This is a genomic window from Staphylococcus sp. Y174-1, from assembly GCF_049897865.1.
GTDB lineage: Bacteria > Bacillota > Bacilli > Staphylococcales > Staphylococcaceae > Staphylococcus > Staphylococcus saprophyticus.
In genome coordinates this window covers 774,466-832,136 of record NZ_JAFCXB010000001.1, presented here as the reverse complement: position 1 = coordinate 832,136, position 57,671 = coordinate 774,466, and the positions used below count along the sequence as shown (strand labels likewise).

Sequence of the window (57,671 nt, the reverse complement as noted above, 5' to 3'; positions counted from 1 at the left end):
ATTAGACACTTGGGCTAAAGCATACGGAGAAATTGCTAAAGTATTTATTGAAGTTGAAAAAGATATTTATAAAACAATGGCATGGGATGGTTTCCAAGCATTTGTAATTAAAAATATAGAAACTGTAGCTACAGACATCAAAGCATTTACAGTTAAATCTGATGAAATAGACATGAGTAAATTTAAACCAGGTCAATATGTCACGGTCGATGTGAAGAGTGCGTCACTACCATACCGTGCTAAACGCCATTATTCAATTGTAGAAGGTGATAGTGAAACACTGACTTTTGCAGTTAAACATGATGTAACAACAACACATGAAGGGGAAGTGTCTACGATACTTCATAGTGAATACAAAGAAGGCGATACGATTCAATTATCAGCACCAGTAGGTCCGTTTTCCGTGGTCAACAGTGAGTCACCACAGCTATTTATTGGATCCGGTATCGGGGTTACACCTTTAATTCCAATGTTTAATCAAGTGGCTAAGTCAGAAGCGCCAATTCAATTTATTCAAAATATTATTAATGATACAGATATACCATTCTCAAATAAACTAGAGGCAATAGCTGAAAGTAAAGAGAATAACGATTATATTATTTATGATAAGCATAAAATGGGTTATATGGATGCATCGTATTTGAATCAATTTATAACAAAAGATACTGAAATTTATGTTTGTGGTGGTGTTAATTTCCTTCAATCTATCATCACTACCTTAAAAGAAATGGAAGTTGATGAAACGAAAATTCATTTCGAATCGTTTATCCCTAAATTAAGTGTTGGTGTATAAAGTGTTATATGATTGAATGAAATAATATAAATTAACAAAAAACAAGACACGTTAAGTCGTATTGAACTTAACGTGTCTTGTTTTTTGTTAATGAAGCAGTAAAGCATTTTATTTATATAAATATCAAAAAAATTGATTCTTTATCTCGCGAGTTTATTCAATCCCTCTACGCATTTTTTCAGCTATAAGTGTGTTATTTAATACCATTGTAATTGTCATTGGGCCAACGCCACCAGGTACGGGTGTAATTGCACCTGCCACTTCTTTAACTTCATCGTATTCGATATCACCTTTTAATTTACCATTTTCATCAGGTGTATTCCCTACATCGATTACAACCGCGCCTTCTTTAACGTCTTCTTTTGTTACTAATCCAGGACGACCCACAGCACTAACAATGATGTCAGCATTTTTTAAATAACGCTTCATATCTTTAGTTCTTGAATGAAGAATCGTTACGGAAGCATTTTTTTGAAGTAATAATTTAGAAACTGGTTGACCTACAATGTGACTACGTCCGATAACAACAGCGTCTTTTCCTTCTAAATCAATATCGGCATGATTTAAAAGTTCCATGATGCCTAATGGTGTACAAGGTACAAATGTTTGTTGATCAATATAAAGCTTACCAATATTTTCAGGATGGAAGCCATCGACATCTTTTGCTGGGTTAATAGATTCTAATACTTTTTGTTCACTTACTTGATCAGGAAGTGGTACTTGGACTAATATACCGCTCACACTATCATCTTCATTTAAGCGTTTTAATTCGTTTAAAACGTCTGCTTCAGAAGTAGATTCGTCGAGATGAACAATTTCTGAAATCATTCCAATCTTTTCCGCAGCTTTCTTTTTAGAGTTGACATAACTTTGACTTGCACCATCATTACCGACTAGAATAACAGATAATTTTGGTGTATACCCCTCAGCTTGTAAAGCTTCAACTTGATCTTTAAGTCCTTGTCTGTAATCTTTAGCGATTTGTTTCCCGTCTAAAATTTTTGCGACCATGAAAAAATCCTCCTTGAATGTTTGAACTTTACTTAACATTAACACAAATGATGGGATAATTAACAACCAAAAGACGTAGATTAAACAAAAAAAAAGTATTAAAGTTCGATTTTTGATTGAAAAAGCATCATTTACTTGTTATGCTATATCTGTAATATACATCTAATAGTAGTATCATTTCAAATTTCTGAAAGGGTGTTCATTTTGAAAGTAGTAGTCATTATGGGAAGTTCTTCTGATTGGGAAACAATGAAAGAAAGTTGTTCGATGTTAGACCAATTTGAAATTCCGTATGATAAAAAAGTAGTTTCAGCACATCGTACGCCTGAATTAATGTTTGAATTTTCAAGAGAAGCGAGAGATGCAGGATATGATGTCATTATCGCTGGTGCAGGCGGTGCTGCGCATTTACCAGGTATGGTTGCGTCAATGACGACTTTACCAGTAATTGGCGTTCCTATTGAGTCTAAAAGTTTAAAAGGAATGGATTCGCTATTGTCAATCGTACAAATGCCAGGTGGTATTCCAGTAGCAACGACAGCAATAGGTAAAGCTGGCGCTAAAAATGCGGGTATCTTGGCTGCAAGAATACTTAGTATTGGTAATCAAACAGTGCAAAAGAATTTGGAAAATTATGAGAAATCTTTAGTTGAGAAAGTGAGTGATATGCAAGATGAACTTGAGTAAATTAAAATTCGGCTCAACCATAGGTATCATAGGAGGCGGTCAACTGGGCAAAATGATGGCGCAGTCTGCCCAACAAATGGGATACAAAGTGATTGTGTTAGATCCCGATTCATCATGTCCTTGCCAGTATGTTGCCAACGAGTTCATCAACGCTGCGTATGACGACCAAATAGCACTAGATCGACTTGGAGCATTATCAGATGTAATAACGTACGAATTTGAAAATATCTCGGCTAATCAATTACAAGCATTAGCTTCAAAATATAATATTCCTCAAGGCTATCAAGCGATTCAATTACTTCAAGATCGCCTGACGGAGAAACAAACTTTACAAGATTCTGGCAGTAATATAGCGCCGTTCTTCCAATTAACTGACTATGACGATCTAGTTAAAGCGGTTGATTCAATTGGATATCCTTTTATTGTTAAAACACGTTTCGGTGGATATGACGGTAAAGGTCAAGTGCTTGTTAAAGACGCCACTCATTTAGATGAAGCGCATCAACTGATTCAAGCACAAGAATGTGTAGCAGAACAGTACCTAAACTTAAGTAAAGAAGTTTCTTTGACAGTAACCATCGGTACAAACAATCAGATCACATATTTCCCTCTACAAGAAAATGAACATCAAAATCAAATACTATTTAAAACAATCGTGCCTGCGCGAGTACAAGATAATAAAGAGCAAGAAGCGCGTAATGAAGTAAATAAAATAATTAAAGCCATACATTTTATAGGCACATTTACAGTTGAATTTTTTATAGATCAACAGAATCAATTATATGTAAATGAAATTGCGCCTAGACCACATAATTCCGGACATTATTCAATTGAAGCTTGCGAATATTCTCAATTTGATACACATATTAAGGCGATAACAGGACAACAATTACCACAACAAGTAACACTATTGATACCGGCGATTATGATGAACTTATTAGGCAGAGATTTAGATTTATTAGAAGATCAATTCGCAGAACACCCTGAATGGCATGTCCATATCTATGGCAAAAACGAACGTAAATTTAATCGTAAGATGGGACATTTAACGGTGTTAACTAATGATATAAATGAAACTGAACAAAAGTTGCTTAAACAATTTGAAGGGAGATAAATATATGTCTTTGTTATATGAAGGAAAGGCTAAAAGAATTTTTTCAACAGGAACGTCTGATGTATTACGAGTTGAATATAAAGATGAAGTGACAGCTGGAAATGGTGCTAAAAAAGACTTCATTGAAGGGAAAGGGCGCTTAAATAACCAAATTACCTCTCGTATATTTAATTATTTGAAAGCTAAAGGCTTGAATAGTCATTTTATTGAGCAAATATCTGAAACGGAACAATTAGTTAATTCGGTTGAAATCATTCCTTTAGAAGTTGTAGTTAGAAATATTGCAGCAGGCTCAATTACAAAAAGACTAGGTTTTGAAAAAGGACATACATTTGAAACACCATTAGTTGAATTTTTCTACAAGAATGATGATTTGAACGACCCCCTTATCACTGAAGACCATATTAAACTACTTCAAATTGCTGATGATGGTGAAATTGAAAAATTAAAAGAAGCAGCAACAGAAATTAATGAAGTATTAGTGAACTTAATGGACAAAATGAATTTAAGATTAGTCGATTTTAAAATTGAATTCGGACGCACAAATGAAGGTGAAATTTTATTGGCTGATGAAATTTCTCCAGATACATGTCGAATTTGGGATAAACAAAGTGATACAAATTTTGATAAAGATGTTTATCGAGAAGATACAGGATCAATTATCGAGACATATCAAACTTTTTTAAATAAATTGGAGGCACTCTAACAATGAAAACAATTGAATTGCATATTACATTACAACCACAAGTATTAGATACACAAGGACAAGCATTAAATCGAGCTGTACATGATTTAGGATATAAGCAAGTCAATGATATCAGAGTTGGTAAAGTACTCTATATGACTGTTGATGAAGCAACTGACGAAGCAGTTCATAATGTTGTAATTACGTTAAGTGAAAAACTTTTTGCTAATACTGTTATTGAAGAATATAGTTATAAAGTATTGGAAGAAGGAGAGAAGGCATAATGAAATTTGCAGTGCTGAAATTTCCAGGATCAAATTGCGACAGAGACATGTATAATGCTGCATTGAAATCAGATGTAGAAGCAGAATATGTAGATTATAGAAATACATCGTTGGACGGTTTTGATGGTGTACTGATACCAGGTGGTTTTTCTTTTGGTGATTATTTACGTTCTGGGGCAATGGCAAGTGTTGCACCAATTACAGAAGCAGTAAAACAATTTGCGAAAGAAGGTAAACCGGTACTTGGTGTGTGTAATGGGTTTCAAATTCTAACTGAAATTGGTTTACTTCCAGGTGCTTTACTACATAATGATTCTCATTTATTCGTGAGTCGAAATGAATCATTGCGTGTGGTAAATCATAATACGGCATTCACAAATTTATATAATGAGGATGAAACTGTAGTTTATCCTGTTGCCCATGGTGAAGGTCATTATTATTGTACTCAAGATATGTATGATCGTTTAGAGGCAAATAATCAAATTATATTAAAATATGTCAATAATCCGAATGGTTCTTTTAATGATATCGCAGGTATTATCAATGAACAGGGCAATGTGTGTGGTATGATGCCTCATCCGGAACGTGCTATTGAACCAATTCTTGGTACAGATAGCGGCGTAAAATTATTTCAAGCAATGGTAAATAGTTGGAGGGAACAAAATGTCTAAATTTATTGAACCAAGTTCTGAAGATATTAAAATTGAACAACTGTACAAGGATATGGGATTAAGTGATGAAGAATACGCAAAGGTTTGTGATATTTTAGGTAGTGAACCTAACTTTACGGAGATTGGTATTTTCTCAGTTATGTGGAGTGAACACTGTTCTTATAAACATTCCAAACCCTTTTTAACACAATTTCCAACTTCAGGTGAACATGTTTTAATGGGCCCAGGAGAAGGCGCAGGCGTTGTTGATATTGGTGATAACCAAGCGGTTGTGTTTAAGGTTGAGTCACACAATCACCCTTCTGCAGTTGAACCATACCAAGGCGCAGCTACTGGTGTGGGAGGCATTATTAGAGATATTGTTTCTATTGGTGCACGTCCAATTAATTTATTGAATAGTCTAAGGTTTGGTGAATTGGCAGAAAAACAAAACCGTCGACTTTTACGTGGCGTTGTTGCAGGTATAGGTGGCTATGGTAACTGTATAGGAATTCCTACAACTGCTGGAGAAATAGAGTTTGATGATCGATATGATGGCAACCCACTCGTCAATGCGATGTGTGTAGGCATAATTGATCACGACATGGTTCAAAAAGGGACGGCTAAAGGCGTTGGAAACTCTGTTATTTATGTTGGTTTGAAAACTGGCCGCGATGGTATTCATGGTGCGACTTTTGCTTCTGAAGAATTAAGTGAAGATAGTGAAAGCAAACGACCATCTGTTCAAATTGGTGATCCATTTGTAGGTAAAAAATTAATGGAAGCCACGCTAGAAGCCATCACATTTGATGAACTCGTTGGTATCCAAGACATGGGGGCTGCAGGACTAACATCATCATCCTCAGAAATGGCAGCTAAAGGTGGTAGTGGCTTACATTTACGTTTAGAACAAGTCCCTACAAGAGAACAAGGTATTTCACCGTATGAAATGATGTTATCTGAAACTCAAGAACGTATGTTGCTTGTTGTAGAAAAGGGAACAGAACAAAAATTCTTAGACCTCTTTGATAAACATGAGTTAGACAGTGCAGTAATTGGAGAAGTAACTGACACGGATCGTTTCGTATTAACTTATGAAGATGAAGTATTTGCCGATATTCCAGTTCAACCTTTATCTGATGAAGCGCCAGTTTATGTACTTGAAGGTACGTCGCCAGAATACAATGAAATTAAAAATGACTATAGCAGTGTAGATGTTGAATCCGTATTTGATCAATTATTACAACACCCAACTATAGCTTCGAAGCGTTATTTATACGAACAATATGATCAACAAGTAGGTGCTAATACGATAGTTAAGCCAGGATTACAAGCCTCTGTTGTGCGCGTTGAAGGAACTGATAAAGCTATTGCGTCAACGATTGATGGAGAAGCCCGCTATGTATTTAACAATCCATATGAAGGTGGAAAAATGGTTGTTGCCGAAGCGTATAGAAATTTAATTTCTGTAGGTGCAACGCCTTTAGCTATGACGGATTGTTTAAATTATGGCTCACCTGAGAAGAAAGAAATATATCAACAATTAGCAGATTCAACAAAAGGTATGGCAGAAGCATGTGAGATTTTAAGCACACCTGTCGTTTCGGGTAATGTGTCTTTATATAACGAAACGAGAGAAACATCTATATTCCCAACACCTGTAGTAGGTATGGTTGGTCTCATCGATGACATAAGTTATCTTAATCATTTTAATCCTTCTGTAGGAGATACATTATATGTTGTTGGTGATACAAATGACGATTTCGGTGGTAGTCAAATTGAGAAATTGTTGTATGGTCAAGTGAATCATGAATTTGAATCCATTGATTTATCGGAAGAAGTTCGTAAAGGTGAATCGATAAAACAAGCAATTCGAGAAGGGGTAGCTTCACATGTGCAAACAGTAGGTAAAGGTGGCTTATTGCTTACTTTAGCTCGTATCAGTGCACATTACCAACTTGGTTTACAGGCGAAACTAAGTGTTACGAATGCGCAACTGTTTAGTGAAACACAAGGACGTTATATTGTAATCGTAAAAAATGGTCAATCATTAAACTGCGATCATGCTGTTGAGATTGGTAAAGTGACTAATGATCAACAATTTAAAGTGACGAATGAACAGAGCGAAATTGTGCGTGATGTAAAACATTTAAATGATTTATGGGAAGGAGCTATACCTCAATGTATGACAGCAACGGATTAAATGAAGAATGTGGCGTGTTTGGCATATGGAATCATCCGGAATCTGCTCAATTAACCTATATGGGACTACACAGTTTGCAACATCGTGGTCAAGAAGGTGCTGGAATCGTTTGTTCAAATGGTGAAGTGCTTAAAGGTGAACGTGGTTTAGGTTTATTGACAGATGCGATATCAGATACACAAATGGAATCATTTAAAACATATCAACATGCAATTGGGCATGTGAGATACGCAACATCCGGGAATAAAGGTATAGAGAATATTCAACCGTTTTTATATCATTTTTATGATATGAGTGTTGCAGTTTGTCATAATGGTAATCTTATCAATGCGCAAAGTCTAAAAAAATCTTTAGAACATCAAGGCTCTATTTTTCACTCTTCTTCAGATACTGAAGTTATCATGCACTTGATACGAAGAAGTAAAGCACCTACATTTGAAGGTGCTTTTCAAGAAAGTTTAAGAAAAATAAAAGGCGGATTTACTTTTGCGGTACTAACTAAAGACGCTTTATATGGTGCAGTTGACCCTAATGCGATTCGACCATTAGCTGTTGGTAAAATGAAAAATGGTTCAAATATTATTGCAAGTGAAACATGTGCAATCGATGTCCTAGGTGCTGAATTTGTAAGAGATATTCATGCTGGAGAATATGTAGTCATCAATGATGATGGGATCAGAGTCGAATCTTATACGCGTCATACAACGACGGCTATTTCAGCTATGGAGTATATTTACTTTGCTAGACCTGATTCAACCATTGCCGGTAAAAACGTACATGCTGTTAGAAAACAGTCTGGTAAACAATTAGCGAAAGAAAGTCCAGCATCAAGTGCGGACATGGTTATTGGTGTACCTAATTCTTCACTTTCAGCAGCATCTGGTTATGCCGAAGAGAGTGGACTGCCGTATGAAATGGGTCTTGTTAAAAATCAATATGTTGCAAGAACATTTATTCAACCGACACAAGAATTACGTGAACAAGGCGTCCGCGTAAAATTATCTGCTGTAAAAGATATTGTCTATGATAAAAATATTGTCTTAGTAGATGATTCGATTGTCAGAGGTACTACGAGTAAACGTATAGTACAAATGTTGAAAGACGCAGGCGCTAAGGAAGTTCATGTACGCATTGCTTCTCCTGAGTTTATGTTTCCAAGTTTTTATGGCATAGATGTTTCAACAACGGCAGAGCTTATTTCATCAAATAAATCGCCCGAGGAGATTAGTGATTATATTGGAGCAGATTCACTGGCTTATTTAACAGTCGAAGGTCTAATTGATTCTATTGGACTTGATTGCGATGCGCCTTATAGTGGACTTTGTGTTGAAAGTTTCACAGGTGATTATCCTGCAGGTTTATATGATTATGAGCAAGATTATGTAGCGCATTTAAGTGAACGTCAAAAAGCATACTTAGCAAATCATCAACAATACTTTGATAGAGAGGGTAATTTAAATGTCTAAAGCATATCAACAAGCAGGCGTCGATATTAATGCAGGGTACGAAGCGGTAGAACGAATGACAAGTCATGTCCAAAGAACAATGCGCAAAGAAGTACTTGGTGGATTGGGTGGCTTTGGTGCTACGTTTGATTTGTCACAGTTGAATATGAAAGCACCTTTACTTGTATCAGGTACAGATGGTGTAGGTACAAAATTAAAATTAGCCATCGATAACGATAAACATGACACGATTGGTATAGATGTTGTCGCAATGTGTGTCAATGATATTTTAACTACAGGTGCAGAACCACTTTACTTTTTAGATTATATTGCAACTAATAAAGTCGTTCCTGAAGTCATTGAGCAAATTGTCAAAGGGGTAAGTGATGGCTGTGAAGAGACCAATACAGCTTTAATCGGTGGAGAAACAGCTGAAATGGGAGAAATGTATCACGAGGGTGAATATGATTTAGCAGGCTTCGCAGTAGGTGCAGTAGAAAAGGATGACTATATTGATGGCTCATCTGTTGAACCTGGACAAGCAATTATAGGTCTTGAATCTAGTGGCATACATTCCAATGGTTATAGTTTAGTTAGAAAATTAATACAACAATCAGGTATTAAATTAAGTGAACCATTCAATCAAGAACAGACATTTTTAGATGCTTTTTTGAAACCCACACGTTTATATGTAAAACCCGTGTTAGCTGTTAAATCATCTATTAAGATATATGCCATGACCCATATTACAGGGGGCGGTTTTTATGAAAATATACCTAGAGCCTTACCTGAGGGGATAACAGCCAAGATTGATGTCACGCAATTTCCTACGCCAGCTATATTTGATTGGTTACAGGAACAAGGAAACATCTCAACTGATGAAATGTATAACATTTTTAACATGGGTATTGGCTTTACTTTAGTCGTTGATAAAAACCAAGTTGAATCAACATTAGAAATACTTAAAGGTCAAAATATCAAGGCATATAAAATTGGTGAAACTGTTAAAGGCAACGAACCAATCCAATTAACGGGGGTATAAAATTGACCAAAATAGCTATATTTGCTTCTGGTTCTGGAAGTAATTTTGAAAGTATTATGTCTAAAATCAAACAAGGGGAACTACCAAATATTGAAGTAACCTCACTTTATACAGATCAAGTAAATGCATATTGTATTGAACGCGCGCGCAAATATCATTTAGATGTTCATATTAATGAATTGAAAAATTTTGATTCTAAAGCGGATTATGAACGTAAAATTATAGAATGGTTAACGTCTGAAAAAGTAGAGTGGATTGTTCTAGCTGGCTATATGAAATTAATAGGTGAAAATATTTTAAGAGCTTATGATAAACGCATTTTAAATATTCACCCTTCATTATTACCAAAATATAAAGGGAAAGATGCTATAGGACAAGCGCTAGCAAGTGGCGATACAATAACTGGTTCAACAGTACATTATGTTGACAGTGGTATGGATACGGGAGAAATTATTGAACAACGTCAATGTGATATTTATCCGGACGATAATAAATCTGATCTTGAAGAAAGAATTAAAGCAATAGAGCATGAATTATATCCAGAAGTCATATCAAAAATCATTCAATAAGAGGTGCTAATTTAAATGAAGAAAGCAATATTAAGTGTGTCTAATAAAGCAGGTATTGTAACCTTTGGTCAATCATTAATAGAGCAAAATTATGAATTATATTCAACGGGCGGAACAATGCGTGAATTAGCCAATGCCGGGTTACCTGTGAAGTCGATTTCAGAGTTGACAGAGTTTGAAGAAATTATGGATGGCAGAGTTAAAACATTACATCCATCTGTACACGGCGGTATTTTAGCTGATAGAGATAAACCTGAACATTTAGAACAACTGCAAGCACAAGGTATTGATTTAATAGATATGGTAGTTGTCAATTTATATCCATTTAAAGAAACGGTTGCAAACCCTAATGTGACAGAAGAAGATGCAATTGAAAACATTGATATCGGTGGACCAACGATGCTGCGTGCTGCAGCAAAGAACTTCAAACATGTTATCACCGTTGTACATCCTGCTGATTATAATGAAGTGATTGATAAATTGAAAAATGGCACATTAGATGAAGCTTATCGCAAATCACTTATGATTAAAGTATTTGAACATACAAATGAATATGACGTAGCGATTGTAGACTATTTTAAAGATAATAAGGAAAGTTTACGTTATGGTGAAAATCCACAACAATCAGCTTATTTTGTTAGAACATCTGATGCCAAACATACTTTAGCAGGTGCCAAACAATTACATGGCAAGCAATTAAGCTATAACAATATCAAAGATGCGGATGCAGCGTTATCATTGGTGAAACAATTTGAACAACCTGCTGCTGTTGCTGTTAAGCATATGAATCCATGTGGCGTGGGCGTTGCTGAAACAATTGATGAGGCATATAAACATGCTTTCGATGCAGATAATCAGTCTATTTTTGGTGGTATTGTTGCTTTGAATAGAACTGTAGAAAAATCATTGGCAGAAGTATTGCATGGTATCTTTTTAGAAGTTGTTATTGCACCAAAATTTACACAAGAAGCTCTAGAAGTGTTAGGTAAAAAGAAAAATATTAGGCTTTTAGAGACTGATATGACAATTGATAATAGTGAACAAGAACTTGTCTCTGTATCAGGAGGTTATCTTGTACAAGATAAAGATAATGTCAAATTAAATAGAGAAGACATGACAGTCGTTACAGAAGTTGAGCCAACAGAAGCGCAATGGGATGCTATGCTTCTTGGATGGAAAGTTGTTGCATCAGTTAAAAGTAATGCTGTTATCTTAAGTAATGCAAAACAAACAGTGGGTATTGGTGCAGGTCAAATGAATAGAGTAGGTTCTGCTCAAATTGCAATTGAAAGAGCGATTGAAATAAACGATGACGTTGCTATGGTTTCAGATGGTTTCTTCCCTATGGATGACACGGTAGAATTAGCTGCAAATTCTGGTATTAAAGCAATTATTCAACCAGGTGGTTCTATCAAAGATCAAGAATCTATTGATATGGCAAATAAACATGGTATTGCAATGGTTACAACAGGCGTAAGACATTTTAAACATTAATTAATATTGGAGGAAATGTAGCTTATGAAAGTACTCGTAATTGGTGCAGGTGGTAGAGAGCATGTATTAGCATTTAAATTAAAACAGTCTCCACTTATTAATGAAATTCATGTGATACCAGGCAATGACGCTATGAAAAATATAGCGACAGTACATACAGATATAGATGAAGCGAATCATGAAAAAATTGTAGATTTTGCTAAGACACAGAATGTTTCATGGGTAATTATTGGACCTGAACAGCCATTAACCGAAGGATTAACCGATAAATTGCAAACAGAAAATATAAAAGTATTTGGTCCAAATGAAGCTGCAGCACAAATTGAAGGTTCAAAATTATTTGCAAAACAACTCATGGAAAAGTATGACATTCCAACTGCAGCTTACAAAGAAACAAATAACAAAACAGATGCATTAGCCTATATTGACACATGTGAATTTCCAATTGTACTGAAAAAAGATGGATTAGCCGCAGGTAAAGGTGTTATTATTGCTAATAATATCGATGAAGCACGTGAAGGAATAGAAATTTTATATTCTGAAGAAAATGGCACAGTTGTATTTGAACAATTTCTTGAAGGTGAGGAATTTTCACTTATGACATTTGTTAATCAAGATTATGCTGTGCCATTTGATTGTATTGCGCAAGATCATAAACGTGCGTTTGACAATGATGAAGGTCCTAATACTGGTGGTATGGGAGCATACTGTCCGGTACCTCATATTGATAAGGGTATGATAGAACGTACAAATAAAGAAATTGCTCAGCCAATTGCACAAGCAATGGCGAAAGAGGGCTATTCATTTTTTGGTGTGCTATATATAGGCGCAATTATAACAAAAGAGGGTCCTAAGGTGATTGAGTTTAATGCAAGGTTTGGAGATCCAGAAGCGCAAGTGTTGTTGACTCGAATGGAAAGTGATTTGATGCAACACATTTTAGATTTAGAGGCGAAGCAACCGATTCAATTTAAGTGGAAAAAAGATGCGGTTGTAGGGGTTATGCTTGCGTCTAAAGGCTATCCAGGTACTTATAATAAAGGTGAGGTCGTTTCAGGGTTTACATTAGATGGAAGATACTTTGTAAGTGGTTTAAATAAAGTTGATCAACATTACGTAACTTCAGGAGGTCGTGTTATTCTCGCTTTAGGCGAAGGTAGCGACATTAGTGAAGCTAAAGCTAATGCTTATGAAGCGGTTGACCAAATTCAAAGTAATGCATTATTTTATCGTTCTGACATCAGTGACAAAGCGATAAAACAAAAATAGCAAAAAAGCGATGGAACAAACTGGTTTAGGTTTTGTTCCATCGCTTTTATTTTTTGGATAAAAATGATTTCGAAAAGTTAGTTGAACTTTTTTAATAAATACTTGTTATACGGACATCGTCGATTCCAGTTATTGGGAAATATAGTGATAAGTAATAGGCACTTATTAATATGAGTCCCATAACTATAATTAATAGAATATCTTTATACGAGAAAGGTGCATGATAATAATATGTTCGAGGCCCATCTTTGAAGCCTTTTTTTTCCATTGCTACTGAAAGCTGATGTGCCTTCCTGATGTTTTGACTTAATAACGGAATGATGAGGTGCTTGACTCTTTTTATACCTCGATAATTTTGGGCACTTATTAATTGATAACGTATTTTTAATGATTTTCTTAATTGTAAAAAAGACATAAACATTAATGGCACCATGCGTATTGCCGCCATAAAGGCATATGCTACTTTGGGTTTTACTTTTAAATGTTGCATTAAACTATAAAATACAAGAACGATTTGTGAAGTAAAAGCAATTAAGATTCCAAAAAATGAAACCGTTGTTGTACGCATTGCTAAATGTAAGCCACGATACAAACTTTCAGTTGTTATTTGGATAAACCCAAATTTGAATAGTAAGTGCGTCCCATCACCATAAAAAATCATGAATAATGCGGACACTAAACTGAAAATTATTGTAAAAGTGATAAATACTAAGGTGATTTTAAATTGCAAGCCATTGAATATTAATAATAGGGCAAGCATTAAGCACGTAATATAAAACATATAATCGAATTGATGAACAAATATGACAAAGAAGAATAATATAACAGCAATCCCTAATTTAGTAATGATATTTACATCATCGATAAAGGAATGGTGTTTTTTCCACATATCAAACATACGTATCACCTGTCTTTTCTATTAAATGGTGATGTTCGAGATGTAGTCTTCGAGTTGGGTAACGTGCAATAATTTCTGGGTCATGTGTAACCATGATAATGGTTTGTCCTTGTTTAATTCTCTGTTGAAACAGCTTAATTAGGTTAAATGTATTGTGACTATCAAGTCCAAATGTAGGTTCATCAAGTAAAATTAAATCAGAAGAAGCACTTAAAGCAATGGCAACACTTAAGCGTCGCTTTTGTCCCATAGATAATTCATAAGGGTGTTGCATTTGTACTGATGTTAAGTTAAGCGTTTTTAATAATGATTCAGTTTGCTGTTTAGCTTCATCCGTTGAATTAAATTTGTTTTTGTTTTGTATATGAATTTCGTCGTATACAGAATTTGTTATAAATTGTAATTCGGGATTTTGATACACAAGATACATAGATTTTGCTGCAGATTTAATTTTAGTGTAAATATGATGATTGATGTACATCTGACCTTCATATTTAATTAATTGCATCATTGATTCGAGCAGTGAAGTTTTACCTGAACCATTGGACCCGGTAATGGATATCCATTCTCCCGCATTGACATTTAACTTAGGAATGTTAATGAGTTGCTGCTTTCCACGTTTAATAACTGCATCTTGAATTTGGAAATTAAAATGAGATGAATCAGAATCTGAAAAATTTAGTGCTTTTGGTGCAGAATGCCAAGCTTTTGGATGCCAAACACCATATTTAGTTAATAGCGCTTCATAATCATTTAAAATTTGAGAAGGTGGGGCATCTGCAATGATGGCACCATCATAATTCATTAAAACGACACGATCGACATGTTGCCATATATGTTCGACTTTGTGTTCTACTATAAGTACAGTTTGGTCTCGCCACAATGATTGAATTTTTTGCCATAAATCAGCAGTTGACTCTACATCTAACATCGCGGTAGGTTCATCTAAAAATAGTGTCGTTGCTTGTTGTAAAATTGTCTCAGCAATCGCAAGTTTTTGTTTCATACCGCCACTTAATTCATTAATATATTGATTTTTGTCCACGTTTAATCCAACTGTCATTAGTGCTTTCTCAATACGATGATCCATTTCTTCCCGAGGAACTTGTTGATTTTCTAGTACAAATGCAAGTTCTTCATAAACTTTAGGCATACAAAATTGAGTATCTGGATCTTGGAATATGACACCACTTGAAGGATCGACTTCTAATGCATCATATTTTAACGGCAAATCTATCAAGTTTGGCACAATGCCACTAAGTACGTTTAATAAAGTACTTTTACCTGAGCCAGAAGGACCTAATAATAATACTTTTTCTTTATCTTTTATTTGAATAGACAAATTGTCGAATATTTTTTTTTGACCATTTGGATATTTCAAGCGTAAATTTTTAGTAGCTATCAACATTATTACTCCTTATAGATTGTCATAATCATTCTGGGTTGCTGGTCTGAATAATTTTGTTACACCAGTTTGGTCAAGTGCTTTAACAATATAATAAGATAAGAGACCGGCAACGATAATACCGCTAATTAATCTAAATATGATGTATAAAGCAAGATTCCAACCCGCGACTTCTCCTAGATAACCATAGGCAAAATCTAAAGGTAGTGTTGCAACTGAAGCTAAAAATCCTGCTAGCATCGCAACCATTGCTGAACGTGATTTATATCGAAAAATAGCAAATATAATTTCGCAAGCTAAACCTTGTAATAATGCATAGACCATCGTTGCAATATCAAAACGACCCATTACAATTGTTTCACCAGCACCTGCAGCAAATTCTGCAAGCAGAGCAATACCGGCTTTTGGAATTATGAGATAAGCTACGACTGCTGCCATAAACCAGGCACCATAAGTGAGTTCTTCAAAATGAAGTCCAGTTACCTGTACAGCTTTATAGACAAAATTCCAAACATTATAAATAATGGCGAAAACAACTGCGATAAGCACAGTTACAAGTATTTCGGATAGTTTTAAACCTTTTGACATCATTGTTCCTCCTAATATAAAAAACGCACAACCTTCTAGAAAGTTGCGCGTTTTTATATAGGCATACGGATACCAAAGTTACACAGTGATATCGCAATACACTTTCCTACGCTAGTTTAATCTAGATCAGGTTCAAAGGGTTTGAGGGTATACCTCATCTCAGTCACAAAACACCCCTAGTGCGAATGATTTATTTAAATTTAATTATAATGTATGACTTTTCGTCGTTTATGTCAAGGTTATGCTAGAAATTGTTGGTTAATAGAGTGATTATTTTAAGGACAAACGTTGTTAATTAAGTTTATTACACGCAATCAAATTATAAAACCATTAAAAAATAGGAGTGGACACAAACCTCATTTTGATAAGATTTGATGTCGCACTCCCATATCGGATTTACATTTATATTGAATTACTATTAATACCAAGTATCTATACTAGTCTAAAGTATCTTGAATATTTTGTTTAGTTTCTTTAGTGTTATCTTTTGCAGATTCTTTTTCTTCTTTTAATTTATCCTCTGCTTTTTTAGCTTTTTCAGCTGCTTCTTTATTTAATTCTTCTTTACTCATAATTAAAGCACTCCTTCATAGTTAAGATTATCTATATTTAGTATGTACCACAATTGAATAAAATATAAACACTTCAATATAATTACAATAGTTTGATATGAGATTAATGTTAATTAATGGATAATCTAAATAATGCATCGATAATGTACTTAATAAGTTAAATTTATAAAATTGTTTAAACATGAATTGTAAGTGGAAATTTGACTATAAGTCATTTTATATCATACTATGGACTTATTTATTAGATAATTAAAGACAAGAACTAAATGTTCATATATAATAACTTTTGAGGTGAATGGTATGTCTTTTTTGAAGAAACACGCTGAGATATTATATAGTTATGTTATAGGCATCGTTTCGCTTTTCACAGGTCTTATCATTTTAATTAATTTACCATTAATTAATAAATTAAATGGTAAAGGTAAAATTGATTTGCACATTCATAATGTATGGGATTTTATAAATGCATTTTTTGGTGAAATAATTAGAGTAATGAGTAATTACATAGGTAATTTCCCGATAATTAGTGCCATCATTATTGCTTTATTTGGTATTGGTGTCATTATGATTGGCTTTACTTTATATAGAACGACAAGATATGACTATGATATTTCAGTATTCTTTTTAGTTATTGGTATTCTTTTTTTCATCATAACACTGATATTGATGACTCAAGTTTATAGCTTTTTTGCTATTATTTTCGTAATACCATTTGCAATTCATATTGGTTATATCGTTTATAAGGACGAGTTAAATACAGAACATAGAAAATATCATTATTTATGGATTATTTTCAGTTATGGGATAAGTTACTTAATAACGCAAATTGTTTTATACGGAAGAATTGAAAGCGATGAAATCATTCCTATTGATATTTTGAGTGTTAACACATTCTTTATTATCATGTGGTTACTTGGACAAATGTCTATTTGGAACTTCTTATTTTTAAGAAGATCACTTCCTTTAACAAAACAAGAACTTGGGGAAGAAGAACCAGAATTATCAAGAACTAACAAAGGATCAGTAACAAATCAAACGAAAGAAACATGGAAGACACTACAAGATAAAACAACAGAATTTACACGTAAAACGCGCAGAAGTGTTGATATTCAAAAAGCTAGAGATAAAAAAGATAAATTTATTGCTAAATGGAAAGAAATTATCGATATTCAAGAGGATGATATTCCAAATTGGATGAAAAAACCTAAATGGATTAAACCTGCATATGTAGAGTTGTTCTGTGGAGCAATCTTATTATTCTTTACTTTAATTGAATTTAACAATAGGAATTCACTTTTTGTTTCAGGTAATTGGGAAATTTCCCAAACACAATATGTGATAGAATGGATTACGCTATTCTTTTTAATGATTATTATCATTATTTATATATTGACAACATTAACGAATTTCTTAAAAGATAGGTTCTATTATCTGCAAATGTTTATGGTCAGTTTATTATTCTTTAAATTACTGACTGAGTTTATGAACATTATGGTTCACGGATTATTATTATCCATCTTTATCACACCAATTTTAATCATTATGCTATTGGCTATATTTGTAGCATTTGTTATGAAGTTACGTGAACCAACTAAATATTAATTACTTTAATAGAAACAAGGAAGAAGTCTGGGACATGGCATTGTCTCAGGCTTTTTTTATTTGAAAGTAAAGGTGAAACATAACTTCTAAATAGAATTTCTTTCACATTTTATGTGGATTAGTCGCACTTATTCATGAGCATCGGCTGATGTCATTCACTATATTTGATAAGGTGAGGCGACCCAATCTTTATTGAAAAATTAAATTTCTATAAAAATACTTATGAAGTTTCAGATATAATATTTTGGTGAATTGTAGATAATTGATGTTACGATGTTAATGAGATGATAAAATGAATAAGTAAATAATAAATATAAATAAAAGTAGAAAGGCTGACATAAATTTATGAAAATTGCCACGTTAAATAGAGGAAAAGAAACGAAATATTTAAATGAATACCCATTAGTAGATGAAGAAGATATTTATGCACACGATCATTTAAAAGAGGGAGACCTATTTTATTTAATGAACGATAGAGATCAATATATAGCTACTGCTTATGTTGGTAGACAGCATAAAGGCGTTGGCTGGGTATTGAGCTATGACAAAGATGAAGTCATTAACACACAATTTTTTGAAACATTATTTAAAAATGCCAAAGTTGAACGTGAATATTTCTATAATATTGATGGGACGAATGCTTTTCGTGTTTTTAATGGTGAAGGCGATGGTATAGGTGGTTTAACCATAGATAACTATGATGGTCATTTCTTAATCCAATGGTATTCAAAAGGCATTTATAAATTCCGTTATAATGTGTTATCAGCGTTAGAAAATGTATTCGAATATACGTCTATATTTGAAAAAATGAGATTTAAAGACGCAGAAATTCAAGGTGGATTTGTTGATGGTGAAGCACCTGAGTTTCCAATTATTATTGAAGAAAATTTCAAATTCTATAATGTAGATTTAAATGATGGACCTATGACAGGCATATTTTTAGATCAAAAAGAAGTACGAAAAAAATTAAAAGATCATTATGCTGAAGATAAAGAAATATTAAATGTATTTAGTTATACGGGTGCATTTTCTGTTATAGCTGCCGAAAACGCAACAATGACAACAAGCGTAGATTTAGCAAACCGATCACGTGCACTTACAGAAGAAAATTTTGGCTTGAATGGTATTGATCCTAAGTCACAATATATTTATGTAATGGACACTTTTGATTATTTTAATTATGCGCGTCGTCATGACTTGTTTTACGATACGATTGTTATTGATCCACCAAGTTTTGCTAGAAACAAGAAAAAAACTTTTTCGGTATTAAAAGATTACGATAAATTAATTAAAGGTGCACTTGAAATATTAGGGCCTGACGGTACATTACTGTTATGCACAAATAATAGTACGTTTTCTTTGAAATCATTCAAAAATGTAATCAATCAAACATTAACAGAAGAAGAAGTAGATTATGAAATTGTAGATGTAATGGGCTTGCCAAAAGATTTCAAAACACATCCACACTATAAACCTTCTAAATATTTAAAAGCTGTTTTTGTAAAAATAAAGTAAAATTATGAAAAAAGGGTATTCTTTTTAATACGAAGTAATTTACTAAGGAGTGAATAAAATGGGTTTTAAAAATAAAATCACAAATAATGTTACACAAAAAGTTGGTAATAAAGTATTAAAAATTGAAGATATCAAACAAAAAAGTAATATACCTACCACAAATATAGAAATTGAAGAACGACGTAAACGTGCACAGGCACTAGTTAGAAAAAAATCTGTTTTATCATCAAGTATCAGTATTGTGCCAATACCTGGTTTAGATTTTGGTGTCGATATTAAATTGATGAGAGATATTATTGAAGATGTTAATAAAATTTATGGCTTAGATCATAAACAAGTGAATAACATGGGCGACGATATGAAAGAGCGTGTCTTAGCTGCCGCGGCGATTCAGGGTAGTCAATTTATCGGTAAAAAAATATCGAATGCGATATTAAAAGTTGTCGTTAGAGATGTTGCAAAACGTGTAGCTGCGAAACAAACGAAATGGTTCCCGGTTGTGGGGCAGGCTATTTCAGCATCAATTAGTTATTACTTTATGAAAAAAATTGGAGATGAACATATTCAAAAATGTGAAAAAGTTGTGAAAGAACTTGTTTAAAACTATAGCGTTTTCACAAATTAGCTAAAATTCTCTGAATATTGTCATGTCGTGGGTGCAACGAATTGAATTTATAATAATAATTTGGTAATGTTATTATATAAAACTATGCTAGGTTTTATAATAAACTAACGATTCTAACTATACGAAGGAGAAATCATTTTATGGAACAAAAATCATATGTAATTATCGACGAAACAGGTATTCACGCTCGTCCAGCGACAATGCTTGTTCAAACTGCCTCAAAATTTGATTCTGATATTCAATTAGAATATAACGGTAAAAAAGTTAACTTGAAATCAATCATGGGTGTTATGAGTTTAGGTGTAGGTAAAGATGCTGAAATTACAATCTACGCTGATGGTAGCGATGAAAAAGATGCAATTGAAGCAATCACTGACATTTTATCTAAAGAAGGATTAACTAAATAATTATGTCTAATTATATAAATGGTATAGCTGCATCTGACGGTGTAGCTATAGCTAAAGCATACTTATTAGTTGAACCAGATTTATCATTTGATAGCGAAAAAGTGTTAGATGTAGATGCTGAGATTGCAAAGTTCAATAATGCTATTCAAACATCCAAAGTTGAATTAACTAAAATTAGAAATAATGCTGAACAAAATTTAGGTGCTGATAAAGCAGCAATTTTTGATGCGCATTTACTTGTTTTAGATGATCCTGAATTAATTCAACCAATCGAAGAAAAAATTAAGAATGAACAAGTTAACGCACCAACTGCATTATCTGATGTAACTGGACAATTCATTACTATTTTTGAATCAATGGATAATGAATATATGAAAGAACGTGCTGCCGATATCCGCGATGTTTCAAAACGTGTGTTAGCACATATTTTAGGTGTAGAATTACCAAATCCTAGTATGATTGATGAAAGCGTTGTTATAATCGGTAACGATTTAACACCTTCAGATACTGCTCAATTAAATAAAGAATTTGTACAAGGATTTGTAACTAATATAGGTGGTAGAACTTCACATTCAGCAATTATGAGTCGCTCATTAGAAATTGCTGCAGTTGTAGGTACTAAATCTATTACTCAAGAAGTTAAACAAGGTGACATGATTATTGTTGACGGTTTAACAGGTGAAGTCATCATTGATCCTACTGAAGATGAAGTCATTGCTTATCAAAACAAGCGTGAACGTTTCTTTGAAGACAAGCAAGAATTACAAAAATTACGCGATGAAGAGACAACTACAATTGATGGTAGACACGCTGAACTTGCTGCCAATATCGGTACACCGAATGATTTAAAAGGTGTAATTGAAAATGGTGCAGAGGGCATTGGATTATACCGTACTGAATTTTTATATATGGGTAGAGACGAAATGCCAACTGAAGATGAGCAGTTCGAAGCTTATAAAAAAGTATTAGAAACGATGGAAGATAAACGCGTTGTTGTACGTACTTTAGATATTGGTGGAGATAAAGAACTACCTTATCTGAATTTACCTGAAGAAATGAATCCTTTCTTAGGTTACCGCGCTATCCGTTTATGCTTAGATCAACCTGATATTTTCAGACCGCAGTTGCGTGCATTATTACGTGCATCTGCTTTTGGTAAATTGAATATCATGTTCCCTATGGTAGCTACAATCCAAGAGTTCCGTGATGCTAAAGCATTGTTACTTGAAGAAAAAGATAACTTAACAAATGAAGGCATTGAAGTTTCTGATGATATCGAACTTGGTATTATGGTAGAAATTCCTTCTACTGCTGCTTTAGCAGATGTATTTGCTAAAGAAGTTGATTTCTTCAGTATAGGAACGAATGATTTAATTCAATATACAATGGCTGCTGATAGAATGTCAGAACGTGTTTCTTACTTGTATCAACCATATAATCCTTCAATATTACGTTTAGTAAAACAAGTAATAGAAGCTTCTCATAAAGAAGGTAAATGGACTGGTATGTGTGGAGAAATGGCTGGCGATGAAATTGCAATTCCATTGTTATTAGGCTTAGGATTAGATGAGTTCTCAATGAGTGCTACCTCAGTACTTAAAGCACGTCGTCAAATCAAAGGTTTAAGTCAAAATGAAATGGAAGAATTAGCTCAAAGAGCAATTGATTGTGCTACTTCTGAAGAAGTTCAAGATTTAGTAAATCAATACGCTAAATAAAATGAGTACTTATTAAAAAATAAAGATATGTCTTGGATATAAACATCTGAGATTAACTAAAAACGCCGATTTCTATTGTAATTAAATAGAAATTGGCGTTTTTTATGTTTGGAAAGTGAATTTAAAGGCTGGAGGGTTTGCATAGAGTGTTTAATATTAATAAATTTTATTTAGAAATGGCTAAAGAAACACGAATGATTAATTTTTAATTTTGTAAAAAGTTACAAAATACGTTACTTTATAATTAGCACTTAATTAACTTTACAACATAATTAAATTGTTAACTTTGAGAATGCATCGCTTATTTAATATTTAATGTGCTATTTATTTTATCCATGTCAATTTGGTGCATTGGTTCACCATTTAATAAAATAAAAGGTGTTGCAAATGCATCATAATCAATCATTTCATTTCTATATTGTGTATTACTGATATTTTTTTCACGATATGCGACATCATTGTCAGCTAAGTAGTTTTTGATGAAAGTACAAGGTGGACAATCATTTTGTGTGTATATGATAATCTCGTTCATAATCGGTTTATCCTTTCTTTATTCAATTTACTATAATATAAGAGACTTTAAAATATATTTCAAGTCTTTTAAATTGTATGAAATTAGACATTAATTTGTCACTTTATTTTGAGAGAAATAAATTTAAAAAATATGTACACCGGTTTATAATGGAAAGACGTTGTGATTTTTGTCACAAATAAATAAAAAAGGTGATATTATGGATTCAGTTGAATTAGCACGGTTTTTAACTGCGATGACACTCGCAGTGCATATAATTTTTGCAACAATTGGTGTGGGGATGCCAGTCATGTTCGCTATTGCCGAATTTATTGGTATTAAGAAAAATAATCCACTATACACAACATTAGCCAAAAGATGGTCCAAAGGTTATACGATAACAGTAGCTGTAGGTGTCGTGACAGGTACAATTATAGGTCTACAGTTGTCATTACTATGGCCAACATTTATGCAAATGGGTGGACATGTTATAGCATTACCATTATTTATGGAAACATTTGCTTTCTTCTTTGAAGCGATATTCTTGAGTATATATCTATATACATGGGATCGTTTTAAAGGAAAATGGACGCACTTTTTAATTAGTATACCAGTTATCCTTGGTGGATCATTCTCGGCGTTCTTTATTACTGCCGTTAACTCATTTATGAATACACCTGCTGGATTTGAAATGAAAAATGGCAAAATGGTTAATGTAGAACCATTAGCAGCAATGTTTAATGATTCGTTTTTAATTAGATCATTCCATGTGGTTGCAACTGCACTTATGACAATGGCGTTTGTATTAGCGGCTATCGCTGCTTTCAAATTACTCAAAAATAAATTTAAAAAAGATATAGAATATCATAAAAAAGCACTAAAACTAACTATGATCTTAGGTGTTGTTTTTACATTAGGATCTATGTTAGCAGGTGACTTATCTGCTAAGTTCTTACATCAAGAGCAACCAGAGAAATTAGCAGCTTATGAATGGCACTTTGATACGGAATCACATGCAGATTTAGTTTTATTTGGTTCCTTAGATGAAAAAACGCAAGAAGTAAATGGCGCAATTAAAATTCCTGGTCTCCTTAGCTTTTTAGCTGATAATAATACTAATACAGAAGTTAAAGGTCTGGATGAATTTCCAAAAGATTTACAACCACCAATGATTGTACATTATTACTTTGATCTCATGGTTTCGATGGGGGTATTTTGTTTAGTCGTTTCCGGTGCATATGTACTTACACTTATATTTAAAAAACTGCGGAAATTTACACATTCAAAACCTATGTTATATGGTGCACTATTGACTGGTCCAGCGGCTATGCTAGCAATCGAGTTTGGTTGGTTCTTAACAGAGCAAGGTCGTCAGCCATGGATTGTTCGTGGTTATCTTAAAGTAGCAGATGCTGCGACACAAGCAGGAGGATTAACCCTAGTTACAATTCTATTCGGCTTGTTATACCTTGTGTTAATGGTTACCTCTGCTTATGTATTAATTCGTATGTTTAAAGAGAAACCAGCTTATAAAGAAGTTGAAGCACTAGCTTCAGAAAGAGGTGATGCATAATGATATTCGCATATATTGGCATTTCCGTACTTTGGATTTTCTTATTCTGTTACATCATTATTGCATCCATAGATTTTGGTGCAGGTTTCTTTACATTACATGCCAAAATTACAAAGCAGGATAAGAAAATAAATCATTTAATAGCACGTTATTTAAACCCAGTTTGGGAAGTGACAAATGTTTTCTTTGTATTCTTCTTTGTTGGTATGGTAGGTTTTTTCCCTGACACTGCAATGTATTTTGGAACAGTGTTACTATTGCCAGCCTCTATCGCTTTAATATTACTGTCTATTAGAGGTGCATTTTATGCCTTTGAAAATTATGGCCCAGATAGTAAATTAGTTTGGTTAGCAATGTATGGTATCGCTGGTTTATTAATACCAGCATCACTTGCTACGACATTAACGATTTCAGAAGGTGGATATATCACTGGAACAGAAAATAATTTGGATTTAAATTGGACAGAGTTATTATTAAGTCCATACTCTTGGTCAGTCGTATTCTTAGCGATTATCTCAGTTCTGTATATATCTTCAGGGTTCTTAACATATTATGCTTCGAAAGCAAAAGATAAACCAGCGTATAACTTATTAAGATATTGGTTCTTAATTTGGGGCCCACCAATGATAGCAATTTCATTATTTGTATTTTTATCATTGCGTTTACAAAATGAAGCACACTTCATCAATGCAGTATCTAATTATTGGTGGATATTCTTGTTAAGCTTTATTTGTTTTATTGGTGCAATGGTCTTAACATTAATGAAAAAAGGACATGGTTACGCATTTATATTAGTCATTTTACAAATGGGATTTGCATTTTTCGGATATGGTGCAAGTAAATTACCATATTTACTTTATCCGTTCATTCGTATAAATGAACACGTAGTAAATAGTAGTATGGCAATTGCGTTAATCATTGCCTTTATTTTAGGTTTACTTTTACTGATTCCATCGTTAATATTAATATTAAGATTATTTGTTTTCGACAAAAAATATGTGGAAGGCAAAAAATAGAAGATTTTCAAATGTGGTTATGATTGTTCTAAATAATACTTATGTGGTGTTGTTTAGAATGGTCATGCCACGATTTTTAAATTGGAGGACACACATGGATAAAGAGTATGTTGTAATTGGTTTAGGCCGATTTGGCGGTAGTATTGTAAGAGAATTAAATGCGCTTGATATGGATGTAATGGCAATTGATATGAATGAAGCACGTGTGAATGAATATAGTGATATTGCAACACATGCTGTAGTTGCTGACACTACAGACGAGGCAGTTATGAAGAGTCTGGGCATGAGAAATTTTGATCATGTGATCGTTGCAATTGGTGAAAATATTCAATCGAGTACCTTAACAACATTAATCTTAAAAGAATTAGGTGTGAAAAAAGTTACAGCCAAGGCTCAAAATGATTATCACGCTAAAATTTTAAATAAAATTGGTGCTGACACGGTAGTACACCCAGAAAGAGATATGGGGAGAAGAATCGCACATAATGTAGCGAGTGCCAGTGTTCTTGATTATTTAGAACTTGCAGATGAGCATTCTATAGTAGAAATTAAAGCGAGTGAAAAAATGGCTGGTCAAACTATAATTCAATTAGATATTCGTGCGCAATTTGGAATAAGTATCATAGCGATTAAAAGAGGTAGAGACATTTTAGTATCTCCAGATCCTAATATTAGTATTGAAATAGGAGATATTTTAATCATGATTGGACACGATAATGATTTAAATCGTTTTGAGAAAAAAGTAGTAAGATAACTTATTTAAAAATGAGGCAGTAATATTAATATTTTTGATTAAAAATAAACGTCAATTTCTATTGAGATAGTATAGAAATTGACGTTTTTTTGCATTTATGAAAGGTGGTAAATTAGCGAGATACTATCTTATTTTGTTAATCACAATTTGTTGTTAAAGTTATTGTTACTATTGTACTTTTTTACATTAGTAATTAAAACATATAACCCAATGGTTAACATCAGTATTGGAAGAACTATTATTAAATATATAGATAATGCACCAAATAAATTAGTAATCATCGCTAGTATCAGAATGATGAGCATAATTAAGATGACTAAATTCAGACTCAAAGTTTTCGACATGATAATCCTCCTATATACATAAAGTGATTCATATACTCAATTTTATATAATTATGATTATTAAAGGTAGTAGAGAAGAAATAACAACTGATAAATTACATATGGTATGACAATAGATGTTAAAATGGCCCAAATAATTAATACGATAAGTATATAACTTATCTTTGTAAATCAAATACTTCTCTTTAAATTAATGTCACATCACAGCTAATATATCATAGCATAAATGCTGTTCGTATATTATAAGTTGTATTAATGCTTGTTTTTACAGTTGTGTTGAATAATAAAATGAGTAAATATAAAGCAGCCTAATCCTTAATGAGGATTAGGCCGCTTACTGTGACAATGAAGATTTAAGTCCATTCCCGTACTTTTTTAAGATTCTGAATTTTGGTTTTGATTCGATTGATTTGGTTTTTCAACGGATTGATTGGCTTTATTTGAGCCATTTTTATTACTTGATTTTTCTACATTTTGTTGATTTTTTGATGGTGATTTTGTGTTGTTTTTCTTCGGTTTCGTATTTTTGTTACTTGGTTTTTTAGTGGATGTTTGATTATTATCTTCATTCACTTTCATGATAACTGGTAATATCATTGGTTTACGTGCAGTTTTTTCAAATAAATAGGGTTGTAATGTTTCGATAATTGAAGATTTGATTTGGTGCCATTGAATATCTTGATTCTGATTCAACTTACCAATTACATCCGTTTTGATTCTACGTTGTGCATCATAAATCAATTGACCAGATTCACGCATATATACGAAACCTCGTGAAATAATATCTGGTCCTGAAAGAAGTTTATTCGTTTTAAAGTCAATGCTTACTACTACTATGACTAAACCTTCTTCAGATAAAAGCTTTCTATCACGAATAACGACGTTACCAATATCACCAATACCACTACCATCAACTAAAACATTGCCAGAAGGAATTCTGCCGGCTTTTCTAGCTGAATCATGTGTTAATGCTAAAACATCACCAATATCAAAGATAAAGACATTGTCAGGATCAACACCACATTCGATACCTGATTGACCGTGTGCTTTTAGCATACGATACTCACCATGAATTGGTAAGAAAAATTTAGGACGTAGTAGGCGAAGCATTAATTGTTGATCGCCTTTAGAACCATGACCAGAAGTATGAATGTTAGATACTTTATTATGAATAACCTCGGCACCTGCACGGTAAAGGGAATTAATCGTACGATTAATACTCTTTGTATTTCCTGGAATAGGTGAAGAGCTAAATACGACTGTATCTTCTGGAATAATTTTGATTTGTTTATGTGTACCATTGGCAATTCTTGATAAAGCTGCCATTGGCTCACCTTGTGAACCAGTACATAAAATTAATAATTCATGTTTTGGAACAGTGTTTATTTTGTTAGGTTCCACAAATGTTTCTGGTGGTGCTTTGATGTAACCTAATTCCATACCAATTTTAATATTGTTTTCCATTGAACGACCGAATGTAACGATTTTACGATTATGTTTAATTGCAGCTTCAACAGCTTGTTGAACTCTGTAAATGTTTGAAGCAAATGTCGCGAAAATAATACGTCCACTGCAATTGCGGAAGATTTTTTCAACATTTTGTCCAACTTCACGTTCACTTAAAGTGAAATCTGGAACGAGTGAATTTGTTGAATCTGAAAGTAAACAAAGTACGCCTTCTTCACCAAGCTTTGCCATTTTTGCAATGTTTGCTGGTTCTCCAACTGGTGTGAAGTCAAATTTGAAATCTCCAGTATGCACAATATTACCTTCTGGTGTATTTACGATAACACCATAGGCTTCTGGAATACTGTGTGTTGTTAGATAGAAAGATACTTCAAAATGCTTCGATTTAATAACGCTACTTTCATCAATTTCAATTAATTCTGTAGTTCTTAATAAATGATGTTCTTCTAATTTGTTTCTAATCAAACCTAAAGCTAATGGACCGCCATATATAGGTACATTAATTTGCTTTAATAGGTAGGGCACACCACCTATATGGTCTTCATGTCCGTGAGTAATAAACAGACCTACAATTTTATCTTGGTTTTGTTCTAGGTATGTGATATCAGGAATAACATAATCGATACCTAATAAATTATCGTCAGGAAATTTAATACCTGCATCAATAATAACGATTTCATCCTGATACTCAACAGCGTAGGTATTTTTACCGATTTCACCTAAACCACCAAGTGCGTATACCGCAACTTCATTTTTGTGGATTTGTTTCATTATTCAGCTTGCTCCACGTTGAAGTGATCAGATTGTTTTTCATATTCTAAATGTGCGCCCTCTAATTTAGTAATAAATTCAATATTAAAATTACGATCCTTCAAATATCTTCTAACTTGTTCTTCAGTTTGTGCTTCAACATAAATAGTTTGTGTGTGTTCACGTACGATTACTTCTTCTTTATTATGTTGATAAAATACTTTAAATACTGCCATTTTATATATTTCCTCCTAAAAATCATGTGTTGATTTTATAATTATTTTTATTGTAATACCCTAGCACTTTGTATATATGAAAAAGATGAGACTACTTTTATAAAACGAGCTCTGTTTTTCATAAAAAGTGTTATTACTACCATCTATAATTAGAACATACTAGTATTGTCTGGTAAGTTTTTAGGGTGATCTTCAGTTCGTTCGAATAGAAAAACACAAATACTTTAATTTGTATGTTTTCAGTTATTTCTCATTTTACATGATGTAGTGGAATAAATAAAGCAGTTTTATCACAAGAGAAAACTATTTAATAGTACAAGTTACTTCTTATTTAAATTACATATTAAAAATTACTGAAATTAAATACAGAAAATTTTGAAAAAACAACATAAAAACTTGAGTAGTATATAAAAATTAATTAAGATAAAGAAGTATCTTAAAGGGAAAGTTAAGTACAATATATTAAGTATGATACATAAGTAAATATTTGAGGTGGACCATTTGAACAATGTAAAGAGAATAGTAGAAGATGTAAAAAAAGAAAAAGTGCGTACGGATAAAATATTTAAGGATATCACTTTTGAAGTACGTGCTGAGCAAGTTATCATGTTTTTTAATTATAATGAAATTATTGATACAGTGAATGAGGATCAAAATTATGTTAAACATAACCACGATCCAGAGTTTATTGATATTCAGCAATTAACTGAATTAAAGGCTGAGTTTAAAGAGCTAGATATTCCATTTCATGAGCGAAGAGATGATTTCATGTAATTCATAGATATAACAATGAAAGAATATGATATTGTTGATAATTTATTTGTAAAATGTTTGATAACCAAGTTAAATACGATGTTAAGTATACATTGCCAAAGTTAAAAAGTTTAAAAATAAAAAGAGCTAATCCGACTGCGGATTAGCTCTTTTAGTTTGAGCATGGTTATTTATGAACCAAACTCTTGTTTATAATATGTTTTAATCAAATAGATTAAACTTCTACAGCATCATTATGTGGCTGAAGTGGATTATTTGGATCTATATGATCATAGAACATGATGCCGTTGATATGGTCAATTTCATGTTGAACCACAACAGCAGGGTAACCTTTCAAGCGCAATTTAACTTCTTTTCCATCGATATCTGTAGCTTTAACAGTAATTCTATTTTTACGATGAACTAATCCTGGAATGTTTTCATCTACGCTTAGGCAACCTTCACCTGTAGGAAGATACGCTTCTTGAATACTGTGGCTCATGATTTTTGGATTAACTAACATCAAATCATATGACTTGCCATTTCCGTCATCAGGGAGATAAACGGCAATCATTTTTTTTGAAATATTAATTTGTGGCGCGGCAAGACCCACGCCTGAGCGCAAACCATATTTAGTAGCAATTTCATCATCTTGACTATTAATTAAAAATTCACGCATAGCCAATAACGTATTACGATCTTCTTCAGAAAGCGGTAAAGTAACATCTTTTGCTTTTTCACGAAGAGTAGGATGTCCATCACGGATAATATCTTTCATAGTTAACATTTGTTCATACACCTTCCTTAATATAAAATATACCAAAGTTTCATAGATAAAATACAGTAGTTAGATTTGATTTGTTATAAAATATTATATAACATTACAAGCACATAAAGGAGGATTTTTCAAAATGAAATTAAAATATGGCATCGGTGCAGTCATTGCTTCTACAGTATTAGTTGCAGGTTGTACAACAGATAAAGGTGAAATCAAAGATTACAACGAACAAGTTCAAAAAGCTTTTGATGAAGAAAAGCCTGTATCATCTGTAGGGAAGAAATTAAATAGTTTAGAACAAGACAAACAAAAATTAGTGAAAAAAATCAACGGTAAAGACCAACAAGAAGTACAAGAAACTTCTAAAAAAGTTGTAGATAATGTAGAACAAAGAGAAAAAGAATTCGGAAAAGAAGAAAAAGCCATAAATAATTCTGAAGAAAAATTCAAAATAGCGGAAAAACATTTAGATAATATTAGCGACAAAGCGAAGAAAAAAGAAGTTAAACAACTAAATGATGCACTTAAAGAAAAATATAAGGCACATGATGAATATGCAAAAGCCTATAAGAATATCATGAATAAAGAAAAAGATATGTTTGAATATACTGCTGGCGATCAAGTAGAACAATCTCAAATTGATAAAAAATCTGAGGCAGTATCAAAATCATATAAAGATATGAATAAAGCCTTCAAAAAGTATTCAGATACAATGAATAAAGTGAATAAAGAAAAAGAAGATGTAGATAGCCTAGCTTAATTCAAAAAAGCGAGTCATTTGAAATTATAATATGGAAGATATAGTATAAGTATTGGTTGCGCTTACATTCAAATGGAAATGCTCAACGATAGACATACAATGACTGGTAATACAGTTGTAATAATTTCATTAGTACAGTTGCGGAACTGTACCTGTTTTAACTACTACAGAACTTTTTCAAATTGTTTAACAGCGAAACAGTTTTGTGGTACAATGTTTAAGAATAAAATAAATTTCTATTATACGGGAAAGGTTTGGTGAATTGAATGGCTCCGAAATTAAAAGCCCAATTCGATGCAGAGAAAGTATTGAATGATACTCAATCTCAATTTGAAATGATTCAAATTTTGGATGAAGATGGTAACGTCGTTAACGAAGATTTATTACCAGATTTGTCAGACGAGCAGTTAGTTGAATTAATGGAGAGAATGGTTTGGACACGTATCCTTGATCAACGTTCTATTTCATTAAATAGACAAGGTAGATTAGGTTTCTACGCTCCAACAGCAGGACAAGAAGCTTCACAATTAGCTTCTCAATACGCTTTAGAACAAGAAGATTTTATTTTACCAGGTTACCGTGATGTACCACAATTAATCTGGCAAGGATTACCTTTAACTGAAGCTTTCTTATTCTCAAGAGGTCACTTTAAAGGTAACAGAATGCCTGAAGGCGTTAATGCGTTAAGCCCACAAATTATTATTGGCGCACAGTATGTACAAACTGCTGGTGTAGCATTAGGTATTAAAAAACGTGGTAAGCAAGCTGTAGCAATTACTTATACTGGTGATGGTGGTTCTTCACAAGGTGATTTCTACGAAGGTATTAACTTTGCTTCTGCTTATAAAGCACCTGCAATTTTTGTAATCCAAAATAACAACTATGCTATCTCTACACCTCGTAGTAAACAAACAGCGGCAACTACTTTAGCTCAAAAAGCAATTGCTTGTGGTATCCCAGGTTTACAAGTTGATGGTATGGATGCATTAGCTGTATACCAAGCGACAAAAGAAGCGCGTGACCGTGCTGTTAATGGTGATGGTCCAACATTAATTGAAACAATTACTTACCGTTATGGTCCTCATACTATGGCTGGTGACGATCCAACTAAATACAGAACTTCAGATGAAGATTCTGAATGGGAGAAAAAGGATCCATTAGTTCGTTATAGAAAATTCCTTGAAGCTAAAGGTCTATGGACTGAAGAAAAAGAAAACGAAGTAATCGAACGTGCGAAAACTGATATTAAAGCTGCTATCAAAGAAGCAGATAATACAGAAAAACAAACTGTTATTGACTTGATGGAAAATATGTACGAAGAAATGCCTCAAAATTTAGCAGAGCAATATGAAATTTATAAAGAGAAGGAGTCGAAGTAACCGATGGCACAAATGACAATGGTACAAGCGATTAACAACGCGCTTAAAACCGAATTACAAAACGATGAAAATGTTTTACTTTTCGGTGAAGACGTCGGTGTTAACGGTGGTGTTTTCCGTGTAACTGAAGGTTTACAAAAAGAATTCGGTGAAGATCGTGTATTCGATACACCTTTAGCGGAATCTGGTATTGGTGGTTTAGCTTTAGGTTTAACTACTCAAGGATACCGTCCAGTTATGGAAATACAATTCTTAGGATTCGTATTTGAAGTATTCGACTCTGTAGCAGGACAATTAGCGCGTACGCGTTTCCGTTCTGGTAACTCTAAACAAGCACCAGTAACAATTCGTGCTCCATTTGGTGGCGGTGTACATACACCTGAATTACACGCTGATAACTTAGAAGGTATCTTAGCGCAATCACCTGGTCTAAGTGTTGTAATTCCTTCTAATCCTTACGATGCTAAAGGTTTATTAATTTCTGCAATCAGAAGTAACGACCCAGTTGTTTACTTAGAGCATATGAAATTATATCGTTCATTCCGTGACGAAGTACCTGAAGAAGAGTATACAATCGAAATTGGTAAAGCGAACGTTAAACAAGAAGGTAATGATATTACACTAATTGCTTATGGTGCGATGGTACAAGAATCATTAAAAGCAGCAGAAGAATTAGAAAAAGAAGGTTATTCAGTAGAAGTCATTGACTTACGTACTGTACAACCAATCGACATTGAAACACTTGTTGCTTCAGTTGAAAAAACTGGACGTGCTGTAGTAGTTCAAGAAGCGCAACGTCAAGCTGGTGTTGGTGCAGCAGTTGCTTCTGAATTAGCAGAACGTGCAATTCTTTCATTAGATGCTCCAATCGCTCGTGTTGCAGCAGCAGACACGGTTTATCCGTTTACGCAAGCTGAAAATGTTTGGTTACCAAACAAAAACGATATTGTTGAAAAAGCAAAAGCAACATTAGAATTTTAATAATCACTGATAAGAAGTAGCGTATACGATAAGGCGATATACCTACTTCATTCAGGTTTATATATAAACATGAGATTTGAGTTGTTTAGCGCATTCTCAATTTCTAATTTTTGACTTAATATGAATTTTTAGGAGGATAATAACGTGGCATTTGAATTTAAATTACCCGACATTGGTGAAGGTATCCACGAAGGTGAAATTGTAAAGTGGTTTGTTAAAGCTGGAGATACAATTGAAGAAGATGATGTATTAGCTGAAGTTCAAAACGACAAATCAGTTGTTGAAATTCCATCACCTGTTTCAGGTACTATCGAAGAAGTACTAGTAGATGAAGGTACTGTAGCAGTTGTTGGTGATACAATTGTTAAAATTGATGCACCTGATGCAGAAGAGATGCAATTTAAAGGTAGCGAAAGTGACGAGGCTTCAAGCGAGTCAACAGAAGCTCCTGTTGAAGAAAGCACTAAAGAAGAAGCATCAGCACCTGCTCAATCTTCAAATGATGAAGAAGTAGATGAAAGTAAACGTGTTAAAGCAATGCCGTCAGTTCGTAAATACGCACGTGAAAATGGCGTTAACATTAAAGCTGTTTCAGGTTCAGGTAAAAACGGACGTACGACTAAAGAAGACATTGATGCTTACTTAAATGGTGGACAAGCAACAGCTTCAAATGAAAGTGCAGCAGCAACTAGCGAAGAAACTACAAGTTCTGCACAATCAGCAGCAGTTTCTACAGAAGGGGAATACCCAGAAACTACTGAAAAAATACCTGCAATGCGTAAAGCAATTGCTAAAGCAATGGTTAACTCAAAACATACTGCACCTCACGTAACATTGATGGATGAAATTGATGTGCAAGAATTATGGGATCACCGTAAAAAATTCAAAGAAGTTGCAGCTGAACAAGGTACTAAATTAACTTTCTTACCTTACGTTGTCAAAGCACTTGTGTCTGCACTTAAAAAATACCCAGCACTTAATACTTCATTTAATGAAGAAGCTGGTGAAATCGTGCATAAACATTACTGGAATATCGGTATTGCAGCTGACACTGACAGAGGTTTACTCGTACCAGTAGTTAAAAATGCTGATCGCAAATCTATGTTTGCAATTTCAGACGAAATTAATGAACTTGCTGTCAAAGCACGTGATGGTAAATTATCAGCTGATGAAATGAAAGGTGCTACTTGTACAATTAGTAACATCGGTTCAGCAGGTGGACAATGGTTCACACCAGTTATCAATCACCCAGAAGTTGCTATCTTAGGTATTGGTCGTATTGCGCAAAAACCTATCGTAAAAGATGGAGAAATTGTTGCGGCACCAGTATTATCATTATCACTAAGCTTTGACCATAGACAAATTGATGGTGCAACTGGTCAAAACGCTATGAATCATATTAAACGTTTATTAAATAATCCAGAATTATTATTAATGGAGGGGTAAAACATGGTAGTTGGAGATTTCCCAATTGAAACAGATACTATTGTAATCGGAGCAGGACCTGGGGGCTATGTTGCAGCAATACGTGCAGCACAGTTAGGTCAAAAAGTAACAATCGTAGAAAAAGGCGAACTTGGTGGCGTATGTCTTAATGTAGGATGTATTCCTTCAAAAGCGTTATTACACGCTTCGCATCGTTATGATGAAACTAAAAACTCTGAAAATTTAGGTGTTATTGCTGAAAGTGTTTCACTTAAATTTGATAAAGTTCAAGAATTCAAACAATCAGTTGTTAAAAAATTAACTGGTGGTGTTGAAGGACTATTAAAAGGTAATAAAGTTGAAATCGTAAAAGGCGAAGCTTACTTTGTTGATAATAATAGCCTACGTGTTATGGACGAGAAAAGTGCTCAAACTTACAACTTCAAACACGCGATTATTGCAACTGGTTCTAGACCAATTGAAATCCCTAACTTCAAGTTTGGTGACCGTGTAATTGATTCAACTGGCGCTTTAAATTTACAAGATGTACCTGGTAAATTAGTTGTCGTTGGTGGCGGTTATATTGGTTCTGAATTAGGTACTGCATTTGCTAACTTTGGTTCTGAAGTAACTATTTTAGAAGGTGCTAAAGATATCTTAGGCGGTTTCGAAAAACAAATGACGCAACCTGTTAAAAAAGGTATGAAAGAAAAAGGCGTTGAAATTGTTACTGAAGCAATGGCGAAATCAGCTGAAGAAACAGACAATGGTGTTAAAGTGACTTATGAAGTAAAAGGTGAAGAACAAACAATCGACGCTGATTACGTATTAGTTACTGTTGGACGTCGTCCAAACACTGACGAATTAGGCTTAGAAGAATTAGGTCTTAAATTCGCAGATCGCGGTTTATTAGAAGTAGATAAACAAAGCCGTACATCAGTTGAAAACATCTTTGCAATTGGCGATATCGTACCAGGTTTACCACTTGCACATAAAGCAAGTTATGAAGCTAAAGTAGCTGCAGAAGTTATTGCTGGAGAAGCATCAGAAGTAGACTACATTGGTATGCCTGCTGTATGTTTCACTGAACCAGAATTAGCGACAGTTGGTTATACAGAAGCTCAAGCTAAAGAAGAAGGTTTAGCAGTTACTGCTTCTAAATTCCCTTATGCAGCTAATGGTCGTGCGTTATCATTAGATGATACAACTGGATTTGTTAAATTGTTAACACTTAAAGAAGATAATACATTAGTAGGTGCTCAAGTAGTAGGTACTGGGGCTTCTGATATTATTTCTGAATTAGGTTTAGCAATTGAATCAGGTATGAATGCTGAAGATTTAGCATTAACTATTCATGCTCACCCAACATTAGGTGAAATGTCTATGGAAGCTGCTGAAAAAGCATTAGGATTACCTATCCACACTATGTAATTATAAGTAATTTCATATAAATTTAATTGGGACTGGGACATCGATGAATGTCTCAGTCTCATTTGCTTTTATAGATATAGATAACAATATCGAGTAGTTAATAAAATAATAGAATAGTATGATTACAGGTTTATAAAGTAAAATCTTTTACTGTTACATTTTATTTATACATAAAGCATAGCAAACATAAATTGAGGTTTATCATAATTTGAATGAAAGGGTGTTAAAATCTATGGAGTACCAATATCCCATTGATTTAGATTGGTCAAATGATGAAATGATGCAAGTTGTTTCTTTCTTTAATGCAGTAGAATCCTATTATGAATCAAGTGTAGAAGGAGAAAAATTGTTAGATCGCTACAAACAATTTAAAAAAATCGTTCCAGGTAAGGCCGAGGAAAAACAAATTTTTAAAGAATTTGAAAATAGTAGTGGCTATAGCAGTTATCATGCAGTGAAAGCAGTTCAATCATCACCAGATCAAAAATTATTTTCAGCAAAAAGTAAATAAGTATTGTCTTCATCGTTATATTTTGATATTTTTATTAAGCATTAAACAAAATGTTTGATAAATATAAACAGCATATAACGATTTTTTAATTTTACATAATAGCATTAGATTCAATTTTGAAAATTACAAAAAGGTGACAATATGGAAATTGGAAAGAAAATTAAAAATTTAAGAAATATAAAAAAGTTAACGCAAGAAGAATTGGCAGAAAGAACAGATCTTTCAAAAGGTTATATTTCACAAATTGAAAGTCAATATGCATCACCAAGTATGGAAACATTTTTGAATATATTAGAAGTACTTGGCACAAGTCCGAGTGATTTTTTCAAAGAACCTAAATCTGAAAAAGTATTATATAAAAAAGCAACACAAATCACATATGATGAATATGATAAAGGTTATATTTTGAACTGGCCAGTCAGCCAATCAAACGAATTTGATATGGAACCATTGATATTAACTTTAAGAGCGAATGCATCATATAAAAATTTTGGACCATCTGAATCTGATACCTTCATATATTGCTTAAAAGGTGAAGTAGTACTCATGTTGGGTAATCAAAATTATTATGCAACAACTGGTGACGCGCTTTATTTTAAAGCGAACCAAATACATAGACTAGAAAATCAAACAGCGGATGAAGTACAAGTAATGATTGTTGTTACAGCTTCATATCTATAGGAGGACACGCGTATGGAACCATTATTATCATTTAAATCTGTAAGTAAGCAGTATGATGATATGCAGATATTAGACAAAATAGATATAGATATTGAATCAGGATATTTTTATACATTATTAGGGCCATCAGGTTGTGGTAAGACAACGATATTAAAATTAATTGCAGGTTTTGAAGAAGCTGATAATGGTGACATTATTTATCAAGGTAAATCAATTAATCATTTATCAGCGAATAAAAGAAAAGTTAATACTGTGTTCCAAGATTATGCGTTATTCCCTCACTTAAATGTCTATGACAATATCGCTTTTGGGCTAAAATTAAAAAAATTAGCCAAATCAGAAATTAAACGAAAAGTACATGAAGCATTGAAGTTAGTGAAACTGGAAGGTTATGAATCAAGAACGATAGAGGGCATTAGTGGTGGACAAAAACAACGTATTGCAATAGCAAGAGCAATTGTCAATGAGCCTGAAATTTTATTGTTAGATGAATCTCTATCTGCTTTGGATTTAAAATTAAGAACTGAAATGCAGTATGAACTTAGAGAAATACAATCTCGATTAGGCATTACATTTATTTTTGTTACACATGATCAAGAAGAAGCATTAGCGCTTAGTGATTATATATTTGTGATGAAAGATGGTAAAATCCAACAATTTGGTACGCCAATTGATATTTATGATGAACCAGTCAATCGTTTTGTTGCTGATTTTATCGGTGAATCAAATATCGTAGAAGGTAAGATGGTTAAAGATTACTTAGTGAATATCTATGGGCAAGATTTTGAATGTGTAGATATGGGTATACCTGAGCAAAAGAAAGTTGAAATTGTGATTCGTCCTGAAGATATTTCATTGATAGATGCAAAAAGTGGACTGTTTGAAGTTACTGTAGATTCTATGTTATTTCGAGGCGTGCATTATGAAATAAATTGTATTGATAGAAAAGGCTATGAATGGATGATTCATTCAACTAAAAAAGCAGAAGTAGGTAGTAAAGTAGGTTTATACTTCGATCCTGAAGCAATTCATATTATGGTTCCTGGTGAGACAGAAGAAGAATTTGATAAACGAATTGAAAGTTACGAGGAACAAGACAATGCGTAAACTGAATCGATTTCTCTTTATCCCATATGTATTATGGATGATATTATTTATTATTGTACCTGTGTTATTACTTGTTTATTTTTCACTATTTGATATTCAGGGTCATTTCAGTTTTGAAAATTATAAACAAATGTTTTCGTGGAAATATTTTAGCATGATTTGGGATTCAGTTATTTTTGCAGCTGTCATTACTATCATTACATTGTTCATTAGTTATCCAGCTGCTTATTTTATACGAAATTCAAAATATCAAAATTTATGGTTAATGATACTCATTATTCCAACTTGGATTAATTTACTTCTAAAGACCTATGCATTTATAGGGTTATTGAGTCATGATGGTGTTATCAATCAAATGTTAAATTTATTACATTTACCTAAAATGGATTTATTATTTACTGTACCTGCATTTATACTTGTTGCGAGTTATATTTATATACCATTTATGATTTTACCCATTTTCAATAGTATGAAAGACATCCCTAATAACATTTTACAAGCCTCTAGTGATTTAGGTGCTAGTCCGTTTACGACTTTCCGAAAAATCATCTTACCACTTACAAAACAAGGTGTGTTAACAGGGGTTCAAGTGACATTTATTCCAGCATTATCGTTATTTATGATAACAAGGTTAATTGCTGGAAATAAAGTGATTAACATAGGAACTGCGATAGAGGAACAATTTCTAGTGATTCAAAACTACGGCATGGGTTCTACTATAGCATTATGTTTGATTCTCTTTATGGCGTTAGTGTTAATCATTACGAATACTAAATCTACAAATGGAAAAGGGTGAGTCATATGAAATGGTACGGTAAATTATACCTTGGTATATTAATTGCAATATTGTATATTCCAATTTTATTTTTAATGGTATATTCATTTAATTCTGCTGGGAATATGATTCATTTTGAGCATTTCACTTTGGAACATTATCAATCCTTGTTTAGTAATAATCGTCTAATGTCAGTTATATTTAATACGATTGCTGTTGCCTTGTTAGCGGCGGCTTTTGCTACTGTGATCGGTACAATGGGAGCAATTGGTTTATACCATTTGAGAAATAAAAAATTAAAAGTTTCATTGTTGACGCTCAATAATGTATTAATGGTATCTTCTGATGTAGTGATTGGTGCTTCGTTTTTGATTATGTTTACAGTCATTGGCCATTTTACTGGTTTAGGTTTAGGATTTTTAACGGTGCTCATTTCCCACATTGCATTTTGTATACCAATTGTTGTGATTATTGTATTGCCTAAATTATATGAAATGAATGATCATACATTAAATGCAGCACGTGATCTTGGAGCGACTGAATTGCAAGTATTAAACAAAGTCATGTTACCTCATTTAATGCCCGCAGTTATTGGTGGTTTTTTTATGGCGCTTACCTATTCACTTGATGACTTCACAGTAAGTTTCTTTGTTACTGGTAATGGTTTTAGTGTACTATCTGTAGAAGTATACGCCATGGCAAGAAAAGGAATAAGTATGGAAATTAATGCGATTTCTACTATATTATTCTTAGTTATCATGCTGGGTATATTAGCTTATTATTTAATTCAGAACACGCTAAAACACAAAAAACATAGCAAAAGAGGTGTGCAACAATGAAACGATTTTTACAATTAATTATAATTTCAATTGTTGTTGGCGTGATTTGTTTACTTATAAGTCAAAAGTTCACATCTAAAGACCATTCTGCGAGTGGTGAAAAAATATATGTCTATAACTGGGGAGAGTATATCGATCCTAGTTTGATAAAAAAATTCCAAAAAGAAACGGGTATTGAAGTAGTTTATGAAACATTTGATTCTAATGAAGCAATGGAAGCAAAAATACGGAATGGTGGCACAAATTATGATGTTGCTTTTCCAAGTGAATATACTGTTCAAAAATTAAAAAAAGAGAATTTGTTATTGCCGCTAAATCATGAGAAAATACCAAATATGAAGAATTTAGATTCAGATTATATGAATATGTCATTTGATCAAGGTAATCGATACTCTGTTCCTTATTTCTTTGGCACAGTAGGAATTCTTTATAATAAAAAAGCTTATCCGAATGATCATTTCGATTCTTGGAAGCAACTATATGATAAAAAGTATAACAATGATGTACTCTTGGTTGATGGTGCTAGAGAAGTCATAGGTTTAGCCTTGAATAAATTAGGCTACAGTTTAAATGATACAAATTCACAACATTTAGCAGAAGCTGAAAAAACATTATCACACCTAGGACCCAATGTTAAAGGTGTTGTAGGTGATGAAATAACGATGATGTTAGAGCAACATGAAGCAAATGTTGCGGTTGTATGGAGTGGCGTAGCAGCACCTATGGTACAAGGTAGTGATGAATTTAACTATGTTGTACCGAAAGAAGGATCTAATCTTTGGTTCGATAATATGGTGATGCCTAAGACAGCACAAAATAAAGCGGGCGCCTATAAATTTATGAACTTTCTATTAGACGAAGAAATTAGCAAGCAAAATACTGAATGGGTTGGTTATGCGACACCTAATAAAGCAGCAAGAGAGAAATTACCAGATGAAGTTAAAAATGATAAACGTTTTTATCCTACACAGCAAGACCAAAAAAGACTGGAAGTTTATAAAGATTTAGGTAAAGAAACATTAAGCGAATATAATGAGCGATTTTTAAATTTTAAAATCTCCTTGAAATAAGGCGTAGTTAGTAGTTATTTTGCCATTAATTCGCTATAATAGTTTGACAAGCAATATAAGGAGTTGTAAAAATATGTCAGGAGAGCAATATACTCAAGTTAGACGACCAGTGAGTCGACTAGCAGAAAAAGTATTAGGTTGGTTAAGTTGGGTATTCTTATTACTACTAACCGTAATTACGATGTTTATTGCACTAGTATCTTTTAGTAGTGAAACATCAATACAAAATTTAGAAACAACGCTAAATGGTAATGACTTTGTTCAACAAATTCTAGCAAATAATAGTTTGAATACGACACAATTTGTTATTTGGCTACAAAATGGTGTATGGGCAGTCATTGTATACTTTATCGTATGTTTACTGTTATCATTCTTAGCACTGATATCTATGAATATTAGAATCTTATCAGGGTTCTTATTTTTATTGGCTACGGTTATAACATTACCGCTCGTATTATTATTTGTACCACTTATCATACCAATTCTATTTTTAATCGTTGCAATCATGATGTTTGCTCGAAAAGACAAAGTAGAAACAGTACCTGCATATTATACAGAAGGTTATAGAGGTCATTATTCTGATTATGATCAACCGTCAGAACCAGAACCACAACCACAATCTCAATATTATGAGAAACAACAAACTGCTGATGTTGAACAACCTACTAATGATGATTCGTTAAGAAGAGGGGGCTATTCATCTGAAGTTGCTAATAAAGTAAATGGTAAAAATGATGCGACTGAAGAGGAACCTCAAGTTCTATCAAGACAAGCAAAATACAACTATAAGCAGAAAAAACAAAATGAGACGCAAGCAGATGCGCAAAATGTGGAAGATGATTTTGGCAATGTGAGTAATGTGTATGATGAATCTGGTGAATACGTATCTAAGCAAAACCAAGAAGATGAAGCAGCTGCAGCACAACGCAGACAAGAAGAACATGAAGCGGAGCAACGTCGTCAACAAGCTGAGTATGAAGAACAACAACGTCGACAACAAGCTGAGGCCGAAGAAGCGGCGCGATTAAAACAAGAAAAAGCTGAAGAAAAAATGCGTGTTAAGCAAGAGAAGAAAGAACGTAAGAAGCGCGAAAAAGAAAGACGCAAACAACAGCCGAGCGCAGTTAGTCTACGCAGACAAAATTTTGAAGAACGCAAAAAGATGACGTCTCATGAAACTGAAACACCTAATGATTCAGTTCAAGAAACTGAAAAAGATCAACAAGATAAATCGTAATAAGAGACGATGCTTAATAAAAAAGATGAGCGAGGACATAAAGTGTACCTCGCTCATCTTTTTTATGTTTATCTTTTACATAAAATATTCATTTTAGTTATATACAATAATGCTATATATTATAACTCTTGGAATGTTTGAATAATTAGGTAAATATTTAGAATGCTAAGTATAATGATTAAACACCATGATATGATATTTACCCATAATTTATTTTTAAATTGTCCCATCAAATGTTTGTCATTCGTTGATAATTGAAGTGGAATGAGTGAAAATGGTAAAGCTAAACTTAAAAATACTTGTGAAAATACTAATAATTGTTCCATTTTTGCTTCATTACTATTAAAGACGATTAAACAGATAATGATAGGTAATATCGCAATTAAACGTGTAATCAATCTTCGTAACCAATTTGGTATTTTTAAATTTATAAAACCTTCCATGACGATTTGACCTGCCATTGTTCCAGTTATTGTAGAATTTTGACCTGACGCAAGCAGTGCGATTGCAAATAAAGTACTCATAATTGCACCTAACGACGCACCTAATAATGGTTGATTCTGTAATGCATTATATAAATCATAGAATCCACCTAATTGCTCTGTATTTACACCAAAGAAAAGCGCTGCGCCTAATAATAGTAATAAACAATTCACGATGAATGCAATTGATAATTGTATATTTGAGTCCATTGTTGCATATTTGATTGCGTGTGCTTTTGATTGTGTGCTATTGCGATCATACATACGTGATTGAACGATTGATGAATGTAAATATAAGTTGTGCGGCATAATTGTCGCTCCGATAATACCTAATGCAATAAAGAGTGCACCATTATCTGTAATAATTGTTGAACTCGGAACAAAACCATTTAATACTTCAGTAACGTGAGGTGATGCAATAAATACCTCGAAAACAAAAATAACAAGTACTGTGAATATAAGTGTTCCCACAATGGCTTCGATTTTTCTAAAACCAAAGCGCATAATAAATAGTAATAAGAAAACATCAAATACTGTGATTAACGCGCCTACAAGAAGCGGAATACCAAATAATAAATCTAAGGCAATGGCACTACCTATAACTTCTGCTATATCTGTCGCGATAATTGCTAACTCAGCAATGATCCAAAATACAAATGCAACGGGTTTATTTAAATAGTGTTTAGTAGCCTGAGCTAAGTCCATACCTGTTGCTATTCCTAACCTTACTGTCATACTTTGTAATAACATTGCTGACAGACTAGAAAGTAAAATCACGAATAGCAAAATGTATCCAAACTGCGCGCCACCTTGCATAGAAGTAATCCAATTACCTGGGTCCATATAGCCAACAGCGACTAATAAACCTGGCCCTAAAAATGAAAATAATTTTTGGCTAAATTTGCCATGAGTATTGATGGAAACCGTATTATTAATTTCATCTAAACTCTTATTATGGGTTTGAACATGATTTTTCAATACCCCCACCTCCATATTCATTTATTAACACTTTATAGATTACTCCAAAATAATTATTAGGTCAACCTAAAAAATACATAGAGAATAAATTTCTTGGCTACATTAAAATTTGAATAGGGGCTATTGATTAATTAGTTTGATCATTATACGAGATGATTTTTAATTAAATGCAATTTTGATATGATAGAGGAAAGTATAATCTAAGGAGGAAGTCGATGAATAGGAAACCTGAATGTATCATGGCGTGGATTGCAAATGGTCTTAGTATACTGTTTCTATTATTAATGGTTCTAGTCTTTTCATTTATGAATGTACCAGAATTTAAAGAGGCATTTCATCAAATGAATCAGCAACAAGGACTAGAAATGTCGATGGAAACATTTAAAACATCTATTATGTTTCAAGGCGTTTTATTAATTATTTCTACGATACTTGGTATATTGGGAACTTTTATTATCAAAGGAAATCGTGTGTTGGCTGCTTGTGTTTTTATAATTGCAGCAATCACTAGTATATTTTCCGGGAATTTTGTTGCGCTCATTTTGTGGTTTATTGTTGGTATCATGTTATTCGTCAAAAAGGATAAGCGCTTTGATCATCACAAAGGTATTGTTTCAAACGATAACGCTAATGATACGCATAATGCCAATCGAACTGAGGACATGGATCCAGATCGTGAAATGAAACAGAAGAAAGATAATGATCCTTATATTTATTAAGTATCATTAAGCAACATACAAAATATCATGATTTAAATCTGTGTTAATAAATAGCGTGATAACGCAAAAAAACAACTGACCTATACGATTCTAATGTCACCTTCATAAATGAGTTATATAACTCATTTATGAAGGTACGACAATGTATGAGGTCAGTTGTTTTTATTTATAAAATTTTAACAGTTGTTCAAACGTTTCTTCTAAGAAAGATAGGAAAGCTTTATCATTTTTAAGGTGTTCTGAATTTGGTGACAAAGTACGAGCAACGAAAAATTCACCTTTTTTCACTTCTTTAACGCGCTTAAACGCTTTGAATAAATCTTCGTCAGTCATATTGTGGATATACGTTTTTTCTTGACTCATATGGTCTAAACTCACGCTATAATCTGAAGGTAAATTTCTCAATGCATCGAATTGATCTACAAAAGCTTGTACTTGTTGCGCTTTATCCTTGGCTTCATGCATCACACCATACATAACGAACAATTGATTTTCAAAAAGGCCTATTTGAAAATGTGGTTGCATTTTATAACCACGATTATTTGTTGCAAAAGCGACCCAAGTATCTTTGGGTGGATTGACACTTCTACGTGCATGTTTAGCAACATGTGGATAGAAAATTTCGCCAGTAGCAGTTTCCAAGTATTGTGCGAAGTAGTCACCCAAATGATTTAATTGTGGTCTAACGCGTTCGTTGAGTGCTTCCATTCTTGCATCAAGACCATCAACAGTGAATGCTTTAAAATTCTTAGGTTTAAATGTATATTTAGTCATTTGGTCCTCCTATAATCATTCTATACGTTTGTATTGTAGCATAATATAAACATTGAAACATTTGCTTTGCTCTATACCCTTATGATACTGAATAAGTGATATCTAGTGCGTGTATACAACGAGTAAAAAGGGTAATTATAATAGATAAATCATACTTAGATGAAATTTAATGCTTGATTATTGAAGTATTTAATAAATTGTTGGCTAATATCTTTTTAAGTATTAACTAATGTATAATAAATAGTGAACAAGGAGCTGATACAATGACTGTTTATGAATTTGCAAAAGGCCTTATATTAGAAGCAGGAATCAATGTAAAAAAAATAATGAAACAAGACATTAAGATTGAGACAAAATCAAATCCTAATGATCTAGTGACGAATGTGGATAAAGCTACGGAGAAATATCTTTTTGATAACATCAAGCAAACATACCCGAATCATTTAGTTATAGGTGAAGAAGGACATGGACATGAGCTGAAAGACGAGGCAGGGGTAGTTTGGGTTATCGATCCAATTGATGGTACGTTGAATTTTGTACATCAGCAAGAAAATTTTGCAATTTCAATCGGTATCTATAATGATGGGAAACCATATGCTGGCTTTGTTTATGACGTTATGAACGATGTATTATATCATGCTAAAACGGGTGAAGGCGCATATGAAAACGGTAATTTGTTACCAGCAATTTCTTCCACACAACTAAAAACGAGTATTATTGGTATTAATCCCAATTGGCTAACTAAACCACGCTTAGGTGAAATGTTTAAACCCATCGTAAATGAAGCAAGGAGCGCGCGTGCCTATGGTTCTGCAGCGTTAGAAATCATACACGTGGCAACTGGTAAATTAGGTGCATATATGACACCTAGATTACAACCATGGGATTTTGCAGGTGGTTTGATTATCTTAAATGAAGTGGGGGGCGTCGGCACAAACTTATTAGGAGAACCCTTATCCATATATGAACCGAGTTCGATTATAATGGCAAATAAGGATTTACATTCAGAGTTAATAGATAACCATTTCAAAAAAAATTATGAAATAGTTCAATTATTACAGCAAAAATTAAAAGCTAAAAATGATTAGCTAAATCGATTTTTAAAAATAAAAAAGCGTCTCACTCCTACTTAGAAGAGTGAGACGTATTTATGAATATATGTTAAATCAACATGAAATTATAGCCAATCATTTTCACGATATTTCTTTTTCAACGTGAAACCGTAACCAAATGTTGCAATGAATAATATAAATGTTAAAATCATGAATGGAACATTTGTAGCAGCTAAACTGAAGCTAAATAAAAGTAAAAATACTATAGCAACCACAGCGAGTACCCAAAATATTGCTTTTGATTTTTTTTGTTGCATCCCTACCACACCTTTATAGTTTTCTTTAACCAATTATATGATATAATAAAAAAGTTGCAAAGAAAAGTGGGAATTTACTCGAGAAAGGAAATTGTATAAAAATGACTAAAATAAGAGAAGATGTTCGTAATATAGCTATCATTGCTCACGTTGACCATGGTAAAACGACACTTGTAGACGAATTGTTAAAACAATCAGGAATTTTCCGTGAGAATGAGCACGTAGACGAAAGAGCAATGGATTCAAATGATATTGAAAGAGAACGTGGTATCACTATCCTTGCGAAAAATACAGCAGTAAATTACAAAGATAATCGAATTAATATATTAGATACACCAGGACATGCTGACTTCGGTGGAGAAGTAGAACGTATCATGAAAATGGTTGATGGTGTTGTCTTAGTAGTAGATGCATATGAAGGTACAATGCCTCAAACACGCTTTGTTTTGAAAAAAGCATTAGAACAAAACTTGAAACCAGTTGTAGTTGTAAATAAAATTGACAAACCAGAAGCTAGACCTGAAGGTGTAGTTGATGAAGTTTTAGACTTATTTATTGAATTAGAAGCAAACGATGAACAACTTGATTTCCCAGTTGTATATGCTTCAGCAGTGAATGGTACTGCAAGTTTAGATCCAGAAAAACAAGATGAAAACATGCAATCATTGTATGAAACAATCATTGATTATGTACCAGCTCCTGTAGATAATAGAGATGAGCCACTTCAATTCCAAACAGCACTATTAGACTATAGTGACTATTTAGGACGTATTGGTGTTGGTCGTGTATTTAGAGGAACAATGCGTGTCGGTGACAATGTATCATTGATTAAATTAGACGGATCAATTAAAAACTTCCGTGTAACAAAAATCTTTGGTTTCTTCGGTTTGAAACGTGAAGAAGTTAATGAAGCATATGCCGGGGACCTAATTGCTGTATCAGGAATGGAAGATATTAACGTTGGTGAAACAGTAACGCCAACTGATAACCAAGAGGCATTACCAGTATTAAGAATTGATGAACCAACACTAGAAATGACTTTCAGAGTAAACAATTCTCCATTCGCAGGTCGTGAAGGTGATTACGTGACTTCACGTCAAATTCAAGAACGTTTAGATCAACAATTAGAAACAGACGTTTCTTTAAAAGTTACACAAACTGAATCTCCAGATAAATGGATTGTTGCAGGTCGTGGTGAATTACACTTATCTATATTAATTGAAAATATGAGACGTGAAGGTTTCGAATTACAAGTTTCTAAACCACAAGTTATCTTAAGAGAAATTGATGGCGTACAATGTGAGCCATTTGAACGTGTACAATGTGAAGTACCACAAGAATATACAGGTGCTGTGATTGAATCATTAGGACAACGTAAAGGTGAAATGTTAGACATGGTCACTACAGACAATGGCTTAACACGTATTATCTTTATGGTACCAGCGCGTGGATTAATCGGTTATACTACTGAATTTATGTCTCAAACACGTGGTTATGGTATTATTAACCATACATTTGAAGAATTTAAACCACGTGTTAAAGGCCGTATCGGTGGTAGAAGAAATGGCGCATTAGTATCATTAGATCAAGGTAAAGCAAGTTCATATGCACTTATGGGCTTAGAAGACCGTGGTGTAAACTTTATGGAACCAGGTACTGAAGTTTATGAAGGTATGGTTGTTGGTGAACATAACCGTGAAAATGACTTAACAGTTAATGTAACGAAAGAGAAAAACCAAACTAACGTACGTTCTTCTAATAAAGACCAAACAGTTACAATGAAACGTCCAAGAACGTTAACACTTGAAGAAGCTTTACAATTTATTAATGACGATGAACTTGTAGAAGCTACGCCAGAAAACATCCGTATTAGAAAAACAGTATTAGAGAAAAATGCACGTGAAAAAGAAGCGAAACGTATTAAACAATTAATGCAAGAAGATGAATAATAAAACGTTTTTTTCTAAAACATTTTAATTTAAATATAAGAGGACTCATTCGTATTAAGGATGAGTCTTCTTTATATTTAAAATATTATTATTTTAACCATCTCAGGCTTGTAAGATAGACGAGCTTATAGTCTCACACGCTTACTATTGCTCTGGGCGTCAGCAAGTTATGTTATGATTCAAAATACGCATATTAATATTCAAAAAATAAAGGCACCTCATTTTAAAATTACCATTAAATAATTTAAAAATGAGGTGCCTTATTAATTAGAGACATTTATGTCACGGATGCTTTATTGGGTTGTTAGTATATTATTATCATATTTTAAGAAACGTTTTATTACATATTTAACTGTTTAACGATGATTATACGTTGTATCTTGATTACGTTGTTTTGGTGTATCAAGTCTACTTTTACATTCATCACACATAAACGTATGCATTGGATCGTTACGTAATCTTTTGGCTTCTAATGTATTTTGATCTATGAACACTTCCGTATCACAAATGATACATTTCACTTTCTTCATAACTAGATCACCTCTATACCAGTAACATATTGAAACTGATAAGAATATCCTTCTTCAGGAATATAAACAAAGCTATCAACAGAATAATCCTCATATAATCTTTTACCATCTTTGGCGAATTGGAAAAAGAGGTAAGGTAACAAGTAGATTGGTATTTCAATTGACTCATTATCATTAAACAAACGTATTGTGGTTGCATTATCATGAGGTTCAGCATTTTTGAAAAATGGTGTCATATTGATAACAAAAGATTTTTCTAATACTGCGCGTCTTTTATATTTAATTTCTGAATTTAGAGTTGGCGGATTCGTTTGACCTTCTAGAATGGCCCTATTCCATTCGCGATTATCGTCAAAATTGATTGGCTTTGTGCCGTCAAAAACGCCTTGTTCTAAATCTTCAATTTGTACTTTTCTGTCATCAAAAATCCAAGTCGTACTATCTAGCGTAATTGGAAATTTAACTTCACCCTTAATTTGAATCATAATCCCACTCCTATTGGCATAAATTACAAATATCTATAATCATTTTATTGAAAAAATTTTAGTGATAAAAATGACTTTTTTGTGAACAAAACACTTATCTATGTTACATTTAATTCAAGTTTAGCAGAGCTAAAAAATAAAAATCATTAAACCGTTTTCAAGTAATGGCCTGTATAAAGGCACATTGATTATAAATAAGAGTAAATTAAATTATCGTTACTATTAATATTATCACAAATTAGACAGAAACGTATATTCTTGAATTCACTTGCTTTTTACTATTTAGTAAGATACACTCTTCTTATAAAGTTACAATTGATAGGGGGAGTATGTCTTGGAAAAAAATCAAAAAATTAACAATGCGGCATATGACCAATTGAATAAAGATGCTGATAGGATTCTCCAACTTATTAAAGTACAAATGGATAATCTTACATTACCTCAATGCCCATTATATGAAGAAGTACTTGATACACAAATGTTTGGATTACAAAAAGAAGTGGATTTTGCTGTACAACTTGGTTTAGTTGACAGAGAAGTGGGCAAAGATTTAATGCTTCGTTTAGAAAAAGAACTTTCTAAATTGCATGATGCATTTACTAATGTTTAATTTGGTTACAGTAGGTAGATTTATTTCTGGAAACATAAGATTCCAAAATTGATATATAAACTTATATAGGAATTTATTATTTAAAACTACATAAGTATTGTGAAAGTGGCTGGGACATCAATCATTTGTTGATCATTTCTTAGCCACTTTTGTCGTGCTTTAAAAAAATAACTCAACAATAAAATAAAATAATGATTATTAGTGTTATATTTGCTCGAGAAATTGTTACAATGTTTGATATAATGTTAAAAGTAAAATTTATTTTTATCAAACGATTACCGTAAAAGGATTACGGATGATTCAAATCACTTTTATTAAATACAGTTATCGAATTAACAAATAGAATATTAAAAATTAGAATTGGATGATATGTCATATGAATAACATAAAACGGTTTTTTCGATATATAAGTAAAAATGCCAAATATATCGATTATCCACTCGTAGTTACATATTTATTATTATGTCTAATTGGTTTGGTTATGGTATATAGTGCAAGTATGGTTGCTGCTACAAAAGGATCGTTGACAGGTGGCATATCCGTACCAGGTACGTACTTTTATACAAGACAATTAATGTACGTGATAATGAGTTTAGTTATAGTATTTTTCATGGCATTCTTCATGAATGTTAAATTATTAGAAACAATTAGATTTCAAAAATGGATGATGATTGGCATCATTATTTTACTTGCTGCAACACTAGTTGTTGGTAGTAATATCAATGGTTCAAAAAGTTGGATTAATTTAGGTTTTATGAATTTACAAGCTTCTGAATTGTTGAAAATTGCAATCATCTTATATATTCCTTATATGATTGAAAAGAAACGACCAAAAGTATTTAAACAGCCAAAATTAATGACTTCACCAATTATTTTAGCAGGATTGTGTATCGCATTAGTGCTGTTACAGCGCGATGTCGGACAAACATTATTGATCATGATTATATTCGTTTCAATACTTTTCTATGCTGGTATTGGTGTCCAAAAATCCATTAAATACGGTCTGTTAATTATAGTAGGTGTCGTTATTATTGGCTCGCTCTTCTTAATTATTGGTTTAGTACCAGATTACTTAACAGCGAGATTTAGTACGTTAACAAATCCATTTAGCCAAGAATCAGGTACGGGGTATCATATTTCTAATTCCCTAATTGCCATCGGAAATGGTGGCTTGCTAGGTAGAGGCCTAGGCAATAGTATCATGAAATTAGGTTATTTGCCTGAACCACATACAGATTTTATTTTTTCTATTATATGTGAAGAATTAGGTTTAGTAGGTGGCCTTGTAGTCATTTGTTTACTATTCTTTATCGTCTATAGAGCCTTTGAGTTAGCTAATAAGACAAATTCTTATTTTTATAAACTCGTATGTGTTGGTGTAGCTAGTTATATAGGAAGTCAAACTTTCGTTAATTTAGGTGGTATTTCAGGTACAATTCCTTTAACAGGGGTGCCATTACCATTTATCAGTTTTGGTGGTTCATCTATGATTAGTTTAAGTATCGCTTTAGGTTTATTACTTATTACCGGTAAACAAATAAGAATAGAAGCTTATAGAAAAAAACAAGCGAATAAGAAAAAGACTCATATTGGAATGACTAGACGGTATTAATAAAAAACTAAATTCAATGTTTAATAATCAGTAAAAGGATTTAAAGGCAAACATTTCAACTTTTAATAGTTGAAATGTTTGTCTATTTTTTTACAATTTAAACCTAATTTTGAAATACTTTTTACAGATAGATATAATGATAATAAAAAGTTATCAATAGTAATAACTTTTTATTAATGTTAATACGTGATATAATTTTCTTCTAAGCTTGTTATAGTAAGGCTTTCGATTTATTCGGAAGAAGTACATTTAAATTATAAAAATTTTAAAATTTAACATCTTATAAATAGTTTCAAGATAAAACTTAATAATTTATTACTGTATACATTGTTCGTATTTTGCTATAATGAAAATCATATCTAACTTTTTAGAAAATTCAAAATTTAAGGGGGACCATGATGTGAAACAAATAAACAAGCTTTTGGTAGCCAATCGTGGTGAAATAGCAATAAGAATTTTTAGGGCAGCGACAGAATTAGATATTAAAACAGTTGCAATTTATTCAAATGAAGATAAAGGGTCTTTACATAGATATAAAGCAGATGAATCTTATTTAGTAGGCAAAGATTTAGGACCTGCTGAATCTTATTTAGATATAGAAAGAATCATTGATGTTGCTAAGCGTGCAGATGTAGATGCGATACATCCTGGTTATGGCTTTTTAAGTGAAAATGAAACATTTGCTCGTAGATGTCAAGAAGAAGGAATTAAATTTATTGGTCCACGTGTTGAACATTTAGACATGTTTGGCGATAAAGTTAAGGCAAGAACAACAGCAATTAATGCGGATTTAAGAGTCATTCCAGGTACGGATGGTCCTATTGATAATCAAGAGGATGCGATTGCATTTGCTAATGAAGCAGGTTACCCATTGATGATTAAAGCGACAAGTGGTGGCGGCGGTAAAGGTATGCGTATCGTACAATCGGAAGATGAATTAGAAGACGCATTCCATCGAGCTAAATCTGAAGCGGAAAAATCATTTGGTAATAGTGAAGTATATATTGAAAAATATATAGACAATCCGAAACATATTGAAGTACAAGTTATCGGTGATGAACATGGTAATATCGTACATTTATATGAACGTGATTGTTCTGTACAAAGACGACACCAAAAGGTAGTAGAAGTGGCACCTTCAGTTGCATTGTCAGATGATTTAAGGGAACGTATCTGTGAAGCAGCAATCCAATTAATGGAAAATATTGAATATGTCAATGCGGGTACGGTGGAATTCCTTGTATCGGGCGAAGAATTCTACTTCATTGAAGTTAATCCGCGTGTTCAAGTGGAACATACGATTACTGAGATGATTACAGGTGTTGATATCGTTAAAACACAAATACTTGTTGCTGATGGTGAAAATCTATTTGACGAAGAAATAAGTATGCCAAGTCAAGCAGATATTAAAACATTAGGATATGCGATTCAATGTCGTATTACTACTGAAGATCCAACAAATGATTTTATGCCAGATACTGGACGTATCATAGCTTATCGTTCAAGCGGTGGTTTTGGAGTGAGATTAGATGCTGGTGATGGATTCCAAGGTGCAGAAATTTCACCTTATTATGATTCGTTATTGGTAAAATTATCTACACACGCTATGTCTTACAAACAAGCAAATGAAAAAATGAATCGTTCATTACAAGAAATGCGAATCCGTGGTGTGAAAACCAATGTTCCGTTTTTAATTAATGTTATGAGAAATGAGCAATTTAAAACAGGTGATTATACTACTAAATTCATTGAGCGGACACCTGAGTTATTTGATATTGAACCGACATTAGATAGAGGTACAAAAACGTTAGAATATATTGGTAATGTTTCGATTAATGGATTTCCAAATGTAGAAAAACGACCTAAACCGATCTATGAAACATCGCCAATTCCACAAATCCCTAGAAAAGAAATAGCAAAATTAGAGGGAACGAAACAAATACTGGATACTAAAGGACCTAAGGCAGTAGCAGAATGGTTAAAAGAGCAAGACGATGTATTAATCACCGACACTACATTTAGAGATGCGCATCAGTCATTATTAGCTACACGTGTGAGAACAAAAGACATGATGAATATTGCTTCTAAAACAGCTCAAGTAATGAAAGACAGCTTTTCATTAGAGATGTGGGGCGGTGCAACTTTTGATGTTGCGTATAATTTCTTGAAAGAAAATCCATGGGAACGCTTAGAAAGATTAAGAAAAGAAATTCCAAATGTTTTATTCCAAATGTTATTACGCGCCTCAAATGCTGTTGGATATAAAAATTATCCAGACAATGTTATAAAAAAATTCGTTAAAGAAAGTTCAGAAGCTGGCATAGACGTGTTCCGTATCTTTGACTCTTTAAATTGGGTTGATCAAATGAAAGTGGCCAATGAAGCTGTACAAGAAGCGGGTAAAATTTCGGAAGGGACGATTTGTTATACAGGAGACATATTAAATCCAAATCGTTCGGATATTTACACTTTACAATACTATGTTGATATGGCGAAAACACTTGAACGTGAAGGATTCCATATATTAGCGATTAAAGATATGGCGGGATTATTGAAACCTAAAGCTGCCAATGAACTAATTGGAGAATTGAAAGCTGCGGTTGATTTACCAATTCACTTACACACACATGACACAAGTGGAAATGGTTTATTAGTGTATAAACAAGCTATAGATGCAGGTGTAGACGTCATTGATACTGCAGTAGCTTCTATGAGTGGTTTAACAAGCCAACCAAGTGGCAACTCTTTATATTATGCATTAAATGGATTTGATAGAAATATGCGTGCAGATGTAGATGGTATGGAAGAGTTATCACACTATTGGGGTACAGTACGTCAATATTACAGTGATTTTGAAAGTGATATTAAATCACCTAATACTGAAATTTATAAACACGAAATGCCTGGTGGTCAATATTCGAACCTAAGCCAACAAGCTAAAAGTTTAGGATTAGGCAATCGATTTAATGAAGTAAAAGAAATGTATAGACGTGTGAACTTCTTATTTGGTGATATTGTTAAAGTAACGCCGTCATCTAAAGTTGTAGGTGACATGGCATTGTACATGGTACAAAATGATTTAGATGAAGATACTATTATAAAAGATGGCTATAAATTGGATTTCCCTGAATCAGTTGTGTCATTCTTTAAAGGTGATATTGGACAGCCAGTTAATGGTTTCAATAAAACGTTACAAAAAGTTATTCTCAAAGGGCAATCTGCCATTACAGATCGACCAGGGGAACATTTAGATCCTGTTGATTTTGAAGCAGTAAGAAAAGAATTAGAAGAAAAACAAGAGAGAGAAGTAACAGAACAAGACATCATAAGTTATGTGCTATATCCTAAAGTTTACGAACAATTTATAGCAACACAAGAACAATTTGGAAATGTGTCTCTTTTAGATACGCCAACATTCTTCTTTGGTATGCGTTCAAATGAAACGGTTGAGATTGAAATTGATACAGGTAAACGTTTAATCATTACACTTAAGACAATTACGGAACCAGATGAAAAAGGTATACGTACAATCTTTTATGATATGAATGGTCAAGCGCGACGTATCTTTATTCAAGATGAAAATGTTAAGGCGAATGAAAGTGTTAAGCCAAAAGCAGATAAATTAAACCCAAATCATATTGGTGCACAAATGCCAGGTTCAGTTACGGAAGTGAAGATTGCTGAAGGAGAATCTGTAACGAGTGGTCAAGCGTTATTGATTACTGAAGCTATGAAGATGGAAACAACGATTCAAGCACCGTTTGATGGCGTTGTTAAAAAAGTTACAGTACAAAGTGGTGAAGCAATTGAAACAGGCGACTTATTGATTGAAATTGAAAAAGAACCTGTTGATTAGTTTAAAAATAAAAAGCAAGCTCAGTTTTCTTAAAAACTGAGCTTGCTTTTTATGTGATTATATACCCAAAACGTTAATTATCCGCCACTTCGAATTGTACGTAACATTAATATGATAAAGTATGCGATTAATCCGAAGAGTAATGTAATAAACAATGCATGTAACAATGCGATGAATAAATTAACTTCAGTAATAATGGATAATGCGCCTGTTGTTACTTGTAAGATAACTAAAATAAATGCCGCTGTATAACCGTAACGAATTGTACGATTTTCTCTATAATTGTTTACGGCGTGGATAAATGTAATTAAAATCCAAATAAAGGCAATGAGTGCCATACCTCTATGTGTTAAATTTACCCAATCCTGAACATTATGTGGCATTAAATCATTAAACGGTAATGGCCATTGACCATACGCTAAACTTGCTTCTTTATGTCTTACTAAAGCACCTGTATATATCGTCATATAAACAATGAGTGCCATAATCCATGTATAAATTCTCAATGGTTTTCTAATAAACAATTCATCAGCTTCATATTTACGGTCAACTTCATATATAATTAAAGTTAATACAAATACAGATGAAAAGGAAATTAAAGAGATACCAAAGTGAAGTGCTAATACATATGCATTTTGTTGCCACATTACTGCTGCCGCACCAACTAAAGCCTGAATTAGTAAGAAACCAACACTAATACAAGATAATGGTTTAACTTCTTTGATATAACCAATATGTTTCCAAGCAACAATAACCAACCATAAAACGACAATTAATGATAAGCCAGATACTGCACGATGACTTAATTCAATTAATGTTTGAATTGGTAAATTTTGAGGTAAGAACGCGCCATGACAAAGTGGCCAGTCAGATCCACAACCATCTGCTGAACCTGTTTTTGTTACTAACGCGCCACCAAGTTGAACAAAAGCCATTATGACTGTTGCTAACACAGATAACCATTTAAGGTTTTTTTTGCTAAACAAGAATTAACCCCCCACTTTAAAAATATAATAATGAAAATATTTAATTACGCCCAGTAGTGCTAAAAGCAACTTAGGTATACATAATGATACATCTCATTCATATATTTTTATATGTTCATAAATCTTAAATTTTATTATAACAATAAATAGCAAATAAAATGTGTCACAAAAATGACTTTTTGCTAATGTCGATAAAGTGTCACAAATATCTTTACATTAATGTAGTCAATCGAACAAAATTAATATATCATTGTATTATATGAAAAAAATAGGAGGGAAATTATGAACAAAGAACAAACTTTGGCGCATAATTCTAGCCGTGTAACTTTTAAAGAGTTACAGCAAATCATCAAAATGGGCTTGGTTCA

General features: G+C 33.0%; 56 protein-coding genes and 1 riboswitch (2 of these 57 only partly in view). Of the genes, 40 read left to right on the top strand and 16 right to left on the bottom strand.

Going from position 1 to position 57,671, the window contains the following annotated elements; translation table 11 throughout:
* Window positions 1-793: the 3' portion of a globin domain-containing protein gene (locus tag ACP7BT_RS04165; RefSeq protein WP_041079039.1), read on the top strand. 353 nt of this gene lie to the left of the window's left edge; only the last 793 of its 1,146 coding nucleotides appear in the window; its start codon lies off the left edge, out of view; it ends in the stop codon at window positions 791-793.
* Between the two features lie 153 nt (window positions 794-946).
* Here ACP7BT_RS04165 and folD read toward each other — a convergent pair whose 3' ends face one another.
* Window positions 947-1,804: a bifunctional methylenetetrahydrofolate dehydrogenase/methenyltetrahydrofolate cyclohydrolase FolD gene (gene folD, locus ACP7BT_RS04160; RefSeq protein ID WP_011303442.1), complete on the bottom strand. Its 858-nt coding sequence runs from the start codon at window positions 1,802-1,804 to the stop codon at window positions 947-949.
* Window positions 1,805-2,008: 204 nt separating this feature from the next.
* Between folD and purE the strand changes: the two genes are divergently transcribed.
* The 11 genes from purE to purD are packed head-to-tail and all read left to right on the top strand — an operon-like array spanning window position 2,009 to window position 13,246.
* Entirely contained in the window at window positions 2,009-2,491 is a 483-nt protein-coding gene (gene purE / locus ACP7BT_RS04155) for a 5-(carboxyamino)imidazole ribonucleotide mutase (RefSeq protein WP_037538847.1), read from the top strand.
* On the top strand, window positions 2,478-3,605 hold the full coding sequence (purK, locus tag ACP7BT_RS04150; protein ID WP_041079041.1) for a 5-(carboxyamino)imidazole ribonucleotide synthase: 1,128 nt from the start codon (window positions 2,478-2,480) through the stop codon (window positions 3,603-3,605). The genes purE and purK overlap by 14 nt, the downstream gene beginning before the upstream one ends.
* Window positions 3,606-3,609: 4 nt before the next feature.
* The gene (purC, locus tag ACP7BT_RS04145) at window positions 3,610-4,311 is read left to right on the top strand and encodes a phosphoribosylaminoimidazolesuccinocarboxamide synthase (RefSeq protein ID WP_041079043.1); all 702 of its coding nucleotides are present in this window, start codon (window positions 3,610-3,612) and stop codon (window positions 4,309-4,311) included.
* Between the two features lie 2 nt (window positions 4,312-4,313).
* A complete protein-coding gene (gene purS / locus ACP7BT_RS04140; protein WP_002483703.1) occupies window positions 4,314-4,574 on the top strand; it encodes a phosphoribosylformylglycinamidine synthase subunit PurS in 261 nt (86 codons plus the stop codon).
* Window positions 4,574-5,245, top strand: coding sequence for a phosphoribosylformylglycinamidine synthase subunit PurQ (gene purQ, locus ACP7BT_RS04135; protein ID WP_011303437.1), 672 nt, complete (start codon window positions 4,574-4,576; stop codon window positions 5,243-5,245). The genes purS and purQ overlap by 1 nt, the downstream gene beginning before the upstream one ends.
* Complete coding sequence (gene purL / locus ACP7BT_RS04130; RefSeq protein WP_041079045.1) at window positions 5,238-7,427, top strand: phosphoribosylformylglycinamidine synthase subunit PurL; 2,190 nt, start codon at window positions 5,238-5,240, stop codon at window positions 7,425-7,427. Before purQ ends, purL begins: the two co-directional genes overlap by 8 nt.
* A complete protein-coding gene (purF, locus tag ACP7BT_RS04125; protein ID WP_041079046.1) occupies window positions 7,406-8,893 on the top strand; it encodes an amidophosphoribosyltransferase in 1,488 nt (495 codons plus the stop codon). The genes purL and purF overlap by 22 nt, the downstream gene beginning before the upstream one ends.
* Window positions 8,886-9,914: a phosphoribosylformylglycinamidine cyclo-ligase gene (gene purM / locus ACP7BT_RS04120; RefSeq protein WP_041079047.1), complete on the top strand. Its 1,029-nt coding sequence runs from the start codon at window positions 8,886-8,888 to the stop codon at window positions 9,912-9,914. The genes purF and purM overlap by 8 nt, the downstream gene beginning before the upstream one ends.
* 2 nt (window positions 9,915-9,916) lie before the next feature.
* Entirely contained in the window at window positions 9,917-10,483 is a 567-nt protein-coding gene (gene purN / locus ACP7BT_RS04115) for a phosphoribosylglycinamide formyltransferase (RefSeq protein WP_011303433.1), read from the top strand.
* 15 nt (window positions 10,484-10,498) lie between these two features.
* Window positions 10,499-11,977 carry a bifunctional phosphoribosylaminoimidazolecarboxamide formyltransferase/IMP cyclohydrolase gene (gene purH, locus ACP7BT_RS04110; RefSeq protein WP_041079049.1) on the top strand — a complete coding sequence of 493 codons (1,479 nt, stop codon included), beginning with the start codon at window positions 10,499-10,501 and terminating at the stop codon, window positions 11,975-11,977.
* Window positions 11,978-12,001: 24 nt separating this feature from the next.
* Entirely contained in the window at window positions 12,002-13,246 is a 1,245-nt protein-coding gene (gene purD, locus ACP7BT_RS04105; protein WP_115353004.1) for a phosphoribosylamine--glycine ligase, read from the top strand.
* 91 nt (window positions 13,247-13,337) lie between these two features.
* Here the strand turns inward: purD and ACP7BT_RS04100 are convergent, their stop codons facing one another.
* From ACP7BT_RS04100 to graF, 4 genes are all read right to left on the bottom strand, one after another.
* Entirely contained in the window at window positions 13,338-14,144 is an 807-nt protein-coding gene (locus tag ACP7BT_RS04100; RefSeq protein WP_115347454.1) for an energy-coupling factor transporter transmembrane component T family protein, read from the bottom strand.
* Entirely contained in the window at window positions 14,137-15,549 is a 1,413-nt protein-coding gene (locus ACP7BT_RS04095) for an ABC transporter ATP-binding protein (RefSeq protein ID WP_181876287.1), read from the bottom strand. The genes ACP7BT_RS04100 and ACP7BT_RS04095 overlap by 8 nt, the downstream gene beginning before the upstream one ends.
* Before the next feature lie 12 nt (window positions 15,550-15,561).
* Window positions 15,562-16,137, bottom strand: a complete 576-nt coding sequence (locus ACP7BT_RS04090; RefSeq protein ID WP_194375920.1) for an ECF transporter S component — start codon at window positions 16,135-16,137, stop codon at window positions 15,562-15,564.
* Window positions 16,138-16,223: 86 nt separating this feature from the next.
* Window positions 16,224-16,325, bottom strand: a riboswitch (TPP riboswitch).
* A 249-nt stretch (window positions 16,326-16,574) separates the two neighbouring features.
* Complete coding sequence (gene graF / locus ACP7BT_RS04085; RefSeq protein WP_426303737.1) at window positions 16,575-16,709, bottom strand: glycopeptide resistance-associated protein GraF; 135 nt, start codon at window positions 16,707-16,709, stop codon at window positions 16,575-16,577.
* A gap of 300 nt (window positions 16,710-17,009) precedes the next feature.
* Here graF and auxA point away from each other — a divergent pair, with 300 nt between their 5' ends.
* The 5 genes from auxA to ptsP all read left to right on the top strand — a co-directional run bounded on the left by auxA (window position 17,010) and on the right by ptsP (window position 22,576).
* Window positions 17,010-18,311 (top strand): lipoteichoic acid stability factor AuxA, encoded by a 1,302-nt coding sequence (gene auxA, locus ACP7BT_RS04080; protein ID WP_002483691.1) that lies wholly within the window; start codon window positions 17,010-17,012, stop codon window positions 18,309-18,311.
* Between the two features lie 345 nt (window positions 18,312-18,656).
* Window positions 18,657-19,826, top strand: coding sequence for a class I SAM-dependent rRNA methyltransferase (locus tag ACP7BT_RS04075; RefSeq protein WP_426303736.1), 1,170 nt, complete (start codon window positions 18,657-18,659; stop codon window positions 19,824-19,826).
* A 58-nt stretch (window positions 19,827-19,884) separates the two neighbouring features.
* Window positions 19,885-20,427: a hypothetical protein gene (locus tag ACP7BT_RS04070; RefSeq protein ID WP_002483689.1), complete on the top strand. Its 543-nt coding sequence runs from the start codon at window positions 19,885-19,887 to the stop codon at window positions 20,425-20,427.
* Window positions 20,428-20,591: 164 nt separating this feature from the next.
* Window positions 20,592-20,858, top strand: a complete 267-nt coding sequence (locus tag ACP7BT_RS04065; protein ID WP_002483688.1) for a phosphocarrier protein HPr — start codon at window positions 20,592-20,594, stop codon at window positions 20,856-20,858.
* A gap of 2 nt (window positions 20,859-20,860) precedes the next feature.
* Window positions 20,861-22,576 carry a phosphoenolpyruvate--protein phosphotransferase gene (gene ptsP, locus ACP7BT_RS04060; protein WP_002483687.1) on the top strand — a complete coding sequence of 572 codons (1,716 nt, stop codon included), beginning with the start codon at window positions 20,861-20,863 and terminating at the stop codon, window positions 22,574-22,576.
* A 301-nt stretch (window positions 22,577-22,877) separates the two neighbouring features.
* Here ptsP and ACP7BT_RS04055 read toward each other — a convergent pair whose 3' ends face one another.
* Window positions 22,878-23,108, bottom strand: coding sequence for a glutaredoxin family protein (locus ACP7BT_RS04055; protein WP_002483686.1), 231 nt, complete (start codon window positions 23,106-23,108; stop codon window positions 22,878-22,880).
* A 199-nt stretch (window positions 23,109-23,307) separates the two neighbouring features.
* Here ACP7BT_RS04055 and ACP7BT_RS04050 point away from each other — a divergent pair, with 199 nt between their 5' ends.
* The 3 genes from ACP7BT_RS04050 to ACP7BT_RS04040 all read left to right on the top strand — a co-directional run bounded on the left by ACP7BT_RS04050 (window position 23,308) and on the right by ACP7BT_RS04040 (window position 26,430).
* The gene (locus ACP7BT_RS04050; RefSeq protein ID WP_041079058.1) at window positions 23,308-24,660 is read left to right on the top strand and encodes a cytochrome ubiquinol oxidase subunit I; all 1,353 of its coding nucleotides are present in this window, start codon (window positions 23,308-23,310) and stop codon (window positions 24,658-24,660) included.
* Window positions 24,660-25,676 carry a cytochrome d ubiquinol oxidase subunit II gene (locus tag ACP7BT_RS04045; RefSeq protein ID WP_002483684.1) on the top strand — a complete coding sequence of 339 codons (1,017 nt, stop codon included), beginning with the start codon at window positions 24,660-24,662 and terminating at the stop codon, window positions 25,674-25,676. The genes ACP7BT_RS04050 and ACP7BT_RS04045 overlap by 1 nt, the downstream gene beginning before the upstream one ends.
* A gap of 94 nt (window positions 25,677-25,770) precedes the next feature.
* Entirely contained in the window at window positions 25,771-26,430 is a 660-nt protein-coding gene (locus ACP7BT_RS04040; RefSeq protein WP_002483683.1) for a potassium channel family protein, read from the top strand.
* A gap of 140 nt (window positions 26,431-26,570) precedes the next feature.
* Here ACP7BT_RS04040 and ACP7BT_RS04035 read toward each other — a convergent pair whose 3' ends face one another.
* The 3 genes from ACP7BT_RS04035 to ACP7BT_RS04025 all read right to left on the bottom strand — a co-directional run bounded on the left by ACP7BT_RS04035 (window position 26,571) and on the right by ACP7BT_RS04025 (window position 29,226).
* Window positions 26,571-26,774, bottom strand: coding sequence for a hypothetical protein (locus tag ACP7BT_RS04035; protein WP_069821866.1), 204 nt, complete (start codon window positions 26,772-26,774; stop codon window positions 26,571-26,573).
* 374 nt (window positions 26,775-27,148) lie between these two features.
* Entirely contained in the window at window positions 27,149-29,011 is a 1,863-nt protein-coding gene (gene rnjA, locus ACP7BT_RS04030) for a ribonuclease J1 (RefSeq protein WP_041079060.1), read from the bottom strand.
* Window positions 29,011-29,226, bottom strand: coding sequence for a DNA-dependent RNA polymerase subunit epsilon (locus tag ACP7BT_RS04025; protein ID WP_002483681.1), 216 nt, complete (start codon window positions 29,224-29,226; stop codon window positions 29,011-29,013). The genes rnjA and ACP7BT_RS04025 overlap by 1 nt, the downstream gene beginning before the upstream one ends.
* A 501-nt stretch (window positions 29,227-29,727) precedes the next feature.
* On the opposite strand from ACP7BT_RS04025, the gene ACP7BT_RS04020 reads away from it, so the two are divergent.
* Window positions 29,728-30,000, top strand: a complete 273-nt coding sequence (locus tag ACP7BT_RS04020) for a hypothetical protein (RefSeq protein WP_011303418.1) — start codon at window positions 29,728-29,730, stop codon at window positions 29,998-30,000.
* A 214-nt stretch (window positions 30,001-30,214) separates the two neighbouring features.
* Here ACP7BT_RS04020 and def read toward each other — a convergent pair whose 3' ends face one another.
* Window positions 30,215-30,766, bottom strand: coding sequence for a peptide deformylase (gene def, locus ACP7BT_RS04015; protein ID WP_011303417.1), 552 nt, complete (start codon window positions 30,764-30,766; stop codon window positions 30,215-30,217).
* 124 nt (window positions 30,767-30,890) lie between these two features.
* Here def and ACP7BT_RS04010 point away from each other — a divergent pair, with 124 nt between their 5' ends.
* From ACP7BT_RS04010 to auxB, 12 genes are all read left to right on the top strand, one after another.
* Window positions 30,891-31,517: a YkyA family protein gene (locus ACP7BT_RS04010; protein WP_041079062.1), complete on the top strand. Its 627-nt coding sequence runs from the start codon at window positions 30,891-30,893 to the stop codon at window positions 31,515-31,517.
* Window positions 31,518-31,783: 266 nt separating this feature from the next.
* Window positions 31,784-32,896, top strand: coding sequence for a pyruvate dehydrogenase (acetyl-transferring) E1 component subunit alpha (gene pdhA / locus ACP7BT_RS04005; RefSeq protein ID WP_002483677.1), 1,113 nt, complete (start codon window positions 31,784-31,786; stop codon window positions 32,894-32,896).
* A gap of 3 nt (window positions 32,897-32,899) precedes the next feature.
* Complete coding sequence (locus tag ACP7BT_RS04000; RefSeq protein ID WP_002483676.1) at window positions 32,900-33,877, top strand: alpha-ketoacid dehydrogenase subunit beta; 978 nt, start codon at window positions 32,900-32,902, stop codon at window positions 33,875-33,877.
* 144 nt (window positions 33,878-34,021) lie between these two features.
* Window positions 34,022-35,323, top strand: coding sequence for a dihydrolipoamide acetyltransferase family protein (locus tag ACP7BT_RS03995; RefSeq protein ID WP_041079064.1), 1,302 nt, complete (start codon window positions 34,022-34,024; stop codon window positions 35,321-35,323).
* Window positions 35,324-35,326: 3 nt separating this feature from the next.
* Window positions 35,327-36,733: a dihydrolipoyl dehydrogenase gene (gene lpdA, locus ACP7BT_RS03990; protein ID WP_002483674.1), complete on the top strand. Its 1,407-nt coding sequence runs from the start codon at window positions 35,327-35,329 to the stop codon at window positions 36,731-36,733.
* A gap of 232 nt (window positions 36,734-36,965) precedes the next feature.
* On the top strand, window positions 36,966-37,244 hold the full coding sequence (locus ACP7BT_RS03985; protein WP_002483673.1) for a UPF0223 family protein: 279 nt from the start codon (window positions 36,966-36,968) through the stop codon (window positions 37,242-37,244).
* A gap of 141 nt (window positions 37,245-37,385) precedes the next feature.
* Window positions 37,386-37,925, top strand: a complete 540-nt coding sequence (locus ACP7BT_RS03980; protein ID WP_011303414.1) for a helix-turn-helix domain-containing protein — start codon at window positions 37,386-37,388, stop codon at window positions 37,923-37,925.
* 12 nt (window positions 37,926-37,937) lie between these two features.
* Window positions 37,938-39,032 (top strand): ABC transporter ATP-binding protein, encoded by a 1,095-nt coding sequence (locus ACP7BT_RS03975; protein ID WP_011303413.1) that lies wholly within the window; start codon window positions 37,938-37,940, stop codon window positions 39,030-39,032.
* Window positions 39,025-39,828, top strand: a complete 804-nt coding sequence (locus tag ACP7BT_RS03970) for an ABC transporter permease (protein ID WP_011303412.1) — start codon at window positions 39,025-39,027, stop codon at window positions 39,826-39,828. The genes ACP7BT_RS03975 and ACP7BT_RS03970 overlap by 8 nt, the downstream gene beginning before the upstream one ends.
* 5 nt (window positions 39,829-39,833) lie before the next feature.
* Complete coding sequence (locus tag ACP7BT_RS03965) at window positions 39,834-40,646, top strand: ABC transporter permease (protein ID WP_041079068.1); 813 nt, start codon at window positions 39,834-39,836, stop codon at window positions 40,644-40,646.
* On the top strand, window positions 40,643-41,716 hold the full coding sequence (locus tag ACP7BT_RS03960) for an ABC transporter substrate-binding protein (RefSeq protein WP_037538832.1): 1,074 nt from the start codon (window positions 40,643-40,645) through the stop codon (window positions 41,714-41,716). Before ACP7BT_RS03965 ends, ACP7BT_RS03960 begins: the two co-directional genes overlap by 4 nt.
* Before the next feature lie 73 nt (window positions 41,717-41,789).
* Entirely contained in the window at window positions 41,790-42,953 is a 1,164-nt protein-coding gene (auxB, locus tag ACP7BT_RS03955; RefSeq protein WP_069825776.1) for a lipoteichoic acid stability factor AuxB, read from the top strand.
* A gap of 119 nt (window positions 42,954-43,072) precedes the next feature.
* Here the strand turns inward: auxB and ACP7BT_RS03950 are convergent, their stop codons facing one another.
* The gene (locus ACP7BT_RS03950; protein WP_080773278.1) at window positions 43,073-44,428 is read right to left on the bottom strand and encodes an Nramp family divalent metal transporter; all 1,356 of its coding nucleotides are present in this window, start codon (window positions 44,426-44,428) and stop codon (window positions 43,073-43,075) included.
* Between the two features lie 200 nt (window positions 44,429-44,628).
* Here ACP7BT_RS03950 and ACP7BT_RS03945 point away from each other — a divergent pair, with 200 nt between their 5' ends.
* Window positions 44,629-45,132 carry a DUF4064 domain-containing protein gene (locus ACP7BT_RS03945; RefSeq protein ID WP_041079072.1) on the top strand — a complete coding sequence of 168 codons (504 nt, stop codon included), beginning with the start codon at window positions 44,629-44,631 and terminating at the stop codon, window positions 45,130-45,132.
* Window positions 45,133-45,294: 162 nt separating this feature from the next.
* Here the strand turns inward: ACP7BT_RS03945 and ACP7BT_RS03940 are convergent, their stop codons facing one another.
* Window positions 45,295-45,906: a YktB family protein gene (locus tag ACP7BT_RS03940; protein ID WP_002483664.1), complete on the bottom strand. Its 612-nt coding sequence runs from the start codon at window positions 45,904-45,906 to the stop codon at window positions 45,295-45,297.
* A 263-nt stretch (window positions 45,907-46,169) separates the two neighbouring features.
* Between ACP7BT_RS03940 and ACP7BT_RS03935 the strand changes: the two genes are divergently transcribed.
* Window positions 46,170-46,994: an inositol monophosphatase family protein gene (locus ACP7BT_RS03935; protein WP_002483663.1), complete on the top strand. Its 825-nt coding sequence runs from the start codon at window positions 46,170-46,172 to the stop codon at window positions 46,992-46,994.
* A gap of 89 nt (window positions 46,995-47,083) precedes the next feature.
* Here ACP7BT_RS03935 and ACP7BT_RS03930 read toward each other — a convergent pair whose 3' ends face one another.
* On the bottom strand, window positions 47,084-47,275 hold the full coding sequence (locus ACP7BT_RS03930; protein WP_037538825.1) for a DUF5325 family protein: 192 nt from the start codon (window positions 47,273-47,275) through the stop codon (window positions 47,084-47,086).
* Between the two features lie 101 nt (window positions 47,276-47,376).
* Between ACP7BT_RS03930 and typA the strand changes: the two genes are divergently transcribed.
* Complete coding sequence (gene typA, locus ACP7BT_RS03925) at window positions 47,377-49,224, top strand: translational GTPase TypA (protein ID WP_002483661.1); 1,848 nt, start codon at window positions 47,377-47,379, stop codon at window positions 49,222-49,224.
* A 356-nt stretch (window positions 49,225-49,580) separates the two neighbouring features.
* Here the strand turns inward: typA and ACP7BT_RS03920 are convergent, their stop codons facing one another.
* Window positions 49,581-49,754, bottom strand: a complete 174-nt coding sequence (locus tag ACP7BT_RS03920) for a DUF2197 domain-containing protein (RefSeq protein WP_011303405.1) — start codon at window positions 49,752-49,754, stop codon at window positions 49,581-49,583.
* Between the two features lie 2 nt (window positions 49,755-49,756).
* Window positions 49,757-50,239 carry a hypothetical protein gene (locus ACP7BT_RS03915; RefSeq protein ID WP_041079074.1) on the bottom strand — a complete coding sequence of 161 codons (483 nt, stop codon included), beginning with the start codon at window positions 50,237-50,239 and terminating at the stop codon, window positions 49,757-49,759.
* A 334-nt stretch (window positions 50,240-50,573) separates the two neighbouring features.
* On the opposite strand from ACP7BT_RS03915, the gene ACP7BT_RS03910 reads away from it, so the two are divergent.
* From ACP7BT_RS03910 to ACP7BT_RS03900, 3 genes are all read left to right on the top strand, one after another.
* The gene (locus ACP7BT_RS03910; protein ID WP_002483658.1) at window positions 50,574-50,849 is read left to right on the top strand and encodes a YlaN family protein; all 276 of its coding nucleotides are present in this window, start codon (window positions 50,574-50,576) and stop codon (window positions 50,847-50,849) included.
* A gap of 376 nt (window positions 50,850-51,225) precedes the next feature.
* A complete protein-coding gene (gene ftsW, locus ACP7BT_RS03905; protein ID WP_011303404.1) occupies window positions 51,226-52,461 on the top strand; it encodes a cell division peptidoglycan polymerase FtsW in 1,236 nt (411 codons plus the stop codon).
* Window positions 52,462-52,861: 400 nt separating this feature from the next.
* Complete coding sequence (locus tag ACP7BT_RS03900) at window positions 52,862-56,317, top strand: pyruvate carboxylase (RefSeq protein ID WP_426303735.1); 3,456 nt, start codon at window positions 52,862-52,864, stop codon at window positions 56,315-56,317.
* A 77-nt stretch (window positions 56,318-56,394) separates the two neighbouring features.
* Here the strand turns inward: ACP7BT_RS03900 and ACP7BT_RS03895 are convergent, their stop codons facing one another.
* The gene (locus ACP7BT_RS03895; protein WP_011303402.1) at window positions 56,395-57,303 is read right to left on the bottom strand and encodes a COX15/CtaA family protein; all 909 of its coding nucleotides are present in this window, start codon (window positions 57,301-57,303) and stop codon (window positions 56,395-56,397) included.
* 282 nt (window positions 57,304-57,585) lie between these two features.
* On the opposite strand from ACP7BT_RS03895, the gene cyoE reads away from it, so the two are divergent.
* A protein-coding gene (gene cyoE, locus ACP7BT_RS03890) for a heme o synthase (RefSeq protein WP_002483654.1) crosses the window boundary here: on the top strand, window positions 57,586-57,671 show its start. 826 nt of this gene lie beyond the right edge of the window; 86 of the gene's 912 nt are visible here — the first part of the coding sequence; the start codon lies at window positions 57,586-57,588; the stop codon falls past the right edge of the window.

Bases quoted from the DNA above. Each gene is read 5' to 3' on its own strand.
- folD (WP_011303442.1), bottom strand. From the start codon at position 1,804: ATGGTCGCAAAAATTTTAGACGGGAAACAAATCGCTAAAGATTACAGA.
- purK (WP_041079041.1), top strand. From the start codon at position 2,478: ATGAACTTGAGTAAATTAAAATTCGGCTCAACCATAGGTATCATAGGA.
- purC (WP_041079043.1), top strand. From the start codon at position 3,610: ATGTCTTTGTTATATGAAGGAAAGGCTAAAAGAATTTTTTCAACAGGA.
- purS (WP_002483703.1), top strand. From the start codon at position 4,314: ATGAAAACAATTGAATTGCATATTACATTACAACCACAAGTATTAGAT.
- purQ (WP_011303437.1), top strand. From the start codon at position 4,574: ATGAAATTTGCAGTGCTGAAATTTCCAGGATCAAATTGCGACAGAGAC.
- purL (WP_041079045.1), top strand. From the start codon at position 5,238: ATGTCTAAATTTATTGAACCAAGTTCTGAAGATATTAAAATTGAACAA.
- purF (WP_041079046.1), top strand. From the start codon at position 7,406: ATGTATGACAGCAACGGATTAAATGAAGAATGTGGCGTGTTTGGCATA.
- purM (WP_041079047.1), top strand. From the start codon at position 8,886: ATGTCTAAAGCATATCAACAAGCAGGCGTCGATATTAATGCAGGGTAC.
- purH (WP_041079049.1), top strand. From the start codon at position 10,499: ATGAAGAAAGCAATATTAAGTGTGTCTAATAAAGCAGGTATTGTAACC.
- purD (WP_115353004.1), top strand. From the start codon at position 12,002: ATGAAAGTACTCGTAATTGGTGCAGGTGGTAGAGAGCATGTATTAGCA.
- ACP7BT_RS04100 (WP_115347454.1), bottom strand. From the start codon at position 14,144: ATGTTTGATATGTGGAAAAAACACCATTCCTTTATCGATGATGTAAAT.
- ACP7BT_RS04090 (WP_194375920.1), bottom strand. From the start codon at position 16,137: ATGTCAAAAGGTTTAAAACTATCCGAAATACTTGTAACTGTGCTTATC.
- graF (WP_426303737.1), bottom strand. From the start codon at position 16,709: ATGAGTAAAGAAGAATTAAATAAAGAAGCAGCTGAAAAAGCTAAAAAA.
- auxA (WP_002483691.1), top strand. From the start codon at position 17,010: ATGTCTTTTTTGAAGAAACACGCTGAGATATTATATAGTTATGTTATA.
- ACP7BT_RS04075 (WP_426303736.1), top strand. From the start codon at position 18,657: ATGAAAATTGCCACGTTAAATAGAGGAAAAGAAACGAAATATTTAAAT.
- ACP7BT_RS04070 (WP_002483689.1), top strand. From the start codon at position 19,885: ATGGGTTTTAAAAATAAAATCACAAATAATGTTACACAAAAAGTTGGT.
- ACP7BT_RS04065 (WP_002483688.1), top strand. From the start codon at position 20,592: ATGGAACAAAAATCATATGTAATTATCGACGAAACAGGTATTCACGCT.
- ptsP (WP_002483687.1), top strand. From the start codon at position 20,861: ATGTCTAATTATATAAATGGTATAGCTGCATCTGACGGTGTAGCTATA.
- ACP7BT_RS04055 (WP_002483686.1), bottom strand. From the start codon at position 23,108: ATGAACGAGATTATCATATACACACAAAATGATTGTCCACCTTGTACT.
- ACP7BT_RS04050 (WP_041079058.1), top strand. From the start codon at position 23,308: ATGGATTCAGTTGAATTAGCACGGTTTTTAACTGCGATGACACTCGCA.
- ACP7BT_RS04045 (WP_002483684.1), top strand. From the start codon at position 24,660: ATGATATTCGCATATATTGGCATTTCCGTACTTTGGATTTTCTTATTC.
- ACP7BT_RS04040 (WP_002483683.1), top strand. From the start codon at position 25,771: ATGGATAAAGAGTATGTTGTAATTGGTTTAGGCCGATTTGGCGGTAGT.
- ACP7BT_RS04035 (WP_069821866.1), bottom strand. From the start codon at position 26,774: ATGTCGAAAACTTTGAGTCTGAATTTAGTCATCTTAATTATGCTCATC.
- rnjA (WP_041079060.1), bottom strand. From the start codon at position 29,011: ATGAAACAAATCCACAAAAATGAAGTTGCGGTATACGCACTTGGTGGT.
- ACP7BT_RS04025 (WP_002483681.1), bottom strand. From the start codon at position 29,226: ATGGCAGTATTTAAAGTATTTTATCAACATAATAAAGAAGAAGTAATC.
- def (WP_011303417.1), bottom strand. From the start codon at position 30,766: ATGTTAACTATGAAAGATATTATCCGTGATGGACATCCTACTCTTCGT.
- ACP7BT_RS04010 (WP_041079062.1), top strand. From the start codon at position 30,891: ATGAAATTAAAATATGGCATCGGTGCAGTCATTGCTTCTACAGTATTA.
- pdhA (WP_002483677.1), top strand. From the start codon at position 31,784: ATGGCTCCGAAATTAAAAGCCCAATTCGATGCAGAGAAAGTATTGAAT.
- ACP7BT_RS04000 (WP_002483676.1), top strand. From the start codon at position 32,900: ATGGCACAAATGACAATGGTACAAGCGATTAACAACGCGCTTAAAACC.
- lpdA (WP_002483674.1), top strand. From the start codon at position 35,327: ATGGTAGTTGGAGATTTCCCAATTGAAACAGATACTATTGTAATCGGA.
- ACP7BT_RS03985 (WP_002483673.1), top strand. From the start codon at position 36,966: ATGGAGTACCAATATCCCATTGATTTAGATTGGTCAAATGATGAAATG.
- ACP7BT_RS03980 (WP_011303414.1), top strand. From the start codon at position 37,386: ATGGAAATTGGAAAGAAAATTAAAAATTTAAGAAATATAAAAAAGTTA.
- ACP7BT_RS03975 (WP_011303413.1), top strand. From the start codon at position 37,938: ATGGAACCATTATTATCATTTAAATCTGTAAGTAAGCAGTATGATGAT.
- ACP7BT_RS03970 (WP_011303412.1), top strand. From the start codon at position 39,025: ATGCGTAAACTGAATCGATTTCTCTTTATCCCATATGTATTATGGATG.
- ACP7BT_RS03965 (WP_041079068.1), top strand. From the start codon at position 39,834: ATGAAATGGTACGGTAAATTATACCTTGGTATATTAATTGCAATATTG.
- ACP7BT_RS03960 (WP_037538832.1), top strand. From the start codon at position 40,643: ATGAAACGATTTTTACAATTAATTATAATTTCAATTGTTGTTGGCGTG.
- auxB (WP_069825776.1), top strand. From the start codon at position 41,790: ATGTCAGGAGAGCAATATACTCAAGTTAGACGACCAGTGAGTCGACTA.
- ACP7BT_RS03950 (WP_080773278.1), bottom strand. From the start codon at position 44,428: ATGGAGGTGGGGGTATTGAAAAATCATGTTCAAACCCATAATAAGAGT.
- ACP7BT_RS03945 (WP_041079072.1), top strand. From the start codon at position 44,629: ATGAATAGGAAACCTGAATGTATCATGGCGTGGATTGCAAATGGTCTT.
- ACP7BT_RS03940 (WP_002483664.1), bottom strand. From the start codon at position 45,906: ATGACTAAATATACATTTAAACCTAAGAATTTTAAAGCATTCACTGTT.
- ACP7BT_RS03935 (WP_002483663.1), top strand. From the start codon at position 46,170: ATGACTGTTTATGAATTTGCAAAAGGCCTTATATTAGAAGCAGGAATC.
- ACP7BT_RS03930 (WP_037538825.1), bottom strand. From the start codon at position 47,275: ATGCAACAAAAAAAATCAAAAGCAATATTTTGGGTACTCGCTGTGGTT.
- typA (WP_002483661.1), top strand. From the start codon at position 47,377: ATGACTAAAATAAGAGAAGATGTTCGTAATATAGCTATCATTGCTCAC.
- ACP7BT_RS03920 (WP_011303405.1), bottom strand. From the start codon at position 49,754: ATGAAGAAAGTGAAATGTATCATTTGTGATACGGAAGTGTTCATAGAT.
- ACP7BT_RS03915 (WP_041079074.1), bottom strand. From the start codon at position 50,239: ATGATTCAAATTAAGGGTGAAGTTAAATTTCCAATTACGCTAGATAGT.
- ftsW (WP_011303404.1), top strand. From the start codon at position 51,226: ATGAATAACATAAAACGGTTTTTTCGATATATAAGTAAAAATGCCAAA.